The 57671-nt window shown below is 61.1% G+C and carries 54 protein-coding genes and 1 other annotated feature (1 of these 55 running past the window's edge); of the genes, 31 read left to right on the top strand and 23 right to left on the bottom strand.

Annotation, left to right across the window (positions count from 1 at the left end; translation table 11 throughout):
• The first annotated feature begins 519 nt into the window (after positions 1-519).
• The 14 genes from GGR20_RS08685 (at position 520) to GGR20_RS08750 (ending at position 12916) form a co-directional block, all read left to right on the top strand.
• Complete coding sequence (locus GGR20_RS08685) at positions 520-1761, top strand: Na(+)-translocating NADH-quinone reductase subunit A (protein ID WP_183310874.1); 1242 nt, start codon at positions 520-522, stop codon at positions 1759-1761.
• The gene (locus tag GGR20_RS08690) at positions 1761-2543 is read left to right on the top strand and encodes an RnfABCDGE type electron transport complex subunit D (protein WP_183310875.1); all 783 of its coding nucleotides are present in this window, start codon (positions 1761-1763) and stop codon (positions 2541-2543) included. The genes GGR20_RS08685 and GGR20_RS08690 overlap by 1 nt, the downstream gene beginning before the upstream one ends.
• Positions 2536-3345 (top strand): NADH:ubiquinone reductase (Na(+)-transporting) subunit C, encoded by an 810-nt coding sequence (gene nqrC / locus GGR20_RS08695; protein WP_183310876.1) that lies wholly within the window; start codon positions 2536-2538, stop codon positions 3343-3345. The genes GGR20_RS08690 and nqrC overlap by 8 nt, the downstream gene beginning before the upstream one ends.
• The gene (locus tag GGR20_RS08700; RefSeq protein WP_183310877.1) at positions 3342-3998 is read left to right on the top strand and encodes an NADH:ubiquinone reductase (Na(+)-transporting) subunit D; all 657 of its coding nucleotides are present in this window, start codon (positions 3342-3344) and stop codon (positions 3996-3998) included. Before nqrC ends, GGR20_RS08700 begins: the two co-directional genes overlap by 4 nt.
• Positions 3995-4594, top strand: coding sequence for an NADH:ubiquinone reductase (Na(+)-transporting) subunit E (gene nqrE / locus GGR20_RS08705; RefSeq protein ID WP_183310878.1), 600 nt, complete (start codon positions 3995-3997; stop codon positions 4592-4594). Before GGR20_RS08700 ends, nqrE begins: the two co-directional genes overlap by 4 nt.
• A complete protein-coding gene (nqrF, locus tag GGR20_RS08710; protein ID WP_183310879.1) occupies positions 4591-5811 on the top strand; it encodes an NADH:ubiquinone reductase (Na(+)-transporting) subunit F in 1221 nt (406 codons plus the stop codon). Before nqrE ends, nqrF begins: the two co-directional genes overlap by 4 nt.
• Positions 5812-5813: 2 nt before the next feature.
• Positions 5814-6773, top strand: a complete 960-nt coding sequence (locus GGR20_RS08715; protein ID WP_246349512.1) for an FAD:protein FMN transferase — start codon at positions 5814-5816, stop codon at positions 6771-6773.
• Between the two features lie 75 nt (positions 6774-6848).
• A complete protein-coding gene (locus GGR20_RS18655; RefSeq protein ID WP_246349528.1) occupies positions 6849-6956 on the top strand; it encodes a hypothetical protein in 108 nt (35 codons plus the stop codon).
• Positions 6953-7348 (top strand): CBS domain-containing protein, encoded by a 396-nt coding sequence (locus GGR20_RS08725; RefSeq protein WP_183310882.1) that lies wholly within the window; start codon positions 6953-6955, stop codon positions 7346-7348. Before GGR20_RS18655 ends, GGR20_RS08725 begins: the two co-directional genes overlap by 4 nt.
• Positions 7349-7631: 283 nt before the next feature.
• Positions 7632-8459, top strand: coding sequence for a universal stress protein (locus GGR20_RS08730; RefSeq protein ID WP_183310883.1), 828 nt, complete (start codon positions 7632-7634; stop codon positions 8457-8459).
• 45 nt (positions 8460-8504) lie between these two features.
• Positions 8505-9584, top strand: coding sequence for a polyheme membrane-associated cytochrome C (locus GGR20_RS08735; RefSeq protein WP_210283134.1), 1080 nt, complete (start codon positions 8505-8507; stop codon positions 9582-9584).
• Between the two features lie 587 nt (positions 9585-10171).
• Positions 10172-11344 (top strand): galactonate dehydratase, encoded by a 1173-nt coding sequence (dgoD, locus tag GGR20_RS08740; protein WP_183310884.1) that lies wholly within the window; start codon positions 10172-10174, stop codon positions 11342-11344.
• Positions 11345-11383: 39 nt separating this feature from the next.
• On the top strand, positions 11384-11527 hold the full coding sequence (locus GGR20_RS08745) for a hypothetical protein (RefSeq protein WP_183310885.1): 144 nt from the start codon (positions 11384-11386) through the stop codon (positions 11525-11527).
• Positions 11528-11692: 165 nt separating this feature from the next.
• On the top strand, positions 11693-12916 hold the full coding sequence (locus GGR20_RS08750; protein ID WP_183310886.1) for an MFS transporter: 1224 nt from the start codon (positions 11693-11695) through the stop codon (positions 12914-12916).
• 200 nt (positions 12917-13116) lie between these two features.
• Here GGR20_RS08750 and GGR20_RS08755 read toward each other — a convergent pair whose 3' ends face one another.
• From GGR20_RS08755 to GGR20_RS08780, 6 genes are all read right to left on the bottom strand, one after another.
• Positions 13117-14850, bottom strand: coding sequence for an ABC transporter substrate-binding protein (locus GGR20_RS08755; protein WP_183310887.1), 1734 nt, complete (start codon positions 14848-14850; stop codon positions 13117-13119).
• Between the two features lie 76 nt (positions 14851-14926).
• Positions 14927-15208 carry a DUF2160 domain-containing protein gene (locus tag GGR20_RS08760; protein ID WP_183310888.1) on the bottom strand — a complete coding sequence of 94 codons (282 nt, stop codon included), beginning with the start codon at positions 15206-15208 and terminating at the stop codon, positions 14927-14929.
• Positions 15209-15218: 10 nt separating this feature from the next.
• The gene (locus GGR20_RS08765) at positions 15219-16061 is read right to left on the bottom strand and encodes a carbohydrate ABC transporter permease (protein WP_183311214.1); all 843 of its coding nucleotides are present in this window, start codon (positions 16059-16061) and stop codon (positions 15219-15221) included.
• A gap of 44 nt (positions 16062-16105) precedes the next feature.
• Positions 16106-16978 carry a carbohydrate ABC transporter permease gene (locus GGR20_RS08770; protein WP_183311215.1) on the bottom strand — a complete coding sequence of 291 codons (873 nt, stop codon included), beginning with the start codon at positions 16976-16978 and terminating at the stop codon, positions 16106-16108.
• Positions 16979-16980: 2 nt separating this feature from the next.
• The gene (locus tag GGR20_RS08775) at positions 16981-18051 is read right to left on the bottom strand and encodes an ABC transporter ATP-binding protein (protein ID WP_183310889.1); all 1071 of its coding nucleotides are present in this window, start codon (positions 18049-18051) and stop codon (positions 16981-16983) included.
• 10 nt (positions 18052-18061) lie between these two features.
• Complete coding sequence (locus tag GGR20_RS08780; protein ID WP_183310890.1) at positions 18062-19144, bottom strand: ABC transporter ATP-binding protein; 1083 nt, start codon at positions 19142-19144, stop codon at positions 18062-18064.
• A gap of 552 nt (positions 19145-19696) precedes the next feature.
• Here GGR20_RS08780 and GGR20_RS08785 point away from each other — a divergent pair.
• The 4 genes from GGR20_RS08785 to glgX all read left to right on the top strand — a co-directional run bounded on the left by GGR20_RS08785 (position 19697) and on the right by glgX (position 26024).
• A complete protein-coding gene (locus GGR20_RS08785) occupies positions 19697-19906 on the top strand; it encodes a DUF2934 domain-containing protein (RefSeq protein WP_183310891.1) in 210 nt (69 codons plus the stop codon).
• On the top strand, positions 19906-21618 hold the full coding sequence (treZ, locus tag GGR20_RS08790) for a malto-oligosyltrehalose trehalohydrolase (RefSeq protein WP_246349513.1): 1713 nt from the start codon (positions 19906-19908) through the stop codon (positions 21616-21618). The genes GGR20_RS08785 and treZ overlap by 1 nt, the downstream gene beginning before the upstream one ends.
• The gene (treY, locus tag GGR20_RS08795; protein ID WP_183310893.1) at positions 21615-23879 is read left to right on the top strand and encodes a malto-oligosyltrehalose synthase; all 2265 of its coding nucleotides are present in this window, start codon (positions 21615-21617) and stop codon (positions 23877-23879) included. The genes treZ and treY overlap by 4 nt, the downstream gene beginning before the upstream one ends.
• 87 nt (positions 23880-23966) lie before the next feature.
• Positions 23967-26024 (top strand): glycogen debranching protein GlgX, encoded by a 2058-nt coding sequence (glgX, locus tag GGR20_RS08800; RefSeq protein WP_183310894.1) that lies wholly within the window; start codon positions 23967-23969, stop codon positions 26022-26024.
• Between the two features lie 143 nt (positions 26025-26167).
• Here glgX and GGR20_RS08805 read toward each other — a convergent pair whose 3' ends face one another.
• The 14 genes from GGR20_RS08805 to GGR20_RS08865 all read right to left on the bottom strand — a co-directional run bounded on the left by GGR20_RS08805 (position 26168) and on the right by GGR20_RS08865 (position 42993).
• On the bottom strand, positions 26168-28705 hold the full coding sequence (locus GGR20_RS08805) for a sensor domain-containing protein (RefSeq protein ID WP_183310895.1): 2538 nt from the start codon (positions 28703-28705) through the stop codon (positions 26168-26170).
• Complete coding sequence (locus GGR20_RS08810; protein ID WP_183310896.1) at positions 28702-29331, bottom strand: hypothetical protein; 630 nt, start codon at positions 29329-29331, stop codon at positions 28702-28704. The genes GGR20_RS08805 and GGR20_RS08810 overlap by 4 nt, the downstream gene beginning before the upstream one ends.
• The gene (locus GGR20_RS08815; RefSeq protein ID WP_183310897.1) at positions 29325-30350 is read right to left on the bottom strand and encodes a GGDEF domain-containing protein; all 1026 of its coding nucleotides are present in this window, start codon (positions 30348-30350) and stop codon (positions 29325-29327) included. Before GGR20_RS08815 ends, GGR20_RS08810 begins: the two co-directional genes overlap by 7 nt.
• Before the next feature lie 224 nt (positions 30351-30574).
• Positions 30575-30946 carry a hypothetical protein gene (locus tag GGR20_RS08820; RefSeq protein WP_183310898.1) on the bottom strand — a complete coding sequence of 124 codons (372 nt, stop codon included), beginning with the start codon at positions 30944-30946 and terminating at the stop codon, positions 30575-30577.
• Between the two features lie 5 nt (positions 30947-30951).
• The gene (ctaD, locus tag GGR20_RS08825; protein WP_183310899.1) at positions 30952-33486 is read right to left on the bottom strand and encodes a cytochrome c oxidase subunit I; all 2535 of its coding nucleotides are present in this window, start codon (positions 33484-33486) and stop codon (positions 30952-30954) included.
• A 4-nt stretch (positions 33487-33490) separates the two neighbouring features.
• Positions 33491-34555, bottom strand: coding sequence for a sodium:calcium antiporter (locus tag GGR20_RS08830; RefSeq protein ID WP_183310900.1), 1065 nt, complete (start codon positions 34553-34555; stop codon positions 33491-33493).
• 2 nt (positions 34556-34557) lie between these two features.
• Positions 34558-35547, bottom strand: coding sequence for a cytochrome c oxidase subunit II (locus GGR20_RS08835; protein WP_183310901.1), 990 nt, complete (start codon positions 35545-35547; stop codon positions 34558-34560).
• Positions 35544-36626 (bottom strand): c-type cytochrome, encoded by a 1083-nt coding sequence (locus GGR20_RS08840; RefSeq protein ID WP_183310902.1) that lies wholly within the window; start codon positions 36624-36626, stop codon positions 35544-35546. The genes GGR20_RS08835 and GGR20_RS08840 overlap by 4 nt, the downstream gene beginning before the upstream one ends.
• Complete coding sequence (locus tag GGR20_RS08845; protein WP_276511910.1) at positions 36619-37209, bottom strand: cytochrome c oxidase assembly protein; 591 nt, start codon at positions 37207-37209, stop codon at positions 36619-36621. Before GGR20_RS08845 ends, GGR20_RS08840 begins: the two co-directional genes overlap by 8 nt.
• Positions 37210-37305: 96 nt before the next feature.
• Positions 37306-38577 (bottom strand): MFS transporter, encoded by a 1272-nt coding sequence (locus GGR20_RS08850; protein WP_210283135.1) that lies wholly within the window; start codon positions 38575-38577, stop codon positions 37306-37308.
• A gap of 407 nt (positions 38578-38984) precedes the next feature.
• Positions 38985-39839: a universal stress protein gene (locus GGR20_RS08855; RefSeq protein WP_183310904.1), complete on the bottom strand. Its 855-nt coding sequence runs from the start codon at positions 39837-39839 to the stop codon at positions 38985-38987.
• Positions 39840-39853: 14 nt separating this feature from the next.
• Positions 39854-41341, bottom strand: coding sequence for a SulP family inorganic anion transporter (locus GGR20_RS08860; RefSeq protein WP_210283136.1), 1488 nt, complete (start codon positions 41339-41341; stop codon positions 39854-39856).
• Positions 41342-41552: 211 nt separating this feature from the next.
• Positions 41553-41684, bottom strand: coding sequence for a hypothetical protein (locus tag GGR20_RS18965; protein ID WP_276511911.1), 132 nt, complete (start codon positions 41682-41684; stop codon positions 41553-41555).
• Positions 41567-41618 (bottom strand) — a sequence feature (sul1 is cis-regulatory element that is thought to sense ions involved in sulfur or methionine metabolism; They are found in Alphaproteobacteria). (Overlaps the previous gene by 52 nt.)
• Positions 41685-41706: 22 nt before the next feature.
• Positions 41707-42993 carry an O-antigen ligase family protein gene (locus GGR20_RS08865; RefSeq protein WP_183310905.1) on the bottom strand — a complete coding sequence of 429 codons (1287 nt, stop codon included), beginning with the start codon at positions 42991-42993 and terminating at the stop codon, positions 41707-41709.
• Positions 42994-43243: 250 nt separating this feature from the next.
• Between GGR20_RS08865 and GGR20_RS08870 the strand changes: the two genes are divergently transcribed.
• From GGR20_RS08870 to GGR20_RS08925, 12 genes are all read left to right on the top strand, one after another.
• Positions 43244-44566 carry a TIGR03808 family TAT-translocated repetitive protein gene (locus tag GGR20_RS08870; RefSeq protein ID WP_183310906.1) on the top strand — a complete coding sequence of 441 codons (1323 nt, stop codon included), beginning with the start codon at positions 43244-43246 and terminating at the stop codon, positions 44564-44566.
• Between the two features lie 148 nt (positions 44567-44714).
• Positions 44715-45182, top strand: a complete 468-nt coding sequence (locus tag GGR20_RS08875; RefSeq protein ID WP_253560138.1) for a DUF3237 family protein — start codon at positions 44715-44717, stop codon at positions 45180-45182.
• 81 nt (positions 45183-45263) lie between these two features.
• Positions 45264-46559 carry a flavin-dependent oxidoreductase gene (locus GGR20_RS08880; protein ID WP_183311219.1) on the top strand — a complete coding sequence of 432 codons (1296 nt, stop codon included), beginning with the start codon at positions 45264-45266 and terminating at the stop codon, positions 46557-46559.
• Positions 46560-46667: 108 nt separating this feature from the next.
• On the top strand, positions 46668-47039 hold the full coding sequence (locus GGR20_RS08885; RefSeq protein ID WP_183310907.1) for a GntR family transcriptional regulator: 372 nt from the start codon (positions 46668-46670) through the stop codon (positions 47037-47039).
• On the top strand, positions 47036-47935 hold the full coding sequence (locus GGR20_RS08890; RefSeq protein WP_183310908.1) for an ABC transporter ATP-binding protein: 900 nt from the start codon (positions 47036-47038) through the stop codon (positions 47933-47935). The genes GGR20_RS08885 and GGR20_RS08890 overlap by 4 nt, the downstream gene beginning before the upstream one ends.
• Positions 47932-48822 carry a hypothetical protein gene (locus GGR20_RS08895; RefSeq protein WP_183310909.1) on the top strand — a complete coding sequence of 297 codons (891 nt, stop codon included), beginning with the start codon at positions 47932-47934 and terminating at the stop codon, positions 48820-48822. Before GGR20_RS08890 ends, GGR20_RS08895 begins: the two co-directional genes overlap by 4 nt.
• Positions 48823-48944: 122 nt before the next feature.
• On the top strand, positions 48945-49754 hold the full coding sequence (locus GGR20_RS08900; protein WP_183310910.1) for a glycosyltransferase family 32 protein: 810 nt from the start codon (positions 48945-48947) through the stop codon (positions 49752-49754).
• A gap of 317 nt (positions 49755-50071) precedes the next feature.
• The gene (locus GGR20_RS08905) at positions 50072-50935 is read left to right on the top strand and encodes a metal ABC transporter substrate-binding protein (protein WP_246349532.1); all 864 of its coding nucleotides are present in this window, start codon (positions 50072-50074) and stop codon (positions 50933-50935) included.
• A complete protein-coding gene (locus GGR20_RS08910) occupies positions 50923-51807 on the top strand; it encodes a manganese/iron ABC transporter ATP-binding protein (RefSeq protein ID WP_338084722.1) in 885 nt (294 codons plus the stop codon). Before GGR20_RS08905 ends, GGR20_RS08910 begins: the two co-directional genes overlap by 13 nt.
• Positions 51804-52655 carry a metal ABC transporter permease gene (locus GGR20_RS08915; protein WP_183310913.1) on the top strand — a complete coding sequence of 284 codons (852 nt, stop codon included), beginning with the start codon at positions 51804-51806 and terminating at the stop codon, positions 52653-52655. Before GGR20_RS08910 ends, GGR20_RS08915 begins: the two co-directional genes overlap by 4 nt.
• Positions 52652-53485 carry a metal ABC transporter permease gene (locus tag GGR20_RS08920; protein ID WP_420827443.1) on the top strand — a complete coding sequence of 278 codons (834 nt, stop codon included), beginning with the start codon at positions 52652-52654 and terminating at the stop codon, positions 53483-53485. Before GGR20_RS08915 ends, GGR20_RS08920 begins: the two co-directional genes overlap by 4 nt.
• Positions 53486-53555: 70 nt before the next feature.
• On the top strand, positions 53556-54635 hold the full coding sequence (locus tag GGR20_RS08925; RefSeq protein ID WP_183310915.1) for a DUF2793 domain-containing protein: 1080 nt from the start codon (positions 53556-53558) through the stop codon (positions 54633-54635).
• A 27-nt stretch (positions 54636-54662) separates the two neighbouring features.
• On the opposite strand, the gene GGR20_RS08930 is transcribed toward GGR20_RS08925, so the two are convergent.
• Positions 54663-56321, bottom strand: a complete 1659-nt coding sequence (locus tag GGR20_RS08930; RefSeq protein WP_183310916.1) for an MBL fold metallo-hydrolase RNA specificity domain-containing protein — start codon at positions 56319-56321, stop codon at positions 54663-54665.
• A 127-nt stretch (positions 56322-56448) separates the two neighbouring features.
• Here GGR20_RS08930 and GGR20_RS08935 point away from each other — a divergent pair, with 127 nt between their 5' ends.
• On the top strand, positions 56449-56799 hold the full coding sequence (locus GGR20_RS08935) for a DUF1428 domain-containing protein (RefSeq protein WP_183310917.1): 351 nt from the start codon (positions 56449-56451) through the stop codon (positions 56797-56799).
• A gap of 45 nt (positions 56800-56844) precedes the next feature.
• Here the strand turns inward: GGR20_RS08935 and GGR20_RS08940 are convergent, their stop codons facing one another.
• Together GGR20_RS08940 and GGR20_RS08945 are read right to left on the bottom strand one after the other, a co-directional pair.
• Positions 56845-57396: an ActR/PrrA/RegA family redox response regulator transcription factor gene (locus GGR20_RS08940; RefSeq protein ID WP_183310918.1), complete on the bottom strand. Its 552-nt coding sequence runs from the start codon at positions 57394-57396 to the stop codon at positions 56845-56847.
• 51 nt (positions 57397-57447) lie between these two features.
• Positions 57448-57671: the end of an ActS/PrrB/RegB family redox-sensitive histidine kinase gene (locus tag GGR20_RS08945; protein ID WP_183310919.1), read on the bottom strand. It continues 1084 nt past the right edge of the window; only the last 224 of its 1308 coding nucleotides appear in the window; its start codon lies off the right edge, out of view — the gene reads right to left on this strand; it ends in the stop codon at positions 57448-57450.

Here is a 57671-nt window from a genome sequence, read left to right on the forward strand (position 1 = left end):
GCGCGCCCGGGACGGGAGCACAGGACCGTAAGCCGGACAGCGACGTCCGCTTAGGAAAAGTGTTGAATAGGTTGTTGCGGCCGTAGCGGGGGTCGGTAGCGGCCGATCAGCAATGCGCCCCATCCCGGCCGTTCAGGCGGCAATAGTGACTTCCCGAAAGCTGCCCGTCTGCTCGGTTAGTTGTTGGGCGACGACAGCGGTGCTATATTAGGCACCTAGGACTTTCGGTAGGCCTCAGCTTTCGCACTGACAGTGGGTGAAAGAAGCAGACGAAGCACCTGCAAGACACGATACCCGCCACAGCCCGATAATTTCCTAAGTGTCTTGTGACTGCCGGGCGGCGCCAATCCCGCTTGCCGCCGTGCCAGTGCCGCTACTGAAGCTCGCGTTGAGCGTCGCCCTCCCATTTCGCCTGATTTGTCCGTCAAAATATCTGGCTACAACCCCACGACTGTTGATCTGGAACAAAGCTCCCGTCAAACTCCTCCCTTGCCTCCGGTCCAGTAGGAAGGGGCCAGGATGAGGATAGACATTCGCTACGGACTTCCTCTGCCAGTTGCAGGGGCGTCGCCGGAAGGAGAGTTCGTCCCAACACGCCATACGAGAATAGGTATTTCGGGCGCCGATTATGTCGGCATGCGCCCCGAACTCTTGGTGGCAGAAGGGCAACCTGTCGCCTGCGGGACGCCACTGTTTCGGGATCGGAAGCGACCCGAGATCGTCATCACAGCGCCCATATCGGGGCACATAGAAAAAATCGAACTCGGTCCTCAACGACGGCTCTCCCTTCTGACCGTCAAATCCGAGGGCGAGAATGCGGTCCGCCATGACCTTGCGGCAGCGGGTGCCCAGGCAGGCCTGCGGACGCTAATGCAGAAAGCAGGGCTGTGGCCGGCCTTGCGCACCAGGCCTTTTGATCGGATACCGGCACCCGATGCCGAACCAGCCGCTGTGTTCGTCACCGCGATCGATACGCGTCCTCATGCACCAGATCCGGTCTTGGCGCTGAGCGGTAAGGAAGACGACTTCGCCCGTGGCGCGGCTGCGCTCTGCCTTTTGACGCAAGGCCGGGTCTATGTTTGCCAGAATGATGGACCTGGCCTGGTGGAGACCCAGGAGCGCCTCTCAGTGGTGCGGTTCACCGGCTTCCACCCCGCAGGCCTGCCCGGCACCCACATCGCGGCGCTGCACCCCGCCACACCAGTCGCACCTGTCTGGCATATAAATTACCAGGATGTCGCCTCGCTCGGACATTTGCTTAGGTGCGGAACGGCGGACTTTATGCGCAGTATCAGCCTGGCCGGCCCTGGCATGGGGCGGCCACACTTGCTGCGGGTGCCGGTGGGCGCCGACCTGCATGCCCTTTCCCGTCCGGAACTGACGCCGGGCCCCAAACGCATCCTGTCCGGCTCCATGCTCGACGGTCGAGAGACGCAATACCTCTCGCGGTATCACCTGCAAGCGAGCGTGGTCGCGCGTAGTGAGCCGCATCATCGTAACTGGCTCGTCGCGGCGCTCCGTCGCGCCTCAATACCCGCAGCGTTCATACCGTCGGCCGCCGTCGACAGGGCTTTGGCCCCCAATATGCCAGCAGTTGCGATGTTGCGCGCGCTGAGCATTGGCGATGCCGACCGGGCTCAGCAACTCGGTTGCCTGCAATTGGGGGAAGACGACCTGGCGCTGGCGACCTATGCAACGGGAGGGGAAACCGACTTCGGGGAGCGGCTGCGCGCGGTGCTGGATACCCTTGAGGCGATGTGATGCGCGGTATGTGGCACAGGGATACGGTGGCCTGGATTATCGTCGCCGCAATGCTGCCTGCTGCGGTGACAGCGGTTATTGAACTCGGACCCCAAACGGTGCAGCGCTTCGGCGTCGCGCTTGCAGTAATCGGCTTCTGGCAGGTGGTCTTCCTGTTCACGCGTGCCCAGCCGGTGTCGCCCATCGCCACCGTCACGGCGGCCGCCATTGCCATCTTGGCTCCGGGCGCCACCGAGATGTGGCAGATCGTTCTGGCAGCGAGCTTCGGCACGGTAATCGGCGAACAGATATTCGGCGGCTGGGGGCGCAATATCGTCAATGCGGCGGTGGTCACCCTGGCGTTCCTTTATTTCGCCTTTCCTGAAGTGACGCATATTGGAACCGGGCCATGGGTTGCCGCAGCGGTGGGGTGTGGTGCGGTGCTGCTGCTGGTTACTGGGGTGCTTTCATGGCAACTCGTTGTGGCATTGCCGATGGGGCTGGTTCTGGCGACGCTATCGCTCGGGGCGGACCCAGCTGCGCCACTCTTCGAGGGCAGTCTGGTACTGGGGCTCGTTTTTTTGATCTGCGACCCGGTCGCTTCGGCCTCCACTCGGATCGGACGCTGGATTTACGGCCTGTTAGCGGGAGCGCTGGTCGCGATATTCGGCTGGGCGGATGCGGGCATAGCTGCGCCGCAGGCCGTGGTGTTCGCAGCGCTGCTCGCCTCGCTCTTTGCACCGCTGATCGATGCGGTCGCCGTTGCGGTGGCAACACGGAAGTGGAGACGCGTCGATGCCTGATCTCAATCCCCTTTACTGGTGGGCGCGTCTATTGGCCTTGCCCAATGAAAGCCGGGCCAAGACCATTGCCATGGCTTTTCTTGTGTCTGGCGTCTGCGCGCTGCTCGTTTCCAGTGCCGTCGTGCTGCTCGCGCCCATACAGAACGCCAACCTCGCGGCTGAGCGGGAGGCCCGGCTTTCAGCCATGCTGGAGAATATGCCGGGGCTGGCCGACATCATCGCTCAATACGGAGCTGACAGCCTCGAAACCGTCATTGTCGATCTGGAGACTGGCGAGGCGACCGACATCGATCCTGCCACGTTCGATATCGCAGTTGCAGCGGAAGACCCCGATACATCATCGGTTTTGCCCAGTGAGGTCGATATTGCCGGCCTCGGGCGCAGAGCGGATCTGGCCCCCATCCACGTATTGCGCGCGAACGGCGAACTGCGCCTGGTGATCCTGCCAATCTCTGCAGTCGGCTATCAGTCGACCATCCGTGCACATGTGGCGCTCGAGGCCGATCTAAACACGGTGGCGGGGCTGTCGATCATCGAACACGGTGAGACCCCAGGCCTGGGCGCGCGCATCGAGGAGCCCGCCTGGCAGGCTTTGTGGCCGGGCAAGGAGCTCGCTGGGGAGGATGGCCAGATCCGGCTTTCAGTTGTCAGGGGCCGGGCAACGAGCGCATTCGAGGTGGATGGCATCACCGGGGCGACCCGCACTGGCAACGCCATCACCGCCGCCATCCATTTCTGGCTCGGCGAATACGGGTTCGATGATGTGCTGGCCAATCTGCGGCGGGAGAGAGGTCAGCAATGAAGCCGCTGCGACACCTCTACGGCCCTCTGGTCGACAACAACCCAGTCACCCTGCAAATTCTTGGCATCTGTTCGGCGCTGGCGGTGACGACATCGATGACGACGGCATTGGTGATGTCGCTGGCACTGATCGTGGTGCTTGTTGCCTCCAGCATGATCATCAGCGCGATCAGGCACCATATCCCCACCTCCATCCGCCTCATCCTGCAGATCACCATCATCGCTTCGCTGGTGATCGTCGCCGACCAGGTGATCCAGGCCTTCGCATTCGACATCAGCCAGCGCCTTTCGATATTCGTGGGCCTGATCGTCACCAATTGTCTTGTGCTTGGGCGGGCCGAGGCCTTCGCCATGCGCAATCCGGTGGGACTTTCCGCTCTTGATGCGCTTGGCAATGGGCTCGGCTATGGGCTGGTGCTGCTGCTCATCGGTTTTGTGCGTGAACTGTTCGGTGCCGGGACACTGTTCGGACAAACGGTGTTTCCAACCATCCATGATGGCGGCTGGTTCACCCCGCTCAATCTGATGCTGCTGGCGCCCAGCGCCTTCTTCCTGCTCGGACTGCTGATCTGGGCCATCCGGTCGGTCCGTCCTGCCCAGATCGAACTCGCCGATTATGAGATTTCCATCGAGCCGAACAGGAGAGCGCCGTGATCGATCTCTTCGTTCGCTCGATCTTTGCCGACAATCTGATCCTGAGTTTCTTCCTGGGGGTCTGTACCTTCCTGGCAGTATCCAAGCGGCTCGATACCGCCGTGGGACTCGGCATTGCGGTCATCGTGGTGCAGACAATCACCGTACCGCTCAACTACCTGATCCTCTGGCGCCTGCTCGCGCCCAATGCCTGGGACTGGCTCGGACTTGGCGGGGTCGATCTCACCTTTCTCAGCCTCATCGCCTTTATCGGGGTGATCGCGGCAGTGGTGCAGATCCTGGAGATGGTTCTAGATCGCTTCGTGCCGGCGCTCTATCGCGCGCTTGGTATCTTCTTGCCGCTAATCACCGTGAACTGCGCCATTCTCGGGGGCAGCCTGTTCATGGCCCAGCGCGACTATAATTTTGCCGAGAGCGTCGTTTTCGGCCTCGGCGGGGGTATCGGCTGGGCGCTTGCCATCATGGGGCTGGCTGCGATTCGCGAGCGGCTGAACTATGCCGACATTCCTGCCGGTCTGCGGGGGCTGGGCATGGCGTTTATCGTCACCGGGCTGATGTCGATGGGCTTCACCGCCTTTTCAGGTGTGCAACTGTGATCGAGATAGCCCTCGGCACGGTTCTGATCATTGTTCTGATCCTGGCCCTGTCAGGAATGGTGATCGGCGTGCGGTCGATTATTTCGCCATCTGGGCCTGTGCCAATCACCATCAATGGCGGCACAGAAATCACCGGTCACACCGGGCAGAAGCTCCTTAGCATTCTCAACGGCGCCGGCATCCCGGTGCCGTCGGCCTGTGCCGGGGCGGGAACCTGTGGGCTGTGCCGCGTCAGGGTCATCGAAGGCGCCGGCGCGCCCCTGCCTACCGAACTTGCGCGACTGACACGGAGCGATCTCAAGCAAGGCCAGAGGCTTGCTTGCCAGGTGATGGTACGCGGCCCAATGTCCTTGGGCGTAGCGGACGACATTCTCGCCGCCGAGAGCTGGACGTCGCGGGTACGCTCTGCCCGGATGCTGGCGCCACTGATTCGGGAGCTGGTTCTCGACGTGCCCGAGGCGGAGGCGTTCGCGTTTCGGGCGGGGTCCTATGTCCAGATCGAGGCGCCGCCCTATGCGCTCGATTTCGCATCACTCAAGGTCGAGCCCGGCTACGCACCTCACTGGAAGACGCTAGGATGGCGGCGACTGAAATCGGTCAGCCGGGAACCGGTGCACCGGGCCTATTCTGTTGCGAGCCGTCCGGAGGACAAGGGGCAGATCGTTCTCAATATCCGCCTTGCGGTGCCGCCGGCCGGTGCGGATGAAGGGGTGCCGCCCGGCATTGTCTCGTCGTACCTCTTCGGCCTGCAGCCGGGAGACAGCGTGGCCGTGTCCGGTCCGTTCGGCGACTTCCACGTGCAGGATACGGACCGCGAGATGGTGTTCATCGGTGGCGGCGTCGGCATGGCTCCATTGCGGGCAATGATCCATGAACAGCTCGCTGCAGGCACGAGACGGAAGATCACCTTCTGGTATGGCGCGCGCAGCGGCATCGATGTGTTCTACAAGGACGAGTTCGATGCGCTGGCGCAGACACATGACAATTTCCGATGGACGCTGGCGCTTTCCGAGCCGCAGCCTGAGGACAATTGGCGCGGTGCGACAGGCTTCATCCACGAGGTCGTGCTGTGTGACTATCTGAAGGACCACCCGGCGCCCGAGGCCTGCGAATTCTACCTCTGTGGTCCCCCGCTGATGATCCAGGCGGTGCTGGGGATGCTCGACAGCTGCGGGGTAGAGCCGCACGCCATCTTCAACGACGATTTCGGGATATGATCATGCTGACACGACGCAATTTCATGGCCCTCTCCGCCGCAACCCTTGTGACCGGCGCCGTGCCGGCGCTGGCGCGTCAGCTTGTCACTCTTGGCGGCAGGGCATTCGGCTCATATTGGCGGCTGAGCGCGCCTCAGGGGATCGATCAAGACGCGATCAGCATAAGCTTCTCCCACATCATCGCCGAGGTCGACCAGCTCTTTTCTCCCTACCGGGCGGACAGCATTCTGTCACAATTCAATCTCCATGCCGGCACGGACTGGCAGCGGGTGCCCGACACGTTCAGTCTTCTGGCGGAGAAGAGCTTGGCGCTGGCGCAAGTTTGTGGCGGCGTCTTCGACCCCACGGTGGGGCCGGCCGTGGCCCGACAGGGTTTCGGACCCATCAAGGGCGTTGAAGGCTCCTTCGAGGAGCTTGCGGTCCAACCGGGTGCGGCCCGAAAACATCGTGGCGGACTGACATTGGACCTTTGCGGCATCGCCAAGGGCGAGGCTCTCGGCCGCATGGCGGCATCGCTGGCGCATGCGGGTGTAAACGACTATCTGCTAGATCTTGGCGGCGAAGTTATCGCCCATGGCCGCCATCCCGAGGGACGCGCCTGGCAGGTAGGCGTTGAATTGCCCGGCACCGGCGATTTTGCCCACATTCTCCGGCTAGATGGCCATGCCATCGCCACCTCCGGCAACAGCCGGCAAGGCTATGCGCTTAGCGGGAAAACCTACGGCCACATCGTCAGTCCCGCCACCGGGCGAGCGGCGGATGCGAGTTTGGCATCGGTATCCGTTCTCGGGCACGATCCGGCCATGGCTGACGGATGGGCAACCGCGCTTGCCGCCGCCGGCGTCGAGAAGGGCGTGGCGCTGGCCGAGCAACTGGGGCTCGCTGCGTTGTTCCTCATGTACAAAGGTGACAGGCTGCATTCGGTCTTTACAGGTGACTTCTCCGCGGTGGTTGAAATCTAGGAGGCGCCGATGTCTGTGTTTCTGGCCTCGTTAGTGGTTTTTGGGCTCGCCGTCTCTGCCATGGCACTCGGGGTCATGGCGGGCCGGGCGCCGATCAAGGGGTCGTGCGGGGGGCTTTCCTGCATCGCCAAGCTCGACTGCGAGGCCTGTCCACACCGGAATAGCGGGGGAGATGCCCAATGACTGAGCGTCGCACCATAGCCGACTTCATGGTCACCGATCTCATCACCGTTTCGCCCGGCATGGATATCCTTCAGGCTGTCACGCTTTTGCTCGATCGTGGCGTATCAGGTGCACCAGTGGTTGAGGAGACCGACGAACTTGTCGGTATCCTCACCAAGAAGGACTGCTTCAAGGCGGCCCTGAACGCAGCCTACTACAAGGAATGGGGCGGAACCGTGGACCAATATATGACCCGATCGCCCGAGACCCTGGATGCCCGGATCGACATCGTCTCGGCAGCGGAACGCTTTCTAGCTTCACCCTATCGGCGCTTTCCCGTGGTCGAAGACGGCCACCTGGTGGGACTTCTGAGCCGCTCTGACCTGTTGCGGGCCTTTGTCGAGCTATCGTAGGAGCGGGCATTACCTGCCGAGGCGGCGCAGGCCAGCACCAAAGTGGGTGGGCCGTCCTTCCCTTGAGGAGTGCCGATGGCTCCTGGCGATCTGGTTTGAGATAAAATCTGGGCCACGTTTCGAACCTTAAGCGACAGATGAGCGCGATGCATGATCCCCAATAAGTAAGAGGTACTGTCTTTGTCAGTAAACGTGACGGTTATGGAGAGGAAGCGGCAAATCGGTTGAATAAAGGTGCCAAAGATGCAAGTCTTATTCTGCGTGCTGCAAAAGGAGAAATTCCTTGCTCACAGACGTGCTATTGCCCCTTTTCAGCGATCCCGAAGAAACCCCTGTCCAGGGGTTGCTCCAAATCGCGAAACTACAAGCCTCCTTCAGCAGGACGGTGACGCTCTGTGGCGTGGAATCTGACGTTCCGGCCCTTGCAAACCACTGGGGCGCACGCATGGCCTCGATCCCCGAGATGGCCCAACAGGTCGAGCAACGGAGTCGCGACAAGATTGCGCAACTCCTGCGTGAAGCAGGATCGGTTCTTGGCGAAGCATCCTACACCACCATCAATATCCGCGCGTCGTTTACCGACCCAGGTGACCGTGTGGCCCAAACGGCCGGGAATTATGACCTTACAGTCCTGCCTCTTCGTGCGGGAAGCGTTGCTTGGAGAGAAATCGCAGAGAGCATCTTGTTTGGATCCACCAGGCCGGTTCTGCTGGGACCAGCCTCCGAGTATCCTCAGCGGCTGGATTGCGTTGCAATCGCCTGGGATGGGGGAGCGCCAGCTCATCGCGCCGTATTTGACGCGATGCCTCTGATATCGCAGGCGAGTTCGGTCGTTGTCCTCGTTGCTGACGAGGAGAAGCATATCTCTCCCGACAGCGCCGGAGAACTGATCGGGTACCTTCGGCGGCACCGCGTGGAGGCGAAGCTCGCCAGGCTTCCTGCGGGCCAAGGTAAGATTGGACTAGACTTGCAGCATGCTGCTCAGGCTGCGGACGCGGGTCTACTCGTCATGGGGGCATACGGCCACAGCAGGTTGCGCGAATTCGTCCTCGGCGGTGCTACCGCAGACGTGCTCGGAGAAACGATGATGCCGCTGTTCATGTCACGGTAGAAGCGGTCCATTGTGACCGGTCCGGAGGTTAAGATGCACGCTAGGATGTCGTACTTTCTCGGGTTCGTACCCATAGTGCTTTGTGTCGCTTTCACCTGTGGAGCGGCAGCTCAAACCTCCGAAATGAACATGGCCATAGTTGAGGCCTGGATGAAATCGGGACATGCGGACGCTGACGCTGAGGCCTTTCGGCACTGGGATGATGAGGGCGAAATACCAGGCGACTGCGCAGTATGTCACTCGACGACCGGCGTGGTGGAATTCCTCTCTACGCCCCAGCAGGCAACTGGTGTAATTGACCACCCGGTCCCTATTGGTACCACGATCGAATGCGAGGCCTGCCATAACGCTGGAGCCGAGGATCTCAGCACTGTGGTCTTCCCCGATGGCCAGGCCATTTCCGTGGCGGACGGCTCTGCCATCTGTTCGGTTTGCCACCAAGGCCGCACTTCGATGGCAGATGTAGACGATGCAGTGGAAGGTATTGGTGCAGACGATGTCTCTGATCAGATCCGTTTCATCAATATTCACTATGCAGCCGCCGCGACCACGCAGCAGGGGAGTGCGGTTCGAGGCGGCTATCAATATCCTGGAAAGAGCTATGCTGGCCCGTTTGAACACGTCCCGGGCCTGAACAACTGCGTCGCTTGTCACGATCCGCACGAGACCGTGGTCAAACTGGAGAACTGCACGTCATGTCACGCTGGTATCTCTGAGTTCGCAGACATCCGTACCACCCCGCTCGACATCCTGGGGCGAGGCGAAACGGGCAATGGCATCGGAACGGTTGTCGATGAGCTTAAAGTCCGTCTGAAAGAGGCCATCATGCTCTATGCCCGCGAGAAAGCTGGCATGGCCGTTGTTTACTCAAATGCCAGCTATCCATACTTCTTCGTAGACACCAACGAGAACGGCAGTGTGGATGCAGGCGAAGCCGCATTCCCAAACCGATACGCCAGTTGGACTCCTCGTTTGTTGCGCGCCGCGTACAACTATCAGTTCGTCAACAAGGACAAGGGCGCATTCGCTCATAATCCTCATTACGCGGTCCAGCTTCTGATCGACAGTATCGAAGACCTGGCAAGCGTAGCCCCGGTCGACACCACTGGTCTGATGCGGCCTTGAACGAATGCGAGCCGGGACAGCCAAGTCAGAATCTCAAGGCAGCTAAGGCTCCCAAAAGCAAATAGCTGCCAGACCGCAACCGGCCCCAATTCTGCCGAGCAGTTTCAGATTAGGGAGACTGTCAATTCGAACGAATTGTGACCTTGACCTGAGCTTGGTGACTGCAAATATAAGAACGGGACTGTCACATCGCACCGTCACACTGGCGAGTGCAGTCCATAATTTGTTAAGACAGGGAAATGACTTAGGCGGAAAACGGGTTCGAATTCCTTTCTCTCCGCCAGCATCCCCGAAATGGTGGACAGGACACGCAGCGCCTAGGATCGAGCCGCGCCTTTTAGGATGTCGCATGCCACGGTGACCTCGCGCCAGTTCCTGCTTCAACTGCCGGATATCCTCGGACTGCATCGCCCTTGCCGTGACGCGCACTTCTTGCGCCACGCGTAGAGCCCGTCCTGATCTCGTTGCTGAAGTTGCCTTGCCCGTGGGAAGAGGCGTCCATAAATCCAGGGGGCATAAAATGGCTCATGTAGACATGGGATGCTCAAACTTTAATGTGGCTTCGATGGAAAACCGTGGGAGGACCCATGAAGATCACGTCGATATCGGCGCGCGTCTGCAATGCAGAAATGCGGAACTGGGTATTTGTCCGAATAGAGACCGACGAAGCCGGGCTGATCGGCTGGGGCGAGGCGACCCTGGAATTCAAAACGCAAGCTGTAATGGGCGCGATCGCCGATATTGAACCGATGCTGATCGGCCAGGACCCGCGCAACATCGAGCACTGCTACCAGATCATGACCAAACATGGTTTCTGGCGCATGGGCGTCATCGGCATGTCGGCAATCAGCGGCATCGAGCTGGCGCTCTGGGATATTCTGGGCAAGTCACTTGGTGTACCGGTTTGGCAGCTATTGGGCGGCAGTGTCCGCGAGCACCTGCGCACTTACACCCATCTTGGTCTGGGCGACATGCGCGCCGTTTACGAGTCCACCACGTCAGACACCATCACTGACCTGGCGCGGCAGGTGACCGGCGCCGGCTACGACGCCCTCAAGATCGTCTGCATTCCCTACACTCATTATGTGTCGCCCAACGCAGACATAGACCGCGTCCGCCGCATGGTCGGCGATCTGCGTGATGCCGTTGGGCCTGAAGTTGACATCATGGTCGATTTTCACGGCCGTCCCGCTTCGGTCAACGCCGCGATGGCCTATATCGACGCCGTCGCGGACGCCCGCATCATGTTCGCCGAAGAGCCGGTTCCTCCCGAAGACGTGGGCGGACTTGCCGAGATCACCAGACGGTCCAGCGTCCCCATTGCCTCGGGGGAAAGGCTGGTCGGCCGAAGCGACTTTGAGCCGTCAATCCGGGCCCGGGCATTCAATATCGCCCAGCCGGACATTTGTCATACCGGCGGACTTTGGGAATCCAAGAAGATTGCCGCCATGGCCGAGACCGCGGGAATTGGGCTGGCGCCGCATAATCCGCTGGGCCCGATCGCCGGGGTGGCGGCGCTTCACTTCGGAATTTCCACGCACAACGTCATCATCCAGGAGGAGATGTCGGGCGCTGTCCCCTGGTACGGTGACGTGGTCAAGTGGCCGATCGAGCGTAAACCCGGGCGTTGGCACAAGCCGACGCTGCCAGGCCTGGGCATTGAGGTGGATGAGGCCATCATCGATGCCCATCCCTTCAAGCCCGATATCCTGCATGCCCGCGGCGCCGTCCTGCCCGATGGCACGGTAGTGGACTGGTGAGCATCATGGGCGACCAACGCGGGGGGTAGGGCATTGCCGATGCTTGGCTTTGAAGGGGTCGCCAGGGCGCGGGTCGGCGGTTCCTCGCGCATGGTCAGGGAACGGGTGCTGGACGGGCCGGGCCGGCGCGTCATTGCCGGTCACTACCCGCAGCAGATTGCGTTGCCCATCGCGCAACGGTAATCCTGCTTGGTGTGTTGACGCTCGACAACGGCATCCTCAGCGCTAGCATGGCGCTGTCACGTGAACTCCAGCGCACAAAATCCGGCTAGCGAAATGCAATCGGCTGAGTGGTAAGCGAGAAAGCGCTGGCCTAAACGCGTCGACAGGGGCCAAGGGAAGATCTAGATGACAGGCAACACAGGCGAAGCAGTTTCCGTCCCGCACGTGGCGTTCGCGGGCGTTGGCGCCCTGCTGCTACTCGCCTTGGGGCACACAATCTCCAATCTCGTAAGAACATTGCCAGCCATAACCACAGATGTGCTGGCCGAGAGTTTTTCAGTTACACCCGGAGACGTCGCCGCAATGACTGGCGTTTTTCACCTCGCCTTTGCAGTGGGGCAGATCCCGGTAGGTGTGGCGCTCGACCGCTTCGGGATCAAGCGCGTGTTCATGTCTCTGATCAGCACCGTTGTGATTGGTTCTCTGCTGGCGGCAGTCGCGCAGAATTCGGTTGGCTTTGTGCTCAGCCAGGCGGTTCTTGGACTTGGATGCTCGGGCATGCTGCTATGTCCGCTGACCTACGCGGCCAAGAACCTGAGCAACGTCAACTTCGCGCTATGGTCTGCCCTGGTATTGGCAGTCGGCAACAGCGGCATGCTGCTTTCGGCCAGCCCCATGGCGCTGGTGATTGAAGCGCTGGGCTGGCGTTCTGCCTTCATCGTCTCAGCGGCACTCGCGGCCACTGTTGCCTTGACAGCTTGGCTCGGGGTTCGGTCGCAGCGGGAGGATAGGCACCCTGCCGGTTCTGTGAGCTCCGAGTTTCGCCAGGTGGCGCGGATCGGCTCCTCAAGGGAACTGCGAGGGGTTGTCATTCTGGCCTTTGTGTCCTTTGCGGTCGTCATCGGTGTGCGTGGAATGTGGGCGGGCCCCTGGCTGATGGAGGTCAAGCAGATGAGCCGGGTGGAGGCAGGCAATATCATGCTGATCCTCACTCTGATGTTGATTTCGATGCCCATGCTGGTCAGCCTTGTGGACCGCCGAACCGGTCGCACAGGCATGCTGCTCGTGTCAGGACATCTGATCGCGGGCATGGCCCTGCTTACCCTCCCTTTTGGAAGAGGCCTGGCTCCGCTTTACGACCTCTCGCTGCTGGTCGTTTTCGGTGTTGCGATATCGGTACAGCCCTTGCTTTTCGTGCTCGGTCGCCAGTCGGTAGGAAGCTCCGATGCGGGCAAGGCTCTCGCAGCCGTTAACCTGGCCTTCTTTGCTGGTGCAGCTACTATCCAGGCCCTGTCGGCTCCCGTGGTTGGGCTGACCGGGTTTTCCGGAGTGATCATGTTCCTCGGTCTACTCGCAATAGCGGGAGCCATGGCCTTTCTGCTGACGGCGCGACGACCCCAGCAGCATTGAGCTGCGCTGATCGTGGCCTAACCCGGTCTTTTCGCGTCTGCTTGTGGCAACGCCAATGCACCCGCCAGGCGTCTCAAAGGGGGGCGCTGCTGTCCGACTGGAACAGCAGGAACAGGGCCAGTCCTGTCCCATGCAACACGAAGCGCCAGCATTTAGCGCCGGGGCTCAAGGCCCCGACGCTTCAAGACGTGCTGCTCAGCTTAGTTCGCTTCAGCCCAGCTCTTCACGAGTTCATCATAATCGACCGTTACCGGCTCTTCGTCCTCGTTGTCGAGCTTGAGCTGCGGAGCGAGATTGCCCTTGGAAGTGGCGTCCTCGTTCCAGTAGGCGAGATCGTGTTCTTCGGCCAGCTTGGGACCGATGTCGCCCTGCACGCCAGCGCGTTCGAGGCGTTCCATGACGCTTTCCTGCTCGGCACACAGCGAGTCCATGGCCTCCTGGGGGGTCTTGGCGCCTGAGGAGGCGTCACCGATAGCCTGCCACCAGAGCTGTGCGAGCTTTGGATAGTCCGGAACATTGGTGCCGGTTGGCGACCATTGTACGCGGGCAGGAGAACGGTAGAACTCGATCAGGCCACCAAGCTCTTCGGCGCGTTCGGAGAAGCTATCGTGCTGAATGGTGGATTCACGCACGAAAGTCAGCCCGACGTGGGACTTCTTGACGTCCACGGTGAGCGAAGTCACGAACTGGGAATAGAGCCAGGCCGCCTGGGCACGATCCACCGGGGTGGACTTCAGAATGGTCCAAGAGCCCACGTCCTGATAGCCAAGCTTCATGCCGTCTTTCCAGTAGACGCCGTGTGGCGAGGGCGCCATGCGCCATTTGGGCGTACCGTCCTCGTTCATAACCGGCAGGCCCTCCTTGACCATGTCGGCGGTAAAGGCGGTGTACCAGAAGATCTGCTGCGCCACGCCACCCTGAGCCGGCACCGGACCGGATTCGGAGAAGGTCATCCCCTGTGCTTCAGGCGGCGCGTAGTTGTTCAGCCATTCAAGGTATTTGGCGATGGCATAGACCGAGGCCGGGCCATTGGTATCGCCGCCACGTGCAACGCACGAGCCGACCGGACGGGAGTTCTCGTCCACCTTGATGCCCCACTCATCAACCGGCAGACCGTTGGGAATGCCTTTGTCGCCGTTGCCGGCCATGGAGAGCCAGGCGTCGGTGAAGCGCCAGCCAAGCGAGGGGTCCTTCTTGCCGTAATCCATGTGGCCATAGACAGGACCATCGCCCATGTCGCGGCCGGTGAAGAATTCGGCGATATCCTCGTAGGCACTCCAGTTCACCGGCACGCCCAGATCGTAGCCATACTCCTCCTTGAAGTCGGCCTGGACTTCGGGATCGCTAAACCAGTCGTAACGGAACCAGTAAAGATTGGCGAATTGCTGGTCGGGGAGCTGGTAAAGCTCGCCATCCGGAGCGGTGGTGAATTCAAGCCCGATGAAGTCATCGAGGTTGAGCTTGGGGTTGGTAACCTCGGCCCCTTCGTCCGCCATCCAGTCGGTGAGGCTGCGCGCCTGCTGATAGCGCCAGTGGGTGCCGATCAGGTCGGAGTCGTTGACATAGGCGTCATAGATATTTTCACCCGACTGCATCTGCGTCTGCAGCTTTTCGACCACGTCCCCTTCGCCGATCAGGTCATGCGTGACCTTGATCCCGGTCAACGCGGTGAATGCGGGCGCCAGCACCTTGGACTCGTATTCGTGGGTGGTAATGGTTTCCGACACCACCTTGATGTCCATGCCCACATATGGTTCGGCCGCTTGCATAAACCATTCAAGCTCTGCTTCCTGCTCCGCCCGGCTCAAGGTGGAGAGATCGCCAATTTCCTCATCGAGGAACTTGAGCCCCGCCTCCATGCTTTGCGACCAGGCCGGGCTCGACACTGACAGCGCCAGAAGCGCTGCGGTCGACAACAATAACTGCCGTTTCATTCCAATCCTCCCTTGGATCGACGTCATGCGATGCAGGAGCGACAGCTCTTTCAGGCCGTCCTCCTGACTTCCTCCCCTAGACAAAGCGGAACACGACTATCGCGTAGGCCACCGATAGGGTGAGACTCCACCATAGCTGCGGCCCTATCAGGCCCAGCCATGCAAGATTTATAAACGCGCTGCCGAGCAGCGAGATAAATAGCCTGTCTCCTCTGGTCGTCTCGAACCGGAGGATGCCCACTCGCGGATTGCCACCGGGGGCGCGCCATTCCCAGACGGTCATTCCGATCAGCAGCAAGGCGATGATGGTGAAGAAGAGCGCCGTCGGCCAGGTCCAGGCCATCCATGAGAAATCCATGCGGTCCTCCTCACACGCGGCCCAGGGCAAAGCCCTTGGCGATGTAGTTGCGAACGAAATAGATGACCAGGGCGCCCGGAATGATGGTGAGCACCCCCGCGGCTGCCAGCACACCCCAGTCCAGCCCCGAAGCCGAGACGGTACGCGTCATGATTGCGGAAATCGGCTTGGCGGCGGTCGTGGTCAAGGTGCGGGCCAGCAGCAGTTCCACCCAGGAGAACATGAAGCAGAAGAAGGCCGCCACACCGATGCCCGAAGCGATCAGCGGCATGAAGATGCGCACGAAGAAACGCGGGAACGAGTAGCCGTCAATATAGGCCGTTTCGTCGATTTCCTTCGGTACGCCGCTCATGAACCCCTCCAGAATCCAGACGGCGAGCGGCACGTTGAAGAGGCAGTGCGCGAGCGCCACCGCAATATGGGTGTCGATCAGGCCGAAGGCCGAATAGAGCTGGAAGAATGGCAGGGCGAACACCGCCGGCGGCGCCATGCGGTTGGTGAGCAGCCAGAAGAACAGGTGCTTGTCCCCCAGGAACCTGTACCGTGAGAAAGCGTAGGCTGCCGGTAGAGCCACGGCCAGCGAGATTACCGTATTCAGAACCACGTAGATGATCGAGTTGATGTAGCCAGAATACCAGCTTGGATCGCTGAAAATGACCGCGTAATTGCGCCAGGTGAAATCCCTGGGCCACAACGAAAAGGCCCCGGTAATTTCCTGGTTGTTCTTGAAGCTCATATTGATGAGCCAGTAGAGCGGCAGCATCAGGAAGAGGATATAGAGGGTCGGCACTAGCCAGCCCAGCCGCACCGAGGAGCGAGTGCGATTGAGCGATGCGACCTTGCCAGAGGTCATCGACCTGCCTGCTGCCTTGGGTCCGGAGGCGACGTTTTGCTCGCTCATCGCTCGGCTCCCTTCCCGACATTGGTCATCACGGTATAGAAGACGTAGCTAACCAGCAGCACGATCAGGAAGTAGATCAGCGACATGGCCGCAGCTGGTCCGACGTCGAACTGGCCGATCGCCATCTTCACCAGATCGATCGAGAGGAAAGTGGTTTCGTTGCCGGGTCCGCCGCCGGTCACTACGAATGGCTCGGTATAGATCATGAAGCTGTCCATAAAGCGCAGCAATACGGCGATCAGCAGCACGCGTTGCATCTTGGGCAACTGGATGAAGCGGAACACGCTCCAGCGTGACGCACCGTCGATGCGGGCCGCCTGATAATAGGCGTCGGGAATGGAAACGAGTCCGGCATAACAGAGCAGCACGACCAGGCTGGTCCAGTGCCAGACATCCATCACCACGATGGTGGCCCAGGCATCGAAAGGGTCCTGCACGTAGTTGTAGTCAATGCCCAGGCTCGCCAGAGTGCGGCCAAGCAGCCCGATATCGACACGGCCAAAGACCTGCCAGATCGTGCCGACCACGTTCCACGGTATCAGCAGCGGAAGCGCCATGAGCACCAGGCAGACTGGCACGCCCCAACCGCGCTTGGGCATGTTCAGGGCAATAAAGATGCCCAGGGGTATCTCGATGGCCAGGATGATGCCGGAGAACAGCAGGTTGCGCCAGAGGGCCGCCCAGAAGCGTTCCGAGTGCAAGGTGTCGTCAAACCACTCGAGGCCCGCCCAGAAGAACTGGTTGTTCCCAAAGGTATCCTGCACCGAATAGTTGACGACCGTCATCAGCGGGATGATTGCCGAGAAGGCCACCAGCACCAGTACGGGGAGCACGAGAAACCAGGCCTTGTTGTTCCAGGTTCTGTCCATCATCACGCCTCCAGCGCCTGACGCCAGGAGTCGGCGTAGATATTGATGCCCTTGGGGTCGAACGTGACGCGCGGCTCGGACGGCAGCTCCTGATGCTCGGGCACGATGGCTGCGATGTCGCTGCCCTCCAGCGTGCCGCGCACGATGCGATGACGGCCGATATCTTCAACCGCTTGAAGCTGGATGGGCATGCCTTCTTCGCCCACGCGCACATATTCGGGGCGCACCCCCAGTTCCAGCCGCGTGCCGGAACCGGCCTTGGGTGCTCCGGGCAATTCGATCACATGCGGTCCGAGATGGGCCTGAGCGCCCTGCATCTTGACTGGCAGTACGTTCATGCCGGGCGAGCCGATGAAATATCCGACAAAGGTGTGACTGGGCCGCTCGAACAGCTCGGCGGGCGTCCCGATCTGCACGACCTGCCCTTCATACATCACCACCACACTGTCGGCGAAGGTGAGCGCCTCGGTCTGGTCATGGGTCACATAGACCATGGTGTAGCCAAAGCGCTTATGCAATTGCTTGAGCTGGCTGCGAAGCACCCACTTCATGTGCGGATCGATGACCGTCAACGGCTCGTCAAACAGGATCGCATTGACGTCCTGACGGACCAGGCCGCGGCCAAGCGAGATCTTCTGTTTCTGATCAGCGGTCAGCCCCTGGGCGCGCTTTCTTGCCCAATCGGCCAGATCGATGATCTCCAGGGTCTCGTTGACACGCCGCTTCACATCGGCCTCGTCCACCCCGCGATTGCGCAATGGAAACGCAAGATTGTCGAACACCGTCATGGTGTCGTAGATGACCGGAAACTGGAAGACCTGGGCGATGTTGCGGTTTTCGGTCGGCAGGTCGGTTACGTCCGTGCCATCGAACAGGACCCGTCCCCGGGTGGGGGGAACGAGCCCGGAAATGATGTTGAGAAGGCTGGTCTTGCCGCACCCTGAAGGTCCCAGCAGGGCATATGCGCCGCCGTCCGCGAAGGTATGGTGGACTTCCTTGAGAGCATAATCCTCGTCACGTTCGGGATTGGCGAGGTAGGAATGGCGGATGTGGTCGAGATCAATTCTGGCCATTGCTGTGCTCCTACGCTGCCATGGCCTGTGGCCGATCAATCGCCCGACCGGCGCTATCAAAAACCAGCACGAGACTGGGATCGAGGTACACGGAGATTGTCTCGTCAGCTTCCAGCTTCTGAACTCCCGGGGCCAGCATGATCCAATCGGCATCGGCAAATCGCAGGTGCACGAAACTTTCCGAACCGGTTATCTCCACCGAAGTGACCACGGCTTGCATCCGAACGGCATGCGGAACGCTGGGCTCAAGTGTCAGATGATGTGGCTGGAAGCCAACGGTGTACTCTCCGTCGGCTACGGCCGCCAGATCGCCGGACGCTGGGATGTCCACCCTGCCCTCCAGCACGAATGAGGTCCCCCGCTTGTGCATTGCGAGAGTGTTGAGCGGCGGGTCGGAAAAGGTGCGAGCGGTGATCAGGTCGCCTGGCCGCCGATAGACGTCGATGGTCGGACCAAACTGTGTGACCCGCCCCTCGGAGAGCGTCGCTGTATTGCCGCCCAGCAGCAAGGCTTCTGAAGGCTCGGTCGTGGCATAGACGAATATAGCGCCGCTTTCGGCAAAGATGCGCGGCAGTTCTGCACGCAGTTCCTCGCGCAGCTTGTAGTCCAGATTGGCGAGCGGTTCGTCCAGCAGCACCAGGCCGGCATTCTTGACAATGGCACGAGCCAGCGCTGTGCGCTGCTGCTGACCACCGGAAAGGTGGAGCGGCGTGCGATCCAGATAGGGCGTCAGCTTCATCAGCTCGGCAGCTCTGAGAACCGCGTCATCAACGCTTTTCTTGTCCGCCCCGGCGAGGCGCATGGGCGAGGCAATATTTTCGTAGACGCTCATCGTGGGGTAGTTGATGAACTGCTGAAACACCATGGCGACGTTTCGCTTCTGCGGTGAAACGCCGGTGACATCGACGCCGTCGAAATGGATGCTTCCCCGCGTCGGCCGATCAAGGCCCGCCATGATCCGCATCAGGCTGGTCTTGCCCGATAGCGTCGGTCCGAGCAGTACGTTGAGTGTTCCGCGCTCAAAAGACAGCGAAATGTCATCGAGATGCTTCTCGACACCAACTCGCTTGCTGACGTTTCGCAGCTCCAGCATATCCTACCCCTAGTCGGCAGCCGAAACGGCATGCAGCTTCAGATTGGCAGTCGTGGCTTTGCTATCGCGCGGCACCATAGCACCATCAAGCAAGCTTGGTTCATGGGGACGCCAATAAATTTTCAGGTGTCTGCGCAGCCGGCGAGCGCGAGCCCGATGCCCAACGCTAGCGCATTCGGCCCGAGGCCAGCCCGCCTCTGGCCGCAGCCTTTCGCCGGCGGGCGCGCAACCAGCACCCGCCCCAGCTCCGGCCAAGTCGAAAACCTGGATAGCCAATCTGTGCATCCTCCCGTCCCACCGCCGGATACCCGATCTTTAGGGACCACTAAACGCTAGAGCGAAAGCCAAATGCGTGTCAATCGAAAACAAACGCGCCATTGTTGATAGTTATTCGAACGGAAAAGCGGGCCTTGATGCAGTGCTTGAGACCGTAGCCAGACGGACCGGATTTGGCGACGTCGAGCGCAAACGCACAAAACGAGCGCGACTTCTGTCGGACAATGGAGCGAAACGCGCTCTTCTGCATTACCGATATGCGTTTGGAGAGTGCTGATGCAGAAGGCCGCAACTGACCCCTGGGTCGATCCCCTTGTCGAACATCGGGTACGTGAAACCGCGTACTTTCCTTGGGAACACGCTGGCAGACCCGATGGCCAGGAACAACGGCACAGGGTCGAAGCCCTAGACCTTTGCCTGCGCGAAATGCACATTGACGGCATGCTTGAAAAGCAAGCTGACGCATTGCCGGAAGGCCGTTCCTGATGGCGCATTGGGGTGTCCAGCGGATAGGCGGGCAATGGCAGGCGCGATTATGGGCGCCTTCCGCAAGCGCGGTGTCCATTTCCATTGGGAGCGAGCAGCCTATTCGCCTGCATCAAGGAGACAACGGTTTCTGGGAGGCGACGTTCATAGCGGAAGAGGGTGAGGACTACAGCTTCATCGTTGATGACATACGCTATCCGGATCCGGCCAGCCGCTTGCAGGTCTCGGACGTCCATGGGCCTTCACGCCTGGTTTCGGATGTGGATTTCGAATGGGCGCCGTCCTGGAAAGGGCGTCCTTTTAATGAATACGTCCTGTATGAGCTTCACATAGGCACCTTTACCCCGGCAGGAACGTTCCGCGCTGCGGCTGAGAAAATGGAGGAATTGGCAAAGCTCGGTTTCACTGCAATCGAAATCATGCCGATCAGCCAGTTTTCCGGGTCACGAGGCTGGGGCTATGACGGAGTACTGCCATATGCGCCACATCCGTCCTATGGCACGCCCAACGATCTGAAGCATCTCGTCAACACTGCGCAACGCCATGGGCTATGCGTCATTCTTGACGTGGTCATGAACCATTTCGGCCCAGACGGAGCCTATCTCCACACAATCGCACCTGAGTTCTTCAACCCGGACCGGCACACACCGTGGGGTGCTGCCATCGACTTTTCGCAAAGAGCGGTTCGCCAGTTCTGGATCGACTGCGCCCTAATGTGGCTCAAGGAGTACCGGCTCGATGGGCTGCGACTTGATGCCGTGCATCAGATCCAGGGTGAAGGCGCATCTGAGTTTCTGATGGAACTGGGCGAAGCTGTCCGAGAACAAGACCTGGGCAGGCCGCTTCACCTCATCGTCGAGGATGAGCGCAACGAGCCCACTCTGCGCGAGTCCGGGCTTTACGCCGCCAGTTGGAACGATGATTTCCACCATGCGGTGCATACAAGCCTGACGGGCGAAAGCCAGGATTACTATGTCTCCTTTGCACACGACCCGATTGCAGACCTGACTCGGGCGTTGGAGCGCGGGCATATCGAGGAAGGTCAGCAACGGGAGGGGCTCGACGCACCGCGCGGTTCGGACTGCGGCTACTTGCCGGTCACCAGCTTCATCAATGCCATCCAGACCCATGATCAGGTCGGCAACCGCGCCCAGGGCGAACGGCTTCTGACGCTGGCCGATGAAAACGCGGTAAAGACGGCGTATGCCCTGCTGCTCACTGCCCCCTATACGCCCATGATATTCATGGGTGAGGAACGCGGTGCGGTGTCTCCATTCCAGTTCTTTGCGGACTACGACGGCGATCTGGCTGACGTGGTGCGCCAAGGCCGGGCCGAGGAATTTGCTGGCATCGCCGCGCTTGGCGAGTCGGTGCCCGACCCAATCGATCCGGCAACCCTCCGACGCTCCCGGCTGGACTGGTCCTCATCTCCGGCTGCAGATGACTGGCTGCGGCTGACTCACCAGCTCCTCGCATTTCGGAGGGCCTGCATTTTTCCGCTGACAGCGACCTCGCGCGAGCACAGTGCAGCTCATGTCGTCAGCGAAAAGGCCTTGACTGCACACTGGCAATTCAGGGCGGGCGAGTTGATCATCGATCTCAATTTTGGCGGCGTGGGCCGGCACAAATCAAGGGCACGTGCGCCTGACTTCGCCCTCTTCGATCTTCGCCGCGACCCCTACGCCCTGGCCGTCTGGAGCAAACTGACATGATGCACTCGGCCCCGACCGCCACATATCGGATACAGCTGCGGGAGGGCGTCGATTTCGACAATCTTGCCCGGCACCTCGATTACATCGCCGGGTTGGGCATGTCCCATCTTTACCTCTCGCCGATCTTTACAGCATCAAGCGGCTCCACCCATGGCTACGACGTCATCAATCCCAATCAGATCGATCCGGCATTGGGCGGGCGGGCGGCATTTGAACAGCTTGTGGCGGCCGCAAGGCGGGCCGGACTGGGGATAGTTCTCGACATTGTCCCGAACCACACCGCTTTCACCCTGGAGAACCCCTGGCTGCAGGAGGTGCTAAGGGACGGAAGGAACAGCGCCTATGCCAGCCATTTCGATATTGATTGGAATGCGGGGCCCCTTGTTCTGCCTATTCTGCCCGAGCCTTTCGAGCACATGCTGGCTGCAGGTCGCTTCAGCGTAAACGGCGGCCATTTCACTTTCGATGGAACGCAGGTCCCTCTTGCGGACGCGGCATGCGAAGACGTGACGGACATCGACGCCTTGCGGAAACTGCACGAGCAGCAGCATTGGCGCCTGAAGCATTGGGAAGCCGAGCGAGACTCTATCACCCACCGTCGCTTCTTCAACGTCACCAGCCTGATCGGCATGCGGGTCGAGGACCCGGAGGTCTTCGATGACACTCATGCGCTGACCCTGGATCTGGTCAGGGCCGGGTTGGTTAATGGCTTGCGCGTGGACCACATCGATGGACTGGCCGACCCGGCCGCCTATCTCGAACGACTATCACAAGCGCTTCCCGGCACGCCCATCTGGGTCGAGAAAATCCTTGTTGGCGACGAAAGCCTGCCCAAAAACTGGAAAACAGTGGGCACGACGGGTTACGAATCTGCCCGCCTGCTGGCGCGCGCCCTCACCCATCGCAACGGCATGGAACAGCTCGATCAAGTTTGGCGCGATCTGGTCCAAGAGCCGAACACTTTCTCACAGGCTCTGACCCAGGCGAAAAAAGACATACTCGAGTTCGAACTCGCGGCCGAATTGCACCAATTGGTCGCTCTGGCTGCCGATGCGCTCCAGAACTCGCCGCTCGCAGAACCGGGTCCGGAGACCCTGCGCGAAGCGGTCATGGCCCTGCTCGCGGCAGTGCCTCGGTATCGCACCTATATCGACAGCGACGGCATCAACGAGACTGACCGCGCGATTGTCGGCCGAATGAGCGAAATGGCTGCAAAAGGCCTGCGTTCGGAGATTGGCGTCAAAGCCGTGGCCTCGCTCTTGCTGTCTCTGGATACTGCGCCCGCGCGGACCTTTGCCCTGCGTTTCCAGCAGGTGTCCGGCGCTCTCCTCGCCAAGGCGCAGGAAGATACCGCCGGGTTCCGGTGGTCGCGCTATCTGGCTGCCAATGAAGTTGGTGCAGAACCTGCCGAGCCGACCGTGGATCGACGAGAGGCCGACCGGTTCCTGTCAGGTCGAACGCCCTGGGACATGAACTTAACTTCGACGCATGACACCAAGCGGTCCGAAGACTCCCGCATGCGCATGGTGGCGATCAGCCATCAGCCCGAAGCGTTCAGGGCCCTCTATCTCCGGGCCTGCGAGTTGCCCGAGGCTGCGGATGTCGCTCCGGCCTGGCGCTGGTACATTGTCCAGACCTGCCTGGCCGTTTGGGACTTGGGCGACGCGCATCTCGAAGAGCGTCTGGGTGATCACACGCGAAAAGCAATGCGCGAAGCCAAGCAAGCCAGCTTCTGGACCAGACCCAACGATGACGCAGAAAACAAGGCCATCGCTTTCGCCCATGCCGTATTGGTGCTGTGGCGCGAGGCTGGGCCCGCTGAACTTGAGAAATTGGTGGCGAGCGCTGACACGCTGATTCTCGCCCAGCTTGCCCTCAAGTCCCTCCTGCCGGGCTTTCCCGATTTTTATCGCGGCAGCGAAACAGTCTTCCTTGCGCTCACCGATCCGGACAACCGTCGACCTGTGGACTGGGGAAGCCTAGCGGTCGGCGCCGCCAGCAGCCCGGTTGCCACGGCCAAGATGAGCCTGACCCGTGAACTGCTAGGCTTGCGCCACACGGAACGCCAATTCCTCGAGCGAGCGGCGAGCAACATTGTTCTTAACCCAAAAGGCGTCTTGCTAAGCCGGAGCGACGGGCAGCGGGCTTTGGTTGCCGGTTATGCAGCCAGCCTCCCCGCCGGTATCGAACCGGTCTGGCACATGCAAATCAACGGGCAGGTGATCTTTGTCGGATGGGACCCTGCATTGTCCACCGCATAGCCGATTTGCCGGAACTGGCGTGGCGTCATCCACGTTCACAAGCAACTCTCAGCGGACCAAACCCGCCCCACCCCAGGATCCATTCCGATGCGTAAAGCGCCAAACACCAAGCCGACCTTTGATCATCAAGCCGGCAGGCCTGATATCCTGGGCGCTGAATTCATGGGCGAGGGCACCAATTTCGCCCTGTTCTCCGAGCACGCTCAGCGGGTCGAGCTCTGTCTGTTCGACCAATCGGGAACCAAGGAAATACACCGACTGGACCTTCCGGCTATGGAAGGCGGCATCTGGTTCGGATATCTCCCTGGCGTCATGCCGGGCCAGGTCTACGGATACCGTGTCCATGGTCCCTATGCCCCCGAAGAGGGCCACCGCTTCAATCCCAACAAGCTTCTGCTCGATCCCTATGCCCGCGAACTCAAGGGCGAGATCGTCTGGGATGACGCTCTACACGGCTATACAATCGGCGAAGACGACCTCAGCTTTGACGAGCGCGACAGTGCGCCATTCATGCCCAAGGGCGTTGTTGCCGATCCGGCATTTGACTGGGACACCGACCGGGCCCTGCGCACCCGATGGCAGGACACTGTGATCTACGAGGGCCATGTGCGTGGCCTCACCATGCTGCATCCCGACATCCCGCAAAATCTGCGCGGCACCTTTCAGGGTCTGGCGAGCGATCCCATCATCGACCACCTGCACAAGATCGGCGCGACGACCATCGAGCTTCTTCCGGTGCATGCCTTTGCCAATGACCGCTACCTGGTTGAAAAGGGGCTCTCGAACTATTGGGGTTATTCGACGCTTTCTTTCTTCGCTCCGCATGCGCGCTATCTGCACACTGGTCAGATCCGCGAAGTGAAGCAAGCCATCCGCAAATTTCATGCCGCCGGCATCGAGGTTATCCTCGACGTGGTGTTCAACCATACCTGTGAAGGCAACGAACTGGGCTCGACCCTCTCCTTCCGCGGTATCGACAACGCCAGCTACTATCTACTATCGCCCGAAAACCCTCGGCACAGTTTTGACACGACCGGTACCGGCAACACACTCAATGTCGCCCACCCCATGGTTCTGCGCATGGTGCTCGACAGCCTGCGCTATTGGGTGCAGGCCATGCATGTCGACGGGTTCCGCTTCGACCTTGCTTCAACCCTGGGCCGGGAATCGGAAGGCTTCGAGCGGGATGGCTCATTCTTTAACGCCTTGCGACAGGATCCGGTGCTGGCCGGCGTCAAGCTGATTGCCGAGCCTTGGGACATTGGTGACGGGGGCTACCAGGTCGGCGGCTATCGTTGGCCGTTCCGGGAATGGAACGACAAGTTCCGCGACGATACGCGGGCATTCTGGCGTAAGGATCCGGGCCGGATCGCGGCAATGTCCGAACGCCTGTCAGGTTCGCCCGTCCAGTTTAATCACAGCCACCGCCCGGCCACATCGAGCATAAATTTCGTTGCCGCCCACGATGGCTACACGCTCTGGGACACCCTGAGTTTCAACGAGAAGCACAACGAGGCCAACGGCGAAGACAATAATGACGGTCACAACCACAACCTGTCGGACAATATGGGCGCAGAGGGCGAGACCGAGGACGAAGCCATCCTGCAAGCCAGGCTGCGCCGGGCCAAAGCCATGCTGGCTACTGTTCTGCTCAGTCAGGGTGTGCCGATGATCCTCGCAGGAGATGAATTCGGCAACAGTCAGGGTGGGAACAACAACGCCTATTGCCAGGACAATGAGATCAGCTGGCTCGACTGGAGCAAGATGCGGCCTGAACTGGTCGAGATTGTTTCGGCGCTGAGTACGCTGCGCAGGGACACCGGCCTTTCGCGCGCCCGGTTCGGCGTTGCGCAGAATGAGGGCTCAGACGACAATCCGGTTCTCGAATGGCTTCACCCAGAGGGCAGAGCCATGGAAGACGCCGACTGGGAGGATGCGGAATTGCGATGCTTCGGCCTAAGGATCGTCTCCGCTCTCGACCCGGAACTGCTCATCGTGCTCAACGCCGGCAATGACTGCCAATTCCAGTTGCCAGAGGGATCATGGACGCTGCGTCTTGATACCACGGCACACACTTCGGAGGCGACGGCCCCATCTGGATCAGTCAATGTACCATGGCAAGCGGTCCAGGTTTACGGGCTTTGAGCACCTTGGCGCAGAAGTACATACCTGCGTGCACTGGCCACTTGGTACGGGGGTAGCCCCTAGGAGCCTAGATACCGAGCGGTCACTGACGCGCAGAAACGGTTTTTGCTTGAGAGTGGGAGCCTTCTGCCGTCCGGTTCAGTTCACCTTCGATTGTTGTCCCACTCGCGCATCCAGGGGAGGAGTTCTCCGGCTGGCAAAGGTCGGGCGAAGGCGTAGCCCTGGAGGTAGTCGCAGCCAAGGCGACGCAGGAGATTGGCGTGGGTCTGGGTTTCGACGCCCTCGGCCACCACCTTGAGGCCGAGCGTCTTGCCCATGCCAATGATAGAGCTGACAACAGCCCGCTTTTCCTGGCTCTCAATGATTGGCTGCACCAACTGACGATCGATCTTGAAGCGCCGCGGATTGAGGCGGAAAAGGCTGAGGAACGAGGTGTGGCCGGTGCCAAAATCGTCGATATCAATACCGATACCCATTTTGCGAATTCCCTCGATATTGGCGCTAAAGTCGTCTTTCTCGTCGTCAAGGAAGATGGATTCGAGGAGTTCGAAACTCAGCGTCCCCGGCTCGAAATCGAGTTTTTTGAGTGCGCAGAGCAAATGCTCGTCGGCCAGGCGGTTGAATGAGACATTGACCGACACAGAAGGGATGGGAACCCCCTGCTCGCGCCAAGACCTCATGTCGGCGACCGCCTGCTCAAGGATCATGCCGTCGATGATGCTGAGGACCTGGCGGTCCTCGGCGGCCTTCATGAAGCGCGCCGGCGGCAGCATGCCCTGCTCGGAATGATGCCAGCGAGCCAGCGCTTCAAGGCTCACCACCTCTTGGGTCCTGGCATCAATGATTGGCTGGTAGAAGGGCACGAACCGGCGGTGTTCAATAGCGTCCAGCACCTCTTCGGCCGTGCGCCGTGCAACCTCGAGCTCGGTGCGCAGCTCTGCGGTGAAGACCTCGTATCGCCCGCCTCCTGCCGCTTTGGCGCGGTAGAGAGCGGCGTCGGAGTCGCCGAGCAGCCTGTTCAGTTTCAACTCGCCCCGGTTCTGGCAGGCAATGCCGATGCTGGCGCCGAGCCTGAACGGCTGTCCTTGGAAGTTGAACGGCTGGGACAGGGCATCAAGGATGTTCTGGGCGAGCTGTTGCAGGTCCTCAATGGTGCACTTTCCGGGACAGACGATAACGAACTCGTCGCCGCCGCTGCGCGCAACGAACTGGGCCGAGCTGACCTGGCTCGAGACGATCCCAGCAGCATGCCGGAGCACAGCATCGCCGGCCAGGTGGCCCGCGCTGTCGTTGATTTCCTTGAAGTTGTCGAGGTCGAGGTGAAGGATGGAGGTTTGGAACTGCCTGTCCCGTTCGAGATCCCCGAGAATCTTTTCCAGGAATCGGCGGTTGGGAAGCTCGGTCAGCGGGTCGGTTAGGGCCTGCTTTTCGATCTGGTCCTTGGCGATCTGCAGCTCGGCATTGCGCGCTTCGGCCAGACGGTTGGCGGCTAGCAGGTCCTCATGCATGCGGACGTCATCGGTTATGTCCCAGCTGGTCCCGATGATTCTGGGGCGCCCTTCCTCGTCCTCGCTATAGGTGACATGAGAGGTCAGCGTCCGGATCTCCCCATCGGAGCGGAGGATTCGGAAGCTCGAGGAGTGCTCTCCCTTTCGCCTCAGAAGCTCAGCATTTGCCGCAAGCACCCCGGCAAGGTCCTCGGGGTGGACTGCACGCTCGAAGTCGGCGCTGGAGAGCGCGCGCGCAGGGCTATAACCGTAAATCTCGCGCAGCCGCTGATCGTATTCCAGCCCGCCCGTGGTGACGTCATATTCGAAGACGCCAATGTGCGAAACAGTGAGAGCCAGCTCGAGCCGCTTGGCCAGGCTCTGGCTTAGGGCTTCGGAACGCTTGAGCTCGGTCACATCGGTATCAGTCCCGATGAACCGGATTGGCCGACCGTTGGTATCGAACTCAACCGGCGCACCCCGGCTCTGGATCCAGATATAATGACCGTTGCGATGCCGCTCGCGATACTCAAAGACGTTGCGCGGCAATTGGTCGGCCTTAAGGATGTGAATTTTAACCCGCTCAAGATCAAGCGGATGGACGCGCTTGAGCCAGGCCTCGCGCGAGCCGTCGACCTCTTCATCGGGCTCATAGCCGCGCAGCCGTTTCCAGGTGGGCGAGTAATAGACCCGCCCGGCCCGAAGATCAGATTCCCAGACCCCCTGGCCGGCGCTTTCAAGCGCAAAACTCCACCGTTTTTCGGCGTCGGCGAGCTCGAGCGCTGCCGTCCTCTGTTCGTCAATATCGGCGGTCTGCAGCCAGAGATATTTCGGCGCTCCCGCGCGATCGTTGAGAAGGGAAAGCGAGATGGCAGCCCAGAAGCACCGGCCATTGGCGTCGACCAGACGATGCTCAGCCCGGTAGGCGGGGCGCCGACCCTCGAGCAGGCCTTCGGCGAGCCAGCGGGCCTCGTCAAGGTCGGGTGGATAGACCACGCTCTCGAGGTTAAGGCCCAGGCAACCTTGATCGCCATAACCGAGCAGCGCGTCGCCGGGCTGATTTGCAAAAAGCACTGTTCCTTGCAGGTCGAGGATGTAGCTGGGCAGGGGCGCCTGGTCGAGCAGGCGGGCAAGGGTGGCTACGTCCTGGTCAAACTCGAGCGGGGTACCACCAATGGACATGGCCGAGCTCATGATACGGCCTTCCTCTCCCAATGTCCGTGCTCGCCATGGCGGCGGTCGCGGGACGATTTTTCGCGGTCCACCGGCAGCTTGATGATGCTGCGCTCGATGCGGACACCGGTCTTGGGATTGCGGATGAACTCGTGCCTGACATGGGAATGGGGCACGGCCGAGCGCTCTACGCCCAGCGGCGGCCCGAGTTCCATGCGGCGTCGATCGGGACCAAAATAGTCCTTGGTCTCGTAATAGACCTGCTGCCAGCTCAGCTGGTTGCAGAGCCGGGATTTGATCATGGTGAGCTTGTCCGGCAGCGTGACAACATCGTCGAAGCCCATGCGGATGAAGCCCAGATAGGACTCGAACTCCATGTCGTTGGCAAAAAGGATGACCGGCGCGAACCGCACATCGATCTCTTCGCGCGTCCGCACGGCCCGCAGGATCGCCCCGAGTGGACCGGCGCCAACGCCTTCATGGGCGAGAAAGAAGTTGATGCGGTTGGGCTTGTCGGCGGCATCGAACGCGCGCCGGGACGAAACCTCCTCGATCCTTGAAAAGCCGGCCAGCTGGGCAATGCGATAGAGCTGGCGGGCTTCTGCCGGATCGCGGGTAATCAGTTGGGCAGTACAGTACTCTAGCATGGCAGCCCTCCGACCACGCGATTGCGACCTTCATGCTTGGCCCGATATAGACCGGCATCTGCCCGAGCCAGCAGATCCTCGAAGCAGGTATCGGACTTTGTCATCGCCGCCACGCCGATCGAGATGGTCATCCGGAAGTGCTGTTCGCCGTGGCGCACCACGAGCTGTGCGATCTGCCGGCGGAGCCTGTCGCATTCAGCCAGGGCGCAGCTTTCCGTCATCCCCGGCATGAGCAGCACGAACTCCTCGCCTCCGATCCGCGCGAACATCGCAGAATCCGATTTGCGCAGGGTCGGGATAAAGCCATTGCAGGTCGCGGCCAGGCGCTTGAGGGCAAGGTCGCCGCCGGCATGGCCGTACAGGTCGTTGATGGCCTTGAAATGGTCGACGTCCAGAGCTGCCAGCGCAAATGGCGAGCCGTTTTCGAGGAAGGCGCCAGCGTGCAGCGAGCCCTCGTAAAAGGCATGGCGGCGGTTATAGGCGCCGGTCAGCTCATCAACGATGGTCAGCTGCCGCAGCGACGCCTCTGCGCGCTTCTGATCCGTGATGTCATGGAGCACGACCTGGGCGAGCGGCGTGCCGGGCCAGGGCAGCCGGATAATGGTCAGCCGACAGAGCCGCTCGGTCTCTCCCATGCGGAGCAAAGCCTCGGCCGAGGTTTTCTGGCCATGCCGCGCGAGCGCTTGGTTGAGCGCCTCAGAAACCGTGGCGCTATCCTGCGCATCGACGAAATCGAGCAGGTGCTGGCCGATGAGGCCACCGGGCGCACTCGAAAGGAGTTGGTTGGCCACCCCATTGCTGAACAGCACCCCCTGAACCGAATGAAACAGCAGGGCAAAGGGCAGGACATCGAGCGCCACTCCCATCAGCTCGCGCGTCCCGGACAGGGCCGCCTGAGTCAGATGGGCTTCGGCCGCCCCGCCCTGGTCGAGAGTGAAATCGTCCCAACCGGACGCATCGAGGTCCACCGACGCACTCGCCCCAGAATTTTCCAACTGATTGATTGGCAACCTTTTCAAAGCGTTGTCCTCCCTTGAGAGAACAAATTCCACGCCCGAACTTATAGAGCGATTAATGGCAAGAAGCTTTCGCGAGCCAGCCGATCACGGCCGCCACCATGGTTACCAGAAGGTTAACACCGCGAATGTGATGCCCGGTTGTGACGTTTGACCAGGCTAGGCGGCCTATGCGCGAACAGGTTGCTGGTCGAACCGAAGGGCAACTTCGTCACTTGCCACCACCATCAGCGCAGCACATCGCAGCCCGGAACAAACAGGCTTGCCAGGGCAAAATACAGCATCCCCAAAACGGACAGCCCTGCCAACAGCCGCATCGTGCCGCGGATAAACGGCCATTGATCTTCCGGCGCCGATGCACCGGTGATGCGCTGGAACACAGCCACGGGGCGCGCCATCGCTCCCAATACGCAGCCCGCCAAACCAAGACAGATGATGCCGACCAGTATTCGGATGGCTGTGGGGGACAGCGCCCCGAAGGCACAGAGCGAAGACTGTGCGCCATAGATCAATGTCAGGTTCAACGCCCATGCAATTGGGCCGACGAGCAGAAACACAAACGTACCGATCATCTGCCTTGCGGAATTTCTGTCGTCCATGGCGCTCATCCCAGCTGACGGGGAAAACCGTGGATCAGGAGGAGGCCGAATAGCCCCTGCCCCACGGCATAGTAATAGAGCAAGGCCGCGTTATCGAAGGTCACGCGCCGTTGCGCGGTCAATTGCCGGGTGAACAGCCGCGCCGCTGCGAACAGGCACATGATGGCAACGACGAAAGCGATCTGACTTTGAAGAACCGAGGCCATATAGACCATGGCGCCATAAGATGAATCTGTGGGTTGCAGGCCGGTCTGCCAATGCCCCCAGATTTCGAGCACCACGGCACCGACCATCAGCGCAGCGGCGATGATCAGCAGTACCATGCGCCCCCAGTGCCGCCCTTCGGTGTCGGGCAGGATACGCCCGCACCAGAGCATGCAACCAGCGCCCAGCACCAGCATGGCGGCCGACAGCCCGGGATAGAGCAGGCCCGGTGGCGCCGGAGCCCCGGCCGGCGCCCAGACATCGGGCGATACCGTCCAGAGATAGAGGTATGAGAAAAAGTAACTCACATAGAGTGAGGCCGCGACCAGCATCAGGACCACCATGGCCCACCAGCTATGCGAGAGCGGACCGGTGACATAGGTGGGCAGGCGCAGCCCCTTGGCCACCTCGACCTCGCCCTGGCTGGGACGATCCAGTTCCCAGGTCCAGACCAGACATGCGCCAATCGCCAACACCCCACTGGCGATGGCGAACGGCACCTGCTTGATCGTCAGTAAAAGGAAGAACCCCGCCGTACCGGCAGCAGCGACGAGGTGCGTCCAGCTTGGCCCGGGCATTTGCAGTACATATTGCGGCTTGGCCTCGACGGCCGAGGTCACAAGCGTCTCGCGGCGACCGGTCGGGGCATTGGGCAAATAGTGATGGCCGGCATCGACCTCACGCGACAGGCCAGGACGATCCCATAGTGGTTCGAGACTGGTGACATGCGGAATAGAGCGGGTTGAATAAACGTCATTGGGAAGGAATTCGAGTGTCCCTGCTCCCCAGGGGTTTTCCGGACCGCCCTCGCCGAAGCGGAAATTGCGGACCAAGTCGATGATGAAGACACCGACGCCCGCCGCCATGATGAAGGCGCCGGCGGTAGAAATCGAATTGAGAACGTCCCAACCCAGGTTAGAGGGATAAGTCCAGACTCGGCGTGGCATACCGGCAAGACCGGTGATGTGCATTGGAAAAAAGGCGGTGTTGAAGCCGATGAACATAAGCCAGAACGCCCATTTCCCCAGCCGTTCGGAGAGCATCCTGCTGCTCACCAGGGGTGCCCAGTAATAAAAGGTGGCAAAGAGCGGAAACACCATGCCACCCACCAGCACATAGTGAAAATGGGCGACGATGAAATAGCTGTCATGGGCCTGGAAATCGAAGGGGACCACCGCCACCATCACGCCTGTCAGCCCACCGAGCACGAATATGAACAAGAATCCCAGGATGAACAGCGACGGCACGGTGATCCGAAATCGTTCGCGTCCGGCGGCCATGGTCGCGATCCAGGAGAACACCTGAATGCCCGAAGGAATGGCCACCGCCATGCTGGCGGCCGAGAAGAAGGCCAGGCTCAATCCCGGAATGCCGGTCGTGAACATATGATGCACCCAGAGCCCGAAGCTGAAAAAGCCGGTGGCGATCAGCGCGACCACGATCAGCCGGTAACCAACCAGCGGCGTCTGCGCCATGGTCGGGATCATCATGGAGACCAGGCCCGCAGCGGGCAGAAAGATGATGTAGACCTCCGGATGCCCGAAGAACCAGAACAGGTGCTGCCAGAGCAATGCATCGCCACCCAGCGCGGCCGTGAAGAAGGGCCACCCGAATGCGCGCTCGATCTCGAGCAGCATGGTGGCCAGAATGACCGCCGGGAAGGCAAAGACGATCATCGCGGCAAAAATCAGCATGGCCCAGGCAAAAATGGGCATTTTGGCCAGGGTCATGCCGGGTGGCCGGGTTCGCAACGCACCCACGATGATCTCGATCGCCCCGGCAATCGCCGATATCTCGATGAACCCGATGCCCAACAGCCAGAAGTCGGCATTGTTGCCCGGCTGGTACTCGGTCAGCGTCAGGGGCGGATACATGAACCAGCCGCCCTTGGGCGCCATGTCGTAGAGCACGGTGGAGAAGAACACCAACCCGCCAATGATGTAAGCCCAGATGGCGAAGGCACTCAGCCGTGGAAACGGCAGGTCGCGCGCAGCCAGCATCTGGGGCAATAGCATGACGCCGAGCGCTTCGACCGCCGGCACGGCGAACAGAAACATCATCGTCGTGCCGTGGGTGGTAAAGATCTGGTTGTACAGATCCTGACTGAGAAAACTGTTGTCACCCACAGCCAGTTGGGTGCGCATCAACAATGCAAGAATACCGGCGAGCACGAAGAACAGAAATGCCGCGCCGATATAGAGCGTGCCGATCACCGTGTTGTTCACCGCTGTGAGCAGACCAAATCCCTTTGGCGTCGCCCATATGCGTTTAAGTTCCTCTACCTCGCCTTCCGGGCGGGGATCGGGATTGGGGAGTTCGAAGGGCTTATCCGTCATGCCGTCACCTCAGGAAGAACAGAACGACCAGGCCAGCGGCGTAGCAGAAGAGCACCGCCAGGGAATCCAGCCCCATGCGCAGCACGGTCTTGTCGCGTCTCTCGGCCATGCCGATCACGAACAGGACTGTCACCGCGATACCAAGGAGCGCGCCGAAGGCATCCAATGTCCCGGCCTGAGCCAGCACGGGCTCACCGGGTGCGACCGCATCGATGACGAAGATCAGGCCGATATTGATGAGATTGGTGCCGAAGATGTCCGACACTGCAAGGGTGTATAGCCCCGACTTGGCTGCGGTAATTGCCGTGCTGAATTCAGGGAGTGAGGTGGCAAAGGCCAAAAAGACAAAGCCTACTGCGCTGTCCCCCAGCCCGGTCTGTTCCGCCAAGGCATCGCCTGTGCGCGCCAACAGATATCCTGACACCAGGATGACCAGCCCTAGTCCAACGGTCCAGGCAATGATCTGCCCCAAAGACATATCGGCATGCTCTTGGGCGGCCTTTTCCTTTGCCTGCTTGTGCTGGTCTTCGAGACCAATTTCGACATCACCATGACTGGCCGCCAGCCAAGGCCTGCCCCCTCCGGCCTTGGACAGGATGTAGATGCTGAACGCGTAGGCGAATATCGAGGCCCAGGCCCAAAGGCCAATACCCAGGAACGCAATGTCCCCCACGGTAATGCCCGCTGTTGCAATTGTGATGAGCAGGATGTTGAGTCCGCCTTGCAGCATCACGGTGGGGTCCGGCAATTCCGACGTCAAAGCTCGGCGTCCGATAACGATATCCACGATGGCCAGGATGACCACCTGCGCGGCGATCGAACCGAAAAGGTTATTGACGGCAAGAAGCGCGGCCCCCGTGGCCGCACCGGTCACGGTGGCGCCGATTTCGGGAAGCGAGGTTACGCCACCCAGCAGCAACATGCCGATGGCGGCCTGCCCGATGCCGGTCTTGTTGCTGATGGCATTGGCATAGCCGGTGATGCGCGCACCCGCGAACCAGACCACGACCGCCGCCGCTACAAACACCGCGATATTGATCCAGATGGGCGTTTGGGTGAAATCGAACATGGCTAGCGCAGCCCCTCCAGATAGCTGGCCAGATCATCCAGTTGCTCTTCCGAAAAGATGCCGTAGGGCGGCATTCTGTTCTCCGGCTTGATATGCTGATTGTTGACGATGAACGCGGCGAAGGCCTCGGCCGAATTGGGCAGGGTCGCCGCCGCGAGCGAGTGGCGGCCGCCCACATGGGTCAGGTCAGGCCCGATCGTGCCATCGGCGGGGGTTCCGCGTACCGTATGACAGCCGCCGCAACCGCTGGTCAGAAACAGCTCCTGGCCCCGGCGCGGGCCTTCGCCTTGTGGTGGCTGTGCGTCAGCGGCTTCGCGCTCCAGCCAGGCCTCGAATGCCGCCGGTGTCTGGGCCACCACATGGAAGGCCATGAAGGCGTGCGCCCCGCCGCAATATTCTGCGCATTGGCCGCGCGTTATGCCGGGCCTGGTCGCGGTGACGGTCATCTGGTTGGTCCGGCCCGGGATCATGTCGAGTTTGCCAGCGATACTGGGCGCCCAGAAGCTGTGGATGACATCGGCCGTGGTCAGCTCCAGGGTAACCGGTTGGCCGACCGGCAGATGAATCTCGTTGGCTGCCTCAATCTCTCGCCCATCGGCCGTCCGATAGGTAACCCGCCACCACCACTGCTCGCCGCTGACCGCAATGCGCAAGCCCGTGTTGCCGGCTTCAGCTTGTGCGCCGGCCTGGAGCAGAACGAAGCCATAGATCAGCAGGGCCGTGAGCACGACCACCGGAAATCCAATGCCCAGCCAATTGATCAGGCCCTCTCCGGCGAGACGTTGCCGCACCCGCGTCGAGCCAGTTATGGCAATGGCGGCAAGAACCAGGACCAGCACAAAGATCGCCGCACCGCCCAGTGTCATCACCCAGAACAGGATGTTGATCTGTTCGGCGTCGTGGCCGCTGGGATTGAAGGCGGACTGCTGGGCGGAACAGCCGGCAAGCAGGGGCAGACAGATCAGACCCGCGAAGCTGGCGCGAAAGCTCATTGGGCCTCCTCCGCATTCTGGGTCGCGTAATAGGCACTTACCGCCTTGCCCTGCGCCTCGGTGAGCCGCTGCCCGATAACCGACATCAGGCGCCCCTCAGCCGAGGCATCGCGATGGCCTGCGTGCTGCCAGAGCTTGAGCTGGGTGGCCATATAGCGCTCGGATTGGCCTTCCAGCCTGGATGCCGCCGGATTGACGCCATGGCAGCTTTGGCAGGCCGGCACATCCTGCTCGGGCAGGCCCTGCCGGGCGATCTGTCTGCCCAGTGCGATATTGGCATTGCTGTTCTGGCGACCGGCCGGAGGCGGCAGGGATGCATAGCTGGCCGCATTGCTGGCGATCTCTTCGTCGCTCATGTCGAAGGCGATCGGCGCCATGATGCCGCTGGCGCGCTGGCCGCCGCGATACTCTTCAAGGGCACGGCGGAGATAGGCTTCGGACAGACCATCCAGGCGCGGCACCAGATCGCTGACCGGCGGTTGCCCGGCAGCCTCATGACAGCGCGCGCAGGTATTGAGATTTTGAGCCTGTTCGGCGGCGCTGTCCTCAATCGCAGCATTTTCCGGACCGATCTTATTGAGTCGCCGCAGATAGGACACAACCGACCAGACCTCGTCGGGCCGGTGCGCCGCCGGCCAGGCCGGCATGCCGGTATATTTGAGACCGTGATTGACGACCCAGAACACTTCGCGCGCATCATAATGTTCAAACGCACCCGTCAGGTCGGGCGGCTTTGGCAGCATATGAGAATAGAGCGGGTTGAGCGGCTCGCCCGGTGTGCCATGGCAGGTGGTGCAGGTGCCCAGGAAATGTTGCTCGCCCAGCTGGTAGAGGTCGGGATCATCCAGTTCGGGCACCTCGATCCCACCGGAGGCCACGGCGACGGAGCGATCCCGCAGAATGGTGATGATGAAATTGGTGATGGACCAATGATCGCGCGAGGCGCCGATATTGTAGATTCCTGAGAGAATGAACGCGCCGCCGGCAAGAACGAGGGCGCCCATTACGAAGAGACTGGCCACGCCGATGCGCTGCCAGCGCGTCAACTGCCGGACCTTGACAATTTTCTCCTTAGACACCGGTCCTCCCGCGATCCTCCAGCGAGAAGAACCATCGGCTCGCAAGAACAATGCCGGCTGTCACATAGCTGAGTGGGCAGGCGACCAGCATGATCATTCCGGCCATATGCTGGTCAGCCAGGGATCCGGTTGCATGCGAAGCAAACCTATGCGCGCCGGAGAACAGCAGATTTGGCGCGAAGACCAGCAAGGCGCCAAGCAGGCAGAACAGCTTGCCGGTGATGAGCAGGGCCAATGGGGCACGCCAGCTTTCCCGCTCCGGCATGCTGGCAATGCTCATCCAGAACAGCGCCGCCGCCGCCGCCAGGCTAAGCTGCATGAGCAGCATCAATGGCGCGTCATGCATGGCAGCCGTCAGCGCGGCCGGACTGTGCCAGCCCCATAGCAACACCAGTTGCGCCGTCGTCGCCCAGGGCCAAATCCGCCAGATGCGCGGTACCAGTCCGCGTCGCGCGAGCGCGTAAACGGCGATCGGCACGAGCGCGTTCATCACCAGCAGGTGCGTCAACATATGCGATGAAAGATGGCCCATGGCGCCCGCACTTTGTTGTCCCAGAAGGGACAAAGTCCGAACCCGGCACAAAGTTGCGAAAAACTCTGGGCGTTCCCGAGCGATGCGCCCGTCAGACGGGCAGGCCGGTCATGGCGCGGCGCCGCCTGCGACCGGGCCGGCAGCGGCTCAGGAGATGGTCGCTGCCCGGCGGGACATGGCAGCCTGCAGGCCCAGATAGAGTATCGAGCCGAGGATGCAATAGGCTGCGTATCCGAAGGTCTGGACCGTTATGGGGGCACCTGTGTCAATCAGGTAGCCGGCAATGCCCGGCCCGAGCGCGGACGCCGCGACCAGGGCCGCCGTCACCAGCGAGCGTACGGCACCGATATGCGCCGTGCCGTAGATTTCGGCCCACAATGCGCCGACGACCGGATTGGTCATCCCCTGCGTCAGGCCGATGCAGATAAAGGCGATTGGCATGGACCATATTGGCGCCAAAGTGCCCAGGATCAGGCTTGCGACGGCCAGCGGCAGCAGCACGAAGGGCATCAACCGCCAGGCGCCGAACCGGTCAACGAGGAAGCCGGCGAAGATCGACGAGACAGCCACGGACAGTGACAGAAAGGGGAACATGGCGGTGAACACCGTCAGGTCCCAGCCCTTCACCTCAGTCAGGTGCGCCTGATGAAATATGTAGAGCGTCCCGATCGCCGGGGGCGCCATAATCCCGGGCAGCAGGAAATAGAACAGGGGATCGCGCAGCACGCGCGACCGGGTCCATTGCCGCCCGGTCGGCTCCAGCATGCTTGCGCCGTCGGGGTTGGCGACGACGGGCCGTCCTTTGCGGCCCTCGGCAGGATCGCGCAACAGGAACCAGATGGCCGGCACGACCAGCCCGACCAGCACCGCTGCCGCTCCGGCCCAGACATTGCGCCACCCGAAGGCGAGGATCGAAACGGTCAGGACAAAAGGGAGAACCGCGTCGCCGAGGGTAAAGCCCAATCCGGCAAAGGAGAGGGCCCGACCACGGAAGCGGTTGAACCAGCGTGACATGGTGGTCATGGCGACGTGGCTCAACATGCCCTGGCCGAAGAAACGCAACATTGCCAGCGCCAGCACCAGAATGGCGACATGGCCCGCGCCTGCCATGATCAAGGCCGTGGCAGCAAGGCCGAGCATGCAGATGATGGCGAGGCGCCGGGCGGGAAACCTGTCAGCCAGAACCCCCCCAAAAACCAGTACGCTGGCACTGGCAAGTGTGGCGAATGTGTAGAACCCGCCGAATTGACCATGGGTTAGCCCGAACTCGGTTCGTAGCGCGGTGTTGAACTGGGCAATGAAATTTGTCTGCCCAGGCATTGTCGCCAGGGTCATCATGGCGCCACCGGCAATCCATTGCCACTGGCGGCCCGTCAGCTCGGACAGGGGCGGAGACTTCGGCGAGGCAATAACAGACACGATACGACTTTCACGGCAAAGCGCCGGCATGAACGGATAGATTCAGAAAAGAGAAGACCGAGGGTTCAGCCTGAGACAGGTCGGGACAGCCTAGCACCGACTGTTAGGGCTACCCAGATTCCTTTGCGCGCCGACAATGCACAGAGTGGCGGCCGGATCGGTGGTCGAGACGCTTGAGAGCACTGGGCTCGCCGCAATTTAGGCGCTTGCTGAACTCATCGGTTTCCGGGCGCTGCATCACCATTCCCAATGTGAGCTACCTGACCAGGGGCCGGAGCCGCGCCTTGCCCTGCATGACGTCCATGCGGGACAGGCGACTGACGCTCTGCTGGTCCAAGTCATGCAGTCCGCGTGGCGCTGTACTTGGCGTGGCGGCGGCCGAAGCGAAATAAACGGCAGCCGCCTGGTCAGCGGAACAGCATCACGGGACGTTTCACCGAGCGGACCATTTCGGCGGTGGTGCTGCCGATGATGAAGCTGCGGATGCGCGAGTGTCCATAAGCGCCCATCACCAGCAGGTCGATATGATCGGCCTCGGCATGGCTGGCGATGATTTTTTCGGGCTCGCCTTCCTCGATATGGGTGTGAATAGTGTAGCCGGCACTGCGCAACACATTGGCAGCCGTCTCGAGCTTGCCGCGGTTTTCCGGGGTATCCCTGCCAACCGTCACCATATGGCCCTCGAGGCCGGGGAACAGCTTGCCGGTGGCGATGTGGTTGATCGCCTTCATCACGCTTGGGCCGCCATCGAAGGCGACAAGGAAGCGCTTAACCGGCTGGAAGGCGCGCGAGGCGACCAGCACCGGCTTGGTGCTGGTGCGCACCACGCGTTCTAGGTTCGACCCCAGATGCAGCTTGGCAAAATCGGCGGCCTCGCCGCGCTTGCCGATCAGGATCAGGTCCGCGTCCTTTTCGAGTTCCTGCACGGACTCGACGACATCCCCATTGCGCAACTTGCCGATGGCGCTCTGGACACCGGCCTCAACAAGACGATTGACGCCGGCATCGACAACAAGCCGGCCGCGCTGCTGCGCCAGCTTGGCGCGCTGCGCATCGTGTTCGGCCAATTCGTTGAGCAGGCTCGTCCGGGCGCCCAGTTCCAGGCTGCCCGAAAGATCGGCCGGTGTGCTCGAGAGGTCGCGGCGGCCGATGATGTGCACAACCTCGACGCTGGCGCCTATGGTGGTGGCCACCCAGGCAGCGTGGTCGAGAACGCTCTGGGCATAGGTCGAGCCGTCGATGAAGGCGATGAGTTTTGCCATGGGTCGTTCTCCTCCTAGTGCCCCATGAGACGTTCAAGCGCCCCGGGCTTATCGTGAATACCCAGTCTGTCAACGATAGTCTCGCTAGCCTCATTCATGCCGACCAGATTGACCTCGGCCCCCTCGCGACGGAATTTGAGGACGATCATGTCGAGCGCCTGCACACTGGAAATGTCCCAGATATGAGCGTGGGTGACATCGATAGTGACCTTTTCCAGACTTTCCTTGAAGTCGAAAGCGGCGGTGAAATCCTCCACCGAGGCAAAGAAGACCTGACCCTCCACCTTATAGGTGCGCTCGCGCCCATCGGCCGACAGGTCCGAAGTGATGCGGAAGATCTGCGAGATCTTCCAGGCAAAGAAAATGCCCGAGAGCAGGACGCCGATCAGCACGCCGATGGCCAGGTTGTGAGTATAAATCACTGTCACCACGGTCGCGATCATCACGATCGAGGAGCTGCGCGGATGCACGGCGAGATTCTTGATCGAACTCCACGAGAAGGTGCCGATCGAGACCATGATCATGATGGCGACCAGCGCCGGCATGGGAATCTGGCTGACCAGATCGCCCAGCACCAGGATCAGGAACAGCAGGAAGATGCCGGCACAAAAGGTCGAAAGGCGCCCGCGGCCGCCCGACTTCACATTGATGATCGACTGGCCGATCATGGCGCAGCCGGCCATGCCGCCGATGAAGCCAGTCGCGGTATTGGCGATGCCCTGGCCGATGCATTCCTGGTTGCGATCGCTCTTGGTGTCGGTCAACTCATCCACGATCTGTGCCGTCATCAGCGATTCAAGCAGACCCACCACTGCCACCGCCGCCGAATAGGGCAGGATGATCATCAGGGTTTCGAGATTGAGCGGGATCTGCGGGATGAGGAAAATCGGCAAGGTATCGGGCAGTGCGCCCATATCGCCAACGCTGCGGACATCAAGCCCCAGGGCCAGCGTCAACGCCGTCAGTACGATGATGCAGACCAGTGGCGAGGGGATCACCTTGGTGATGCGAGGAAAGAGATAAATGATAGCCAGCCCACCGGCGACCATCACATAGGTCAGCCAGGTGACGTTAATGAGCTCGGGCAACTGGGCCATGAAAATGAGAATGGCCAGCGCGTTGACGAAGCCGGTCATCACCGACTTCGAGACAAAACGCATGACATAGCCGAGCTTCAAAAACCCGGCGCCAATCTGCAGCAGACCGGCCAGCACGGTGGCGGCCAGCAGATATTGCAGGCCGTGATCCTTGACCAGGGTGACCATGAGCACGGCCGTTGCCGCCGTCGCCGCCGAAATCATGCCGGGTCGGCCGCCGACAAAGGCGATCAGCACGGCGATCGAGAATGAGGCGTAGAGGCCGACTTTGGGGTCGACGCCGGCGATAATGGAAAAGGCGATCGCCTCGGGGATCAGGGCGAGCGCAACGACCAGCCCGGCGAGGATGTCGGCGCGGATATTGCCGAACCACTCGGCGCGCATGCGGGGAAGAAAATCTTGCATCTGAGGTCCATCTGGAAGTGCCGCACTCAGAAGGCCTCTGGCGGCTGTCGCGATGCAGGGATGTCCTGAAGAAGTTCTGGCGGCGGCAATGCCCGTTTAAGGCCCTACAAAGTGCGGTCATATGCACGTGAAATGACACGGAAATCAAATGCCATGCCCGAGGTAGTCTGACCGGCAGCCGAACGCTTCAGGCGCTCCGTTGCATCGATGTTCAAGCGAACTGGTAGGTTACCGGGGGATAGGCGCCCGGAGAAGCCACCCGCGGGGCGGGTCCGACGACACTGTCGTGAATGCCCCAGATGTGCCGGGCGCGCAAGGCATACCAGGCATGCGTATAACGCATACCTAACCTCGGAGGGCGACGCTTAGAGGAGCATCTGCGCGCGCGGTGCGGTCCGCCGCGGGTCGAGCTGAATTGCTGCAGAAACACCCCAGATCAGGCCCACGAGCAGGAACCAATGGCGCCAGTGGTCCGTGTCGATAATTGCCGAGAGCAAGACCAGCACCGAGAATGTGGCAAACAGCGGTATCATCATCAGTCGGTACGGGGAGGCGCGCAGCAGCCCCTTCATTCCCCGCCAGAGGGTCAGCGCGACGAGCAGGAAGTAGAGCCCGCCACCACCCCAGCCATAGTTGAGCAGGACCGAAACATAGACGTTGTGGGGCTCCTCGACGATCTTCAAGGTCCGGAATTCCAATGGCCCGAGCCCGAAGGGGTTTTGCAGGGCGAGTCCGAAGGCGTAGCCCTGTCGTCCGAAGCGGCCGGTTTCACCCATATCGTAGACCTGCCCCTGCGCCCGAACCGCAAAGAGTTCGGCCACGGCCGGGATGCTGAGAAGACCCAGAATGCCCACCACCATGGCAATGGCACCAATGACCGTCATGACTATGATCTGCAGTTTTTCCCGGATACGAGCTTCCAGGCAGAAACACAGGATCAGCACCAGCAGCGAGGACGCCAGCAAATGGCCCCAGGCGCCACGGGAGAAGCTGAGAAACACACCGACCGTCAGAACAGCATAAACCAGGGCGCCAAAAATCTGCTCCCGTCTGGTGCCCAGCAACACCCGCTGCAGGGCAAACATCGCCGGCAGGACCAGAAACGGCCCAAACACATTGGGGTCCTTGAACGTTGCTTTCGCTCGTCCATAGAGGGTGAACAGTTCGGCGCCGGGGATCAGGCCCAGATAGGCAAGCGTTCCAATGATCGCGCAACACAAGGCCGCAATGGTATAGGCCCGCATAATCAGCCGCATGCGCCTGTCGGTCGCTTCGGACACGTAGTTGGCCACAAAGTAGCTGGTCAGCAGCAGGAAAACGGTGACAGTCGAGAAGACCATCGCATCAACCGGACTAGAGTTGCGGACCTGAAACACGGCGATCAGCGCGAAGGGGACGAACCCCACGATAATGGCGAGCAGGCCTGTGCTTGACCGGTACAGGTCGATATTTGCCAGGACAGCCAAGACCAGAACGGCAAGGAAGGCGAGTTCGTAGGGCGAAGGCTCAACAAGAACAAAGCCTCCGCAGAAGATCCAGAATCCCACCGACCAAGCGAGCATTTTTGAGGCGCGTGCGCGCATGACGTGCAGCCCGATCGGCCCTATATCTGCTGCGAACTTGTCGGTCAGTGCCCTGGTCTCCTCATTCACAGCAAAGCTGACGCCAGTCGGCTGGTCAGGTTTTTTGAACCCAAATGATCCTGTAGCGCACGCGCGGCGTGCATCAATTCTTGACCACCAACTCGTTCCATCCGGGCCGCACAAATGCTTGAGGCGGACACGATCGAACACTAGGGAAATCGCTGCGGGGGGTAAAGTAGCAGTTGACCGTACCACGGTCCCCTCTGCATCATCGCACAGGCGATGCCAAATCCCTGATTTCCCTTGCTAAGAGACCGCAATGACAAACCGCCGGCAGCTTCTCACGGGTATGGCGTCCGCCGCCCTGTCCATGAGCGCCTTCCAACGCGCATTTGCGCAACAATTTGTCGACGCGAATGAGTTCGGGCTGGAGGCCGCCGACACTGGCGACCAATCCGGCAAGTTTCAGATGGCGGTGGATGCCGCCGCCGCACTGCAGCAGCCACTTTATCTGGCGGCAGGCACTTATCAGATCAGCAATATCGCGGTTTCGAGACCGATCATCATCCGGGGTGCGCCAGGCGCGACCCTGCGCCTGGGGGCCGGGGACGCGATTCTGTTGCTCGGCGATTGCAGTGACGTCGTTCTTGAAGGTCTGACGTTTGATGGCATTGACGCTTTGGGGCGTGACGGCGCTCTGCTGAGCATCACCAATGCCCAGCGCATCACGGTACAGAACTGCACCTTCTTGCGCGCCGGGACCGGCATCAATGCGTACAACATGCAGGGCCGGATCGAAAATTGCGCGCTGTCCAATATTGCCGACACGGCCATCCATGCCAATGACAGCGGTGGCATCGACATTCTGGGCAACATCATTGCACGCTGCGGCAATGGCGGCATCCGCGTCTGGCGCAGTCAAAGTGGTCCGGATGGCGCGCGCATATGGGGCAATCGCATTTCGGACATCGACTGGGTCGCCGGCGGCAATGGCCAGAATGGCAATGGTATCAATGTGTTTCGTGCCGACAATGTCAGCATATCGGACAATCACATTGTCAATTGCGCCTTTTCCGCCATTCGGCTCAACGCCACGAAGAACACCCGGGTCATCGGGAATCATTGTCAGGACAGCGGCGAAGTCTCCATATTTTCCGAGTTTGGGTTTTCCGGCTCCATCATCAGTGACAATCTGATCGATGGCGGGGCAGCCGGCATCTCGATGACCAATTTCAACGATGGTGGTCGGCTCTCGGTGTGCCAGGGCAATATCGTGCGCAATTTGCTGGAGCGCTCACCGAACAATCCAGACACGGTTCCATACGGCATTGGTGTCGAAGCCGACGCAGCCGTCACCGGCAATGTCATTGAAGGGGTCCCCGGGACGGGTATCGCCGTTGGGTGGGGGCCATATCTGCGTGACGTCCTGGTCAATGACAACATGGTCAGGGAGTGCACGATTGGTATCGCTGTCAGTGTGGCCCCAGGTGCTGGGCATGCCCGGATCAGCGATAATGTCGTCTCAGGCAGCGGGGAGCATGCCATTATTGCCGCCCAATGGGATGAGATCGTCAGTCGGGACCTGCCCGCCGATGCCGATCAATTCCCCAATGTCGCCATCGAGGGGAACAGCGTCATCTAACCTGGCGTGCCGGGCTGATGCGTCCGCGCAGACTGGCGCAACCAATGCGATCGCCCTATTCCCACAAGCGCGTCAGCGGCTTGGCATTCACGCTTTGGCGTGACAAGTCTTTGGCCTGACTGCGCCATGCCGACCAAGGACAAGTAACGTGCCCACGCTGCCCACGCCAACGCTCACTCATTTCTGTACCCTGGAAGTGGCACTTTCCAGGCCGATGATAATCGGCGATGTGCACGCGGCCAGCAAAAGGGTCATTCCCATTCGCGGCGGCACGGTTACGGGGCCGGAGATTTCCGGCACCATTCTCGATTTCGGCGCCGACTGGCAGCGCGTGTTCGAAAGCGGGGTGGCCGAGCTCGATGCACGCTACGCCTTCAAGACCGATGACGGGGCGCTGGTCGAGATCGAAAATTTCGGTTTTCGCCATGGGCCGCCCGAAATTCTGGCCAAATTGGCTGCCGGCGAGCCCTGTCCGCCCGAGAGCTATTACATGCGAACCGCAGCGCGGCTAAGTACGGCGCACCCCAAATACAACTGGATCAACCGGACCATGTTTGTGGGCACAGGCGCGCGCCTCCAGAGCGCGGTCCAGATCGATCTCTACGCCGTGGGCTAAGCGGCGCGGCATTGGACAAGCCCGGATTGATTGCATAAACCACCCCGCAAGGTGCCAAGGGGGCATGGGGGACTGGATATGATGCAGGATCGGGTGCTGATTGCGGGCGGCGGTATTGGCGGGCTGGCTCTCGCCCTGACGCTGCATCAGATCGGGGTCCCATTCACTGTCTATGAAGCGGTGCGCCAACTGGCCCCGCTTGGCGTCGGCATCAATATCCAGCCCAATGCGGTGCGTGAACTGTTCGACCTCGGCCTCGGCCAGGATGATCTCGACAGCATCGGCGTCCCCTCGCGCGAATGGGCGCTGCTCGGGCGCAATGGCAATGAGATCTATTCCGAACCGCGTGGGCTGGAGGCTGGGTATAACTGGCCGCAATATTCGGTGCATCGCGGGCAGTTGCACATGTTGCTTTATCGCACCCTGGTGGCGCGGGCCGGCGCGGATAGCGTCAGACTGGGCCATGAGGTGACCGGCTATACCCGGAACAGCGATGGCTCAGTGACGGCGCAAATCCGCCGCGCCGAAGGGGACATCACGCATGTATCCGGGCGGCTGCTGATCGGCGCCGATGGCATCCATTCAAACGTGCGCGCTGCCATGCATCCCGACCAGCCGCCCATTCATTGGGGCGGCGCCGTGATGTGGCGCGGCACCACGCTGGCGCAGCCCATTCGCAGCGGCTCGTCCTTTGTGGGGCTGGGCAGTCATCGCCAGCGCATCGTGTTTTATCCCATCGGCGCGGCCGATCCCGAAACGGGCCTGGCCGTCACCAACTGGATTGCCGAGGTGACGCAGGACAATTCGGAAGGCTGGAAGAATGCGGGCTGGTTTCGCCGGGTCGAAATTGCCGAGTTCGCGCATCACTTTGCCGACTGGCGCTATGACTGGCTCGATGTGCCCGACATGCTGAGCCGAGCCGATATTGCGTACGAAAACCCGATGATCGACCGCGACCCGGTTTCCACCTGGCAGGATGGCCCGGTGGCGCTGATGGGCGATGCCGCCCATGCGATGTATCCCACTGGATCCAACGGGGCCAGCCAGGCCATTATCGACGCGCGTATTCTCGGCGCCATGATGATTGCGCATGGGGTCAATGCCGACGCCCTGGCCGCCTATGACGAAAAGCTCTGCGGCCCGGTGTCCGAACTGATCCTGCGCAATCGCGGCGCCGGTCCGTTTGGCCTGCTCAATATGGTGGATGAACGCTGCGGCGGGGTGTTCGACGACATCGATGCCGTCATTCCTGCCGAGGAACGCGCCGAGTTCATGGCGCGCTACAAGGCGGCAGCGGGATTTGCCATTGAACAGCTCAATGCGGCCCCGCCCACCATCGCGTCCGACGCCCGCGTGACCGAGACCGTTCCGGCCTAATCCCTTCTAGTTCTGAATGTTTTCTTTTCGGTTCGGGTCAGCCGACCAAGTCTGTTGACTCCTGTGATTGGTGTGCTACATATCTAGCACACTAGATAGGCAAGACACATGGATGATTTTCACGCCAGCCAGCCGATCTTCGTACAGATCCGGCAGCGGCTGATCGAGATGATCCTCCGGCAACAGGTGGCAGAAGGCGAGGCATTGCCCTCGGTGCGCCAGATTGCCGGTGATCTTTCGGTCAATCCGCTGACGGTCACCAAGGCTTTCGAGGCCCTGGTCGATATCGGGGTGGTGGAGAAACGCAGGGGACTGGGCATGTTCGTTACCAGCGGCGCGCGGGCGCAATTGCTCGCTCATGAACGCGAGAAATTCCTCAAGGAAGACTGGCCGCGCATTGCGGCGCAGATCAGGGCGCTCGATCTCGATCTCAGGGATCTGATCGCCACAGACACCAAGCTCGAAGGGCAGAGCAAATGACTGAGCTTTCCATTTCCGCCGACCCCATTGTGTCCGCGCGCGGGCTTTCCAAATCCTTCGGCCGCAAGAAAATCCTGCACGATCTGGATTTCGATATTCCCGCGGGCCGCATCTATGGGCTGATCGGACATAATGGTGCGGGCAAGACCACCACGCTCAACGCCATGCTGGGGCTGACCTCCTATGAGGGCACCATTCGTGTGCTGGGCGAAGATCCCTTCGCTCGCCGCGCCAAGCTGATGGAAAACGTCGCCTTCATTTCCGATGTGGCGAGCCTGCCGCGCTTTCTGCGAGTGCGTGAACTGTTTGCGCTGCTCGCCAATATCCATCCCAATTTCTCGCCGGACAAGGCGCGGCAATTCCTCGAGGGTACCGATATCCGGCCTGAAATGAAGATCCGCACGCTTTCCAAGGGGATGATCGCCCAGCTTCATCTGGCGGTGGTGATGGCGATCGATGCCAAGCTGCTGGTGCTGGACGAGCCCACGCTGGGGCTCGACATCACCTATCGCAAGCGCTTCTATCGGCGGCTGCTCGAAGACTACATGACCGAGGAGCGCACGCTGATCATCACCACCCACCAGGTGGACGAGATCGAGTTCATGCTCTCCGACATCATGTTCATCCGCGACGGGGAAATGATCCTCCACATGCAGATGGAAACGGTGAGCGAGAAGTTCACCCAGCTCGTGGTCGACAGCGCCGAGGCGCAAGCCCAGGCCCGCGCGAACGGCCCGGTCTATGAAGAAACCCGTTTTGGCCAGACCGTCTTCATCTTCGATGGGGTCGAGCGCGAAAAGCTAGAGCCGCTGGGACGCATCTCGACACCCACCATTTCCGACCTCTTCGTGGCCCTGATGCAGCGGCCCACCGCCAATCCGGAGACCGCCCGATGAAGGCCTTCTTCGCCCTGATCCACCGCGAGTTCATCGAGCATCGCGGGGCCTTTTTCATCGCACCATTGGTGCTGGTCGGGGTGGTCTTTGCCCTGACCCTCCTAGCGTTCAGCGTCGACCGGCTCGACACGCGCTTTTCCGGCCAATTGCTGACCGTGGTGCCCACCTGGGTATTCGAGGCCGGCTTTGCCGGTCTCTCGGGCGCCTGGCTGGCCTATCTGGGCTTCGTTCTGTTCTTTTATTGCGCCGATGGTTTTGCCGCCGACAAGCGCAACAATGCCATGCTGTTCTGGAAGTCGATGCCGGTCACAGACTTCAAGGTCCTGCTCAGCAAGATCGCCGCCGCGCTGACCATCCTGCCCGGCGCAGTCTTTGCGGTGGCGCTGGTCAGCATCATGCTGATGTTTGGCGTGGCCTATGTGACCACCATGATCGCAGGCCTGGGCAATGCCGGGCTGTTCGGCGCCATTGTGGGGATTTACGGCCAGATGGCGCTGGTGTTCCTCGTGCTGCTGGTTTGCGGGCTGTTGTGGTATCTGCCTTATATGGCGCTGGTCGGCGCCATGGGCAGTGTCGTTGGCCGCTGGGCCATTCCCCTTTCGCTGCTGCTGCCCACCGTGGTTTCAGCGCTGGAATGGGTCACCCTGGGCGGCCTGCATCCCTTTGCCACCCGGACCTGGGCCTATCTCGACTACCGCTCGCAATTGCCGGTGTCCACCGACCATCTCGACCGGGTTTTCGAGGGCCAGGAGCCGTTCAATGCCACCCTGTTCGTCAGTGACTTCCTGCAGAAATTCGACTGGCTGCAGGTCGGGATCGGCGTCGTGTTTGCCCTGGCCGCCCTCTATACCGCCTCGGAATATCGGCGCCGCGCGGCCGCCAATTAAAGTCCGTCAAGAAGACGATCCCATGCAAAAACCTTGGCCGCCGCTCTCCGCAAAGGAGGCGGCGGTTTTCTCTTGTGCCGGGTCATGCTAGATGCGCGCGATCCAAATGAGTTGAGCCCCGCATGACCCTCCCCCCGATCGTCAGCTTCTGGCATGGCCCGCTGAGCTGGCTGGAGGTGTTGTGCATCACGTCCTTTGTCCGGCACGGGCATCGGGTACTGGTGCATTCGTATGATGCCATAGAAAACCTGCCGACCGGGGCAGAATGGCGCGACGCGGCCGAGGTGCTGCCGCGCGAGAAGCTGGTGTTTTACAAAGGCAAGGGCACGCCGGGCGTATTCTCCGATCATTTCCGCTATGCGGTGATGCGCGCCGGGCTCGGGATCTATGCCGATCTCGACATCTATTGCGTGCGACCCATCGAGGGGCCGCCCGACTATCTGTTCGCCTGGGAGCGGCCGGGATCGGTCAATGGCGCGGTATTGTACATACCGGCGGATGCGCCGCTGCTGGCCGATCTTCTGACCATTTTCGAGAACCCGAAGCGCCCGCTGTTCGAGCCGCATCTGCCGCCGCTACGGCGCCTGGAAGTGGCATTCCGCCGGCTGGTCGGGGACCGGGTGTCGCCCGAGCATATGCAATATGGCGCCACCGGCCCGATGGCGCTGACCCATTATGTCGCCCGGCGCGGCCTGACCGACAAGGTGCGGTCGGCGGCGACTTTTTATCCCGTGCCCTATGAGGGCATCCCCACCCTGATGCAACCCGGCTCAAGCCTTGAAGATGCCGTCACGCTTGAAACCCTGGGCATTCATCTCTGGCGAAGCCAGCTCACTGATCGCGGCCGCGCTGGCTTACCGTTGCCGGCAGCCGATAGCGCATTGGCGGCACTCTGCGTCGCTGAAGGACTGGATCCGGCCTCAATCGCCTAGCGGGAAACTCGTTCCGGATGGTCTCGAGATCGGCCTTGTGCCCGGGGGTCAGCGTGCGGTGGCAGAGGTGGAATATCAGCTCTTGGCGATGCGGGGTGAACAGGCAGACCGAGCTTATGGTGGCAAAAGCCGGCGCCCAGAAATTGTCGTCATACGTCAGGGCGATATGCATCGTCATCTGTCGGGCCCGGGCCGTCGTCTGCGCTTCGATCGGCAAATCGCAGAGTGTCACTTGCGAATGATTTGCAATTGCACTATCTCTTGGGCCGTTCACATCCTTGGAGTTGTCCATGCGCCTTCGTCTGTTGTCTCTCCTGATGCTTGCCGCCCCGCTCGCCCTGACCCTGCCTGCCATGGCGCAGGAGCGGCTCAAGGCCGTCACGACCTTCACCATTTTGGCCGACATGGCCCAGAACGTGGCCGGGGACGCGGCCGATGTGGTGTCCATCACCAAGCCGGGGGCCGAAATCCATAACTACCAGCCAACGCCGGGCGATTTGCTGGGCGCGCAGGACGCCGATCTTGTGCTCTGGAACGGGCTCAATCTGGAGCAGTGGTTCACCCAGTTTCTCGACAATCTGCCCGATGTGCCCAGCGTCGTGCTGACCGAAGGCATCGAGCCGATCGGCATTGGCGAGGGGCCCTATGAGGGCAAGCCCAATCCGCATGCCTGGATGTCGCCCACCGATGCCCTGGTCTATGTCGAAAACATTCGCGCCGCATTCGTTGAGGCCGACCCGGTCAATGCCGAGATCTACAACTCAAATGCCGCGGCCTATGCAGCCGAGATCACCGCCACGGTCGAGCCGATCCGCCAGGCCCTTTCGGGCATCCCCGAGGAGAAGCGCTGGCTGGTGACCTCGGAAGGTGCCTTTTCCTACCTGGCCCGTGATTTCGGTTTGAGGGAGCTCTATCTCTGGCCAATGAATGCCGACCAGCAGGGAACGCCCAAGCAGGTGCGCAACGTTATCGATGCAGTGCGCGAGCATGATATCCCGGTGGTGTTTTCGGAGAGCACCATCTCGTCCAAGCCGGCCGAGCAGGTGGCGCGCGAGACTGGCGTCAATTATGGCGGCGTGCTCTATGTAGACTCGCTCTCGGAAGCGGACGGGCCGGTTCCCACCTATCTCGATCTGCTCAAAGTGACCACGCAAACCATTGCTGCAGGATTGACCCAGTGAAAGACAATGCAGGCCCTGGCATTGCGATCAACGACATTACCGTTGCCTATCGCAATGGTACCACGGCCCTGAGGCATGCCAGCTTCACCAGCCCGCGCGGTTCAATTACCGCGCTGGTTGGCGTCAACGGCGCAGGCAAGTCGACCATCTTCAAGGCCATCATGGGCTTTGTTACGGTGGTGAGCGGCTCCATTTCGATCCTCGGGCAGGAAGGCCGGCAAGCCCAGCGCCAGAACAAGGTGGCCTATGTGCCCCAGTCCGAGGATGTGGACTGGAATTTTCCGGTGCTGGTGGAAGACGTGGTGATGATGGGCCGGTTCGGCCATATGAACATGTTGCGCATTCCCCGCGCCATCGACCGGGAAACGGTCGCCGCGGCCCTTGGCCGGGTCAATATGACCCAATATGCCAAACGCCAGATCGGCGAATTGTCCGGCGGGCAGAAAAAGCGCGTCTTCCTCGCCCGCGCGCTGGCGCAGGAAGGCGAGGTGATCCTGCTCGATGAGCCCTTTACCGGGGTCGACGTCAAGACCGAAGAGGCGATCATTGCGCTGCTGCGTGATCTGCGCGACGAGGGCAAGGTAATCCTGGTCTCCACCCATAATCTGGGCTCGGTGCCCGAATTCTGCGATCGCACCGTAATGGTCAAGGGTACGGTGCTGGCCTATGGGCCGACATCGGAAGTATTTACCCGCGACAAGCTCGAGGAAGCCTTTGGCGGCGTGTTGCGCCATTTCGTGCTGTCCGGCCAGGGCCTGCATGCCGACGATGATCCGCGCCACCTTTCGGTACTGACCGATGATGAGCGCCCGCTGGTTTTCTACGGCGAGAAGGGCAAGGAAGAGCACCAGCAGTCGAGCCTCGAGAAATGATCGCAACGCTGCTCGAGCCATTTTCCTATAATTACATGGTCAACGCCATGTGGGTGTCCGCCCTGGTGGGTGGAGTCTGCGCCTTCCTGTCGGCCTATCTCATGCTCAAGGGCTGGTCGCTGATCGGCGACGCGCTGTCGCACTCCATCGTGCCGGGCGTGGCCGGGGCCTACATGCTGGGCCTGCCGTTCTCGCTCGGAGCCTTTCTTTCGGGCGGCCTGGCCGCAGGCGCCATGCTGTTTCTTTCCCAGCGCACCAAATTGCGCGAAGACGCCGTGATCGGTTTGATCTTTACCGGCTTTTTTGGCCTGGGCCTGTTCATGGTCTCGGTCTCACCGACCTCGGTGGATGTGCAATCGATCGTCCTGGGCAATATCCTGGCCATCACGCCGGAAGATACGCTGCAACTGGTGCTGATCTCGGTGGTGACGCTGACGGTGATGCTGGTGATCTGGAAGGACCTGATGGTCACCTTTTTCGATGAGAGCCATGCCCGCTCCATTGGCCTTAGAACCAACTGGCTCAAGGCAATCTTCTTCACCCTGCTCAGCGCCGCCACGGTCGCCGCCATGCAGACGGTCGGGGCCTTTCTGGTCATCGCCATGGTGGTGACACCGGGGGCCACTGCCTATCTGCTCTCGGACCGGTTTCCGCGCCTCATCCTGATTGCCATTGCGGTGGGCGTGTTGTCTTCGTCCATCGGGGCGTATCTCAGCTATTTCCTCGATGGCGCGACCGGCGGCATTATCGTCGTGCTGCAGACCCTGGTTTTCCTCACCGCGTTCGTCTTTGCGCCCAAGCATGGCTGGCTGGCCGCACGACGGCGCCTCGCCGAGGAGACGCCCTGATGGCCTGGTATGAAATGGCGCTCTGGCCGTTCCAATTGTCCTTCATGGTGCAGGCCATGGTCATCGCCGTGCTGGTGGCAGTGCCCACGGCCCTGCTCTCGTGTTTTCTGGTGCTCAAGGGCTGGTCACTGATGGGCGACGCGATTGCCCATGCCGTACTGCCCGGCGTCGTACTGGCCTATATGGTGGGCCTACCGATCGGTATTGGCGCCTTTATCGCAGGCATGGTCTGTGCGCTCTCCGTCGGCTTTCTCAAGGAGCATAGCCGGATCAAGGAGGATACGGTGATGGGCGTGGTGTTCGCCGGCCTGTTTGGCCTTGGCATCGTGCTCTACACCGCCATCACCACCGACGTGCATCTCGATCATATCCTGTTCGGCAACATGCTGGGGGTGAACGGGGCCGACATCCTCCTCGCCATCATCATCGCCTTGGCCGTGATGCTGGTCGTCGGTGCCAAATGGCGCGATCTCATGCTGTTCATATTCGATGCGCAGCAGGCCGGTGCCATCGGGCTCAATACGCGCCTGCTCCATTATGGCCTCCTGGCCATGATCTCGCTGACCATTGTGGGCGCTCTGCAGGCAGTGGGGATGATCCTGGTCATTGCCCTCCTGATTGCTCCGGGCGCCATTGCCTTTCTTATCACCCGCCGCTTCGGCGTAATGCTGCTGGTGGCGATGGGCGTGTCGGTGGGCTGCAGCCTGGCGGGCGTTTATCTAAGCTTTTTCCTCGACAGCGCCCCTGCGCCAACCATCGTGCTGTTGATGAGCGCCTGCTTCATCCTGGCCTTCATCACGACGCAAAGGCGCCGGGTGGCTGCGGTCTGAGCACCGATTTATCCCCGGGCTTACCCCCGGCCCCACACTCAGCCCCAGTTCACCTACTGGAGCCTTTATCATGGACGACACCGCCCGCCTTGCCCTGCCCTTCATCATGCAGGGACAGGCGCTCAAGCACATTACCCATAATGACGCCCTCAACCGGCTCGATGCCCTGGTGCAGCCGGTGGTGGAATCCACTGAAGTCACCGCGCCGCCGGTCTCGCCCCTGCCCGGCGAAGCCTGGATCGTGCCGTCGGGTGGCACCGGCGCCTGGGCCGGGCATGGCGCCGAAATCGCGGCCTGGCAGGCCGGCGCCTGGATGTTTTACGATCCTGCCGAGGGCTGGCAGGTGTTCGACCGGGCCAGTGGCACCCTGCTGGTGTTTAGCGGCGGCGTGTGGGTGGCCGTAGCCGCCACCGGGGCGGGCCTGCCGCAGATGGGGGTCAACGCCAGCGCCGACCCCACCAATCGGCTGGCCGTGGCTTCGGCGGCAACGCTGTTCACCCATGACGGGGCCGGGCACCAGCTCAAGCTCAACAAGGCGGCCAGCAGCGATACGGCAAGCCTGCTTTTCCAGGCCAACTGGTCGGGCCGGGCCGAAATGGGGCTGATGGGCGACAATGACTGGCGCATCAAGGTCAGCCCGGATGGCGCAACCTGGACCGATGCGGTCACCATCGCGGCAGACACCGCCGAGCTGCGCGCCGCCGGGACGCTGAACCCGGTCAGCGACAATGCACAGACCTTGGGGGCAAGCGGCGCGCGTTGGGCGGCCGTTTGGTCGGCCACCGGCACCATCCAGACCTCGGATGAACGGCACAAGACGGCAATTTCCCCTACCGATCTGGGGCTCGATTTCATCCGTCTGCTCACCCCGGTGCGGTTCGAGTGGAAAGGGAGCAATGGGCGCCGGCACTACGGGCTGATCGCCCAGCAGGTGGCCGAAATCGCGGCGCGCCTCAACGCCGATTTCGGTGGTCATGTGCTGGCCGATCCAGACGATCCGCAAAGCCAGCAGGCCCTGCGCTATGACCAATTCATCGCCCCGCTGGTGCGGTCCGTGCAGGAGCTGGCAGATCGCCTGGAGGCGCTGGAGCAAGGGCAGCTTTCTTCGACAGTTCACCGTGCTCCTCTGGACTGCGGTGCAACACCCTAGGGGGAGGCCAGGCGGGGTGCCGCGCCGCTAGGTCTCATGCCCCGCCGTCTCGACCGGAGTTATGGGCGTGGATCTGCCCTCGGGGCTGGGATCGGCGCCCTGCGCGGAGAGTTCGGCCTGCAGGGCCTGCATCAGGGCGAGCTTGTCCGCATCGGGCAAGGCGTGCAGGCGCTGGCTGAGGCGAATGGTGAAATCGGAGAAGGCATTGTGCCAATCCGAGGGCATCTGCTTGAGATCGACCCGCCGTTCTGCCGGTGCTCTGGCGGCGCGGATCCCGGCAGCCGTCAATTCGAAAAAATCGTCGAGCTGGGGCAGCATCACCTGGTCGCTGCCCAACTGGCCCGACGAAACCAGCGCTTCGCGCAACGCATTGCGCTCCTCATCCTCACCATGGGTCAGGAACAGCGCGCCATGGGCCGGCAGGCGGCTCTGGATCCAGTCCATTAGCTCCGAATGATCGGCATGGGCCGAGTAATTACCCACCGACCTTATGGTGGCGCGCACCGGGATCACCGAACCATGGATGCGCACCTCCCTGGCTCCCGAAAGGATGATCTGCCCCAGTGTGCCTGGGGCCTGATAGCCGACAAACAGCACTGTGGCATTGGCGCGGATCAGATTGTTGCGCAGATGGTGCTTGATGCGCCCGGCATCGGCCATGCCAGAGGCCGACATGATGATCGCGCCGCCCTTGATGGCGTTGAGCCCCTTGGAATCTTCGACCGCCTCAATGATGCGAAAGCGCTTGTCGTTGAACAGCTCATCGGCGCTGAGTTCGGTGTCCTCGAACATTTTCGCGTATTTGCGATAAACCCCGGTGACCTTGCTGGCGAGGGGGCTGTCCAGCGCCACCAATTGCGGGTCGATCTCGCCCATTTTGATCAGCGTACCGATATCGTGCAGCAATTCCTGGCTACGCTCGACCGCAAAGGTGGGAATGACCAGATTGCCGCCCCGCCCAAGTGCTTCCTGAATCTCGGTCTTGAGCGTTTCGCGGCGCTGTTCCAGCGTGTACTCGACACGGTCGCGCCCGCCATAGGTGCTTTCGCACAGTATGTAATCGAAGCCCGAGGGGCCTTCGGGCTCGGTGTAGAAGACCTTTTCATCGGGCCCGATATCGCCCGAGAACATCAGTCGAACCGGCTTGCCATCGCTGTCCTTGACCTCCACCTCGATCGAGGCGGAGCCGATGATGTGCCCGGCATTCCAGTAGCGTGCACGCACGCCGGGGCTAGGCTCGATCCATTGGTCATAGTCGCAGATCTTGCGGTGCTGCAACGCCTCTTCTGCATCGGCGGTGGTATAAAGCGGTTTGACCGGTTCATCGCCCCGCCGCGAGCGCTTGCGTGTTTCGCGCTCCGCCTCGCTCTCCTGGATACCGGCCCCATCGGGCAGGAGATATTCCAAGAGGCCCGCGGTCGGGCCGGTCATCCACATCGGCCCGCGCCAGCCCTCGCCATAAAGCTTGGGCAGGAGCCCGGCATGATCGATATGGGCGTGGGTCAACAGCAGGAAATCGATGGCCTTGGGGTCGAACGGGGTGGGCTTGAGATTGAGCTCGCGCACGCTCTTATTACCCTGAAACAGGCCGCAATCGACCAGGAACTGCCCGCCTGGATGCACCACGCGATAGCACGAGCCGGTGACCGTACCCGCCGCGCCGTGAAAGTGAAGGGTGACGGTCATGGCCAGACTCCTCATTCTTCGCCGATGCGTGTCGAGGTTAGCCCTTCCCGTTCGTCGGAGTCGAGGCAGGCGCAGCAACCGCATGCGCCGATCGCGGCTTTGGCCGCCCAGCAAGAGGAGACCCGAAATGGCCTATATCGATGGCATGGTGACCGCTGTTCCCAAGGCAAACAAGCAAGCCTATCTCGAGCACGCTGCCCGGGCAGCAGAGATGCTCAAGTCGTGGGGCGCGACCCGCGTGGTGGAAAACTGGGGCAATGACGTGCCCAAGGGTGAGGTCAATGACTTCTATGGGGCGGTGCAGGCCAAGGACGACGAGGTCGTCGTGTTCTCGTGGATCGAATATCCCGACAAGGCGACCCGCGACGCGGCGATGCAGAAGATGATGACGCCCGAGGCGATGAAGCAGTTTGGCGAAATGCCGTTCGACGGCAAGCGGATGATCTTTGGCGGCTTCGAGACGCTGTTTGCGAAGTAGCGTTATCCCCCGCCCGGCCTCCCCCATCAGGGGGAGGTTGGAGCATCAGCGCGGCGCGCGCTTGGCCAGGATGCGCTGCAGGGTGCGCCGATGCATGTTGAGCCGGCGCGCGGTCTCGGAAACATTGCGGTCGCACAATTCATAGACACGCTGGATATGTTCCCAGCGCACCCGATCCGCCGACATCGGGTTTTCCGGCGGTTCAGGCTTGTCCTCGCCGGTGGCCAGCAGGGCGTTAATGACGTCATCTGCATCGGCGGGCTTGGACAGATAATCCATCGCCCCGAGCTTCACCGCCGTCACGGCCGTTGCGATATTGCCGTAGCCGGTCAGCACCACAGCGCGGGCATCGGCGCGCTTCTGGTGCAGCGCCGAAACCACATCCAGGCCATTGCCATCCTCGAGGCGAAGATCGACCACGGCATAGGCGGGTGGCCTTTCGCTCACTGCGGCCAGCCCGGCGGCAACAGTGTCGGCGATGCGCACTTCAAAGCCCCGGCGCGTCATGGCGCGTTCGAGGCGGCTCAGGAAGGCTGCATCATCATCAACGAGCAGAAGGCTCGGATCGGCAGCCAGAAGGTCTTCTATGGTGTCCATGGCTTTTCCAATATTCCTTTGCTCACCCTACGTCAAAACGAACCGTTCCGATCACTCGATTGCGCTTCGTGCCCAGCTAATGCGGACGCGGGCGTGTCCGCTGGCCGCAGCATTGTCGAAAGTGAGGCGTGCCCCGGTGCGCTCGAGCAGGGTCTTGGCGATAAAGATGCCGAGGCCCAAGCCCCCGGGTTGGTGCGCGTCGCTGCCCGCCGGGTCGCGCGGGCGGCTGGTGAGATAAGGTTCGCCCAGCCGGGCAATCAGTTCAGGCGCAAAGC

Source organism: Devosia subaequoris (assembly GCF_014197055.1).
GTDB lineage: Bacteria > Pseudomonadota > Alphaproteobacteria > Rhizobiales > Devosiaceae > Devosia > Devosia subaequoris.

Bases quoted from the DNA above. Each gene is read 5' to 3' on its own strand.
- GGR20_RS08860 (WP_210283136.1), bottom strand. From the start codon at position 41,341: ATGCAAGATTTTCTTCCCCGCATGCGCGCCGAGTGGTTCGGCAATATC.
- GGR20_RS08755 (WP_183310887.1), bottom strand. From the start codon at position 14,850: ATGAAACGGCAGTTATTGTTGTCGACCGCAGCGCTTCTGGCGCTGTCA.
- GGR20_RS08765 (WP_183311214.1), bottom strand. From the start codon at position 16,061: ATGACCTCTGGCAAGGTCGCATCGCTCAATCGCACTCGCTCCTCGGTG.
- GGR20_RS08835 (WP_183310901.1), bottom strand. From the start codon at position 35,547: ATGAGCTTTCGCGCCAGCTTCGCGGGTCTGATCTGTCTGCCCCTGCTT.
- GGR20_RS08885 (WP_183310907.1), top strand. From the start codon at position 46,668: ATGGATGATTTTCACGCCAGCCAGCCGATCTTCGTACAGATCCGGCAG.
- GGR20_RS08805 (WP_183310895.1), bottom strand. From the start codon at position 28,705: ATGAGCTCGGCCATGTCCATTGGTGGTACCCCGCTCGAGTTTGACCAG.
- GGR20_RS08780 (WP_183310890.1), bottom strand. From the start codon at position 19,144: ATGCTGGAGCTGCGAAACGTCAGCAAGCGAGTTGGTGTCGAGAAGCAT.
- GGR20_RS08940 (WP_183310918.1), bottom strand. From the start codon at position 57,396: ATGGACACCATAGAAGACCTTCTGGCTGCCGATCCGAGCCTTCTGCTC.
- GGR20_RS08770 (WP_183311215.1), bottom strand. From the start codon at position 16,978: ATGGACAGAACCTGGAACAACAAGGCCTGGTTTCTCGTGCTCCCCGTA.
- GGR20_RS08905 (WP_246349532.1), top strand. From the start codon at position 50,072: ATGCTTGCCGCCCCGCTCGCCCTGACCCTGCCTGCCATGGCGCAGGAG.
- GGR20_RS08915 (WP_183310913.1), top strand. From the start codon at position 51,804: ATGATCGCAACGCTGCTCGAGCCATTTTCCTATAATTACATGGTCAAC.
- treY (WP_183310893.1), top strand. From the start codon at position 21,615: ATGATGCACTCGGCCCCGACCGCCACATATCGGATACAGCTGCGGGAG.
- GGR20_RS08685 (WP_183310874.1), top strand. From the start codon at position 520: ATGAGGATAGACATTCGCTACGGACTTCCTCTGCCAGTTGCAGGGGCG.
- glgX (WP_183310894.1), top strand. From the start codon at position 23,967: ATGCGTAAAGCGCCAAACACCAAGCCGACCTTTGATCATCAAGCCGGC.
- treZ (WP_246349513.1), top strand. From the start codon at position 19,906: ATGGCGCATTGGGGTGTCCAGCGGATAGGCGGGCAATGGCAGGCGCGA.
- GGR20_RS08925 (WP_183310915.1), top strand. From the start codon at position 53,556: ATGGACGACACCGCCCGCCTTGCCCTGCCCTTCATCATGCAGGGACAG.
- GGR20_RS08700 (WP_183310877.1), top strand. From the start codon at position 3,342: ATGAAGCCGCTGCGACACCTCTACGGCCCTCTGGTCGACAACAACCCA.
- GGR20_RS08690 (WP_183310875.1), top strand. From the start codon at position 1,761: ATGCGCGGTATGTGGCACAGGGATACGGTGGCCTGGATTATCGTCGCC.
- nqrC (WP_183310876.1), top strand. From the start codon at position 2,536: ATGCCTGATCTCAATCCCCTTTACTGGTGGGCGCGTCTATTGGCCTTG.
- GGR20_RS08935 (WP_183310917.1), top strand. From the start codon at position 56,449: ATGGCCTATATCGATGGCATGGTGACCGCTGTTCCCAAGGCAAACAAG.
- GGR20_RS08760 (WP_183310888.1), bottom strand. From the start codon at position 15,208: ATGGATTTCTCATGGATGGCCTGGACCTGGCCGACGGCGCTCTTCTTC.
- GGR20_RS08750 (WP_183310886.1), top strand. From the start codon at position 11,693: ATGACAGGCAACACAGGCGAAGCAGTTTCCGTCCCGCACGTGGCGTTC.
- GGR20_RS18655 (WP_246349528.1), top strand. From the start codon at position 6,849: ATGGCGGGCCGGGCGCCGATCAAGGGGTCGTGCGGGGGGCTTTCCTGC.
- dgoD (WP_183310884.1), top strand. From the start codon at position 10,172: ATGAAGATCACGTCGATATCGGCGCGCGTCTGCAATGCAGAAATGCGG.
- GGR20_RS08810 (WP_183310896.1), bottom strand. From the start codon at position 29,331: ATGCTAGAGTACTGTACTGCCCAACTGATTACCCGCGATCCGGCAGAA.
- GGR20_RS08775 (WP_183310889.1), bottom strand. From the start codon at position 18,051: ATGGCCAGAATTGATCTCGACCACATCCGCCATTCCTACCTCGCCAAT.
- GGR20_RS08735 (WP_210283134.1), top strand. From the start codon at position 8,505: ATGTCGTACTTTCTCGGGTTCGTACCCATAGTGCTTTGTGTCGCTTTC.
- GGR20_RS08930 (WP_183310916.1), bottom strand. From the start codon at position 56,321: ATGACCGTCACCCTTCACTTTCACGGCGCGGCGGGTACGGTCACCGGC.
- GGR20_RS08900 (WP_183310910.1), top strand. From the start codon at position 48,945: ATGACCCTCCCCCCGATCGTCAGCTTCTGGCATGGCCCGCTGAGCTGG.
- ctaD (WP_183310899.1), bottom strand. From the start codon at position 33,486: ATGACGGATAAGCCCTTCGAACTCCCCAATCCCGATCCCCGCCCGGAA.
- GGR20_RS08820 (WP_183310898.1), bottom strand. From the start codon at position 30,946: ATGGACGACAGAAATTCCGCAAGGCAGATGATCGGTACGTTTGTGTTT.
- GGR20_RS08715 (WP_246349512.1), top strand. From the start codon at position 5,814: ATGCTGACACGACGCAATTTCATGGCCCTCTCCGCCGCAACCCTTGTG.
- GGR20_RS08895 (WP_183310909.1), top strand. From the start codon at position 47,932: ATGAAGGCCTTCTTCGCCCTGATCCACCGCGAGTTCATCGAGCATCGC.
- GGR20_RS08855 (WP_183310904.1), bottom strand. From the start codon at position 39,839: ATGGCAAAACTCATCGCCTTCATCGACGGCTCGACCTATGCCCAGAGC.
- GGR20_RS08890 (WP_183310908.1), top strand. From the start codon at position 47,036: ATGACTGAGCTTTCCATTTCCGCCGACCCCATTGTGTCCGCGCGCGGG.
- GGR20_RS08725 (WP_183310882.1), top strand. From the start codon at position 6,953: ATGACTGAGCGTCGCACCATAGCCGACTTCATGGTCACCGATCTCATC.
- GGR20_RS08870 (WP_183310906.1), top strand. From the start codon at position 43,244: ATGACAAACCGCCGGCAGCTTCTCACGGGTATGGCGTCCGCCGCCCTG.
- GGR20_RS08745 (WP_183310885.1), top strand. From the start codon at position 11,384: ATGCTTGGCTTTGAAGGGGTCGCCAGGGCGCGGGTCGGCGGTTCCTCG.
- GGR20_RS08880 (WP_183311219.1), top strand. From the start codon at position 45,264: ATGCAGGATCGGGTGCTGATTGCGGGCGGCGGTATTGGCGGGCTGGCT.
- GGR20_RS18965 (WP_276511911.1), bottom strand. From the start codon at position 41,684: ATGCGTTATACGCATGCCTGGTATGCCTTGCGCGCCCGGCACATCTGG.
- GGR20_RS08830 (WP_183310900.1), bottom strand. From the start codon at position 34,555: ATGTTCGATTTCACCCAAACGCCCATCTGGATCAATATCGCGGTGTTT.
- GGR20_RS08785 (WP_183310891.1), top strand. From the start codon at position 19,697: ATGCAGAAGGCCGCAACTGACCCCTGGGTCGATCCCCTTGTCGAACAT.